The organism is Enterobacter soli ATCC BAA-2102 (genome assembly GCF_001654845.1).
In the GTDB taxonomy this organism is placed as follows: Bacteria; Pseudomonadota; Gammaproteobacteria; order Enterobacterales; family Enterobacteriaceae; genus Enterobacter; species Enterobacter soli.
Map to the genome: position 1 here is coordinate 110215 of NZ_LXES01000049.1, position 57671 is coordinate 167885.

43 protein-coding genes (2 of these 43 only partly in view) are annotated in these 57671 nt (G+C 52.5%); 7 read left to right on the forward strand and 36 right to left on the reverse strand.

Annotated features, from left to right (window positions below; all coding sequences use genetic code 11):
* The 24 genes from M987_RS20195 to M987_RS20310 form a co-directional block, all read right to left on the reverse strand.
* Positions 1 to 1149 carry the 5' portion of an O-antigen ligase family protein gene (locus tag M987_RS20195; protein ID WP_014070920.1) on the reverse strand. Its footprint begins 162 nt before the window's first position, so the window shows 1149 of its 1311 coding nt (coding positions 1-1149); it begins with the start codon at positions 1147 to 1149; the stop codon falls past the left edge of the window.
* Between the two features lie 34 nt (positions 1150 to 1183).
* The gene (cpsG, locus tag M987_RS20200) at positions 1184 to 2569 is read right to left on the reverse strand and encodes a phosphomannomutase CpsG (protein ID WP_014070921.1); all 1386 of its coding nucleotides are present in this window, start codon (positions 2567 to 2569) and stop codon (positions 1184 to 1186) included.
* The gene (locus M987_RS20205; protein ID WP_014070922.1) at positions 2569 to 3966 is read right to left on the reverse strand and encodes a mannose-1-phosphate guanylyltransferase/mannose-6-phosphate isomerase; all 1398 of its coding nucleotides are present in this window, start codon (positions 3964 to 3966) and stop codon (positions 2569 to 2571) included. The genes cpsG (M987_RS20200) and M987_RS20205 overlap by 1 nt, the downstream gene beginning before the upstream one ends.
* 265 nt (positions 3967 to 4231) lie before the next feature.
* On the reverse strand, positions 4232 to 5131 hold the full coding sequence (gene galF / locus M987_RS20210; RefSeq protein ID WP_014070923.1) for a GalU regulator GalF: 900 nt from the start codon (positions 5129 to 5131) through the stop codon (positions 4232 to 4234).
* 176 nt (positions 5132 to 5307) lie between these two features.
* Positions 5308 to 6699 (reverse strand): colanic acid biosynthesis protein WcaM, encoded by a 1392-nt coding sequence (wcaM, locus tag M987_RS20215; RefSeq protein WP_014070924.1) that lies wholly within the window; start codon positions 6697 to 6699, stop codon positions 5308 to 5310.
* A gap of 12 nt (positions 6700 to 6711) precedes the next feature.
* On the reverse strand, positions 6712 to 7932 hold the full coding sequence (gene wcaL / locus M987_RS20220; protein WP_014070925.1) for a colanic acid biosynthesis glycosyltransferase WcaL: 1221 nt from the start codon (positions 7930 to 7932) through the stop codon (positions 6712 to 6714).
* A complete protein-coding gene (gene wcaK / locus M987_RS20225; protein WP_014070926.1) occupies positions 7929 to 9209 on the reverse strand; it encodes a colanic acid biosynthesis pyruvyl transferase WcaK in 1281 nt (426 codons plus the stop codon). The genes wcaL and wcaK overlap by 4 nt, the downstream gene beginning before the upstream one ends.
* 14 nt (positions 9210 to 9223) lie before the next feature.
* Complete coding sequence (gene wzxC, locus M987_RS20230; RefSeq protein ID WP_014070927.1) at positions 9224 to 10702, reverse strand: colanic acid undecaprenyl disphosphate flippase WzxC; 1479 nt, start codon at positions 10700 to 10702, stop codon at positions 9224 to 9226.
* Positions 10703 to 10711: 9 nt separating this feature from the next.
* On the reverse strand, positions 10712 to 12106 hold the full coding sequence (gene wcaJ, locus M987_RS20235) for an undecaprenyl-phosphate glucose phosphotransferase (RefSeq protein WP_014070928.1): 1395 nt from the start codon (positions 12104 to 12106) through the stop codon (positions 10712 to 10714).
* A 47-nt stretch (positions 12107 to 12153) separates the two neighbouring features.
* On the reverse strand, positions 12154 to 13524 hold the full coding sequence (cpsG, locus tag M987_RS20240) for a colanic acid biosynthesis phosphomannomutase CpsG (RefSeq protein WP_014070929.1): 1371 nt from the start codon (positions 13522 to 13524) through the stop codon (positions 12154 to 12156).
* 109 nt (positions 13525 to 13633) lie between these two features.
* Entirely contained in the window at positions 13634 to 15070 is a 1437-nt protein-coding gene (cpsB, locus tag M987_RS20245) for a mannose-1-phosphate guanyltransferase (protein WP_014070930.1), read from the reverse strand.
* A gap of 3 nt (positions 15071 to 15073) precedes the next feature.
* Complete coding sequence (wcaI, locus tag M987_RS20250; protein WP_014070931.1) at positions 15074 to 16297, reverse strand: colanic acid biosynthesis fucosyltransferase WcaI; 1224 nt, start codon at positions 16295 to 16297, stop codon at positions 15074 to 15076.
* Complete coding sequence (locus tag M987_RS20255) at positions 16294 to 16773, reverse strand: GDP-mannose mannosyl hydrolase (RefSeq protein WP_014070932.1); 480 nt, start codon at positions 16771 to 16773, stop codon at positions 16294 to 16296. The genes wcaI and M987_RS20255 overlap by 4 nt, the downstream gene beginning before the upstream one ends.
* 2 nt (positions 16774 to 16775) lie before the next feature.
* On the reverse strand, positions 16776 to 17741 hold the full coding sequence (gene fcl / locus M987_RS20260) for a GDP-L-fucose synthase (RefSeq protein ID WP_014070933.1): 966 nt from the start codon (positions 17739 to 17741) through the stop codon (positions 16776 to 16778).
* Between the two features lie 2 nt (positions 17742 to 17743).
* Positions 17744 to 18865 carry a GDP-mannose 4,6-dehydratase gene (gene gmd / locus M987_RS20265; RefSeq protein WP_014070934.1) on the reverse strand — a complete coding sequence of 374 codons (1122 nt, stop codon included), beginning with the start codon at positions 18863 to 18865 and terminating at the stop codon, positions 17744 to 17746.
* A 20-nt stretch (positions 18866 to 18885) separates the two neighbouring features.
* Complete coding sequence (gene wcaF, locus M987_RS20270) at positions 18886 to 19440, reverse strand: colanic acid biosynthesis acetyltransferase WcaF (RefSeq protein WP_014070935.1); 555 nt, start codon at positions 19438 to 19440, stop codon at positions 18886 to 18888.
* Between the two features lie 15 nt (positions 19441 to 19455).
* Positions 19456 to 20202, reverse strand: a complete 747-nt coding sequence (wcaE, locus tag M987_RS20275) for a colanic acid biosynthesis glycosyltransferase WcaE (protein ID WP_014070936.1) — start codon at positions 20200 to 20202, stop codon at positions 19456 to 19458.
* A gap of 16 nt (positions 20203 to 20218) precedes the next feature.
* Positions 20219 to 21439, reverse strand: a complete 1221-nt coding sequence (wcaD, locus tag M987_RS20280; protein WP_014070937.1) for a colanic acid polymerase WcaD — start codon at positions 21437 to 21439, stop codon at positions 20219 to 20221.
* Positions 21414 to 22631: a colanic acid biosynthesis glycosyltransferase WcaC gene (wcaC, locus tag M987_RS20285; protein WP_014070938.1), complete on the reverse strand. Its 1218-nt coding sequence runs from the start codon at positions 22629 to 22631 to the stop codon at positions 21414 to 21416. The genes wcaD and wcaC overlap by 26 nt, the downstream gene beginning before the upstream one ends.
* The gene (gene wcaB / locus M987_RS20290; protein ID WP_014070939.1) at positions 22628 to 23119 is read right to left on the reverse strand and encodes a colanic acid biosynthesis acetyltransferase WcaB; all 492 of its coding nucleotides are present in this window, start codon (positions 23117 to 23119) and stop codon (positions 22628 to 22630) included. The genes wcaC and wcaB overlap by 4 nt, the downstream gene beginning before the upstream one ends.
* The gene (gene wcaA, locus M987_RS20295) at positions 23119 to 23961 is read right to left on the reverse strand and encodes a colanic acid biosynthesis glycosyltransferase WcaA (protein WP_014070940.1); all 843 of its coding nucleotides are present in this window, start codon (positions 23959 to 23961) and stop codon (positions 23119 to 23121) included. Before wcaA ends, wcaB begins: the two co-directional genes overlap by 1 nt.
* 148 nt (positions 23962 to 24109) lie before the next feature.
* Positions 24110 to 26272: a tyrosine-protein kinase Wzc gene (gene wzc / locus M987_RS20300; RefSeq protein ID WP_014070941.1), complete on the reverse strand. Its 2163-nt coding sequence runs from the start codon at positions 26270 to 26272 to the stop codon at positions 24110 to 24112.
* 2 nt (positions 26273 to 26274) lie between these two features.
* Positions 26275 to 26718: a low molecular weight protein-tyrosine-phosphatase Wzb gene (wzb, locus tag M987_RS20305; RefSeq protein WP_014070942.1), complete on the reverse strand. Its 444-nt coding sequence runs from the start codon at positions 26716 to 26718 to the stop codon at positions 26275 to 26277.
* A gap of 6 nt (positions 26719 to 26724) precedes the next feature.
* Positions 26725 to 27864 carry a polysaccharide export protein gene (locus M987_RS20310; RefSeq protein ID WP_014070943.1) on the reverse strand — a complete coding sequence of 380 codons (1140 nt, stop codon included), beginning with the start codon at positions 27862 to 27864 and terminating at the stop codon, positions 26725 to 26727.
* A gap of 685 nt (positions 27865 to 28549) precedes the next feature.
* Between M987_RS20310 and M987_RS20315 the strand changes: the two genes are divergently transcribed.
* Positions 28550 to 30133 (forward strand): TerC family protein, encoded by a 1584-nt coding sequence (locus M987_RS20315; protein WP_014070944.1) that lies wholly within the window; start codon positions 28550 to 28552, stop codon positions 30131 to 30133.
* Positions 30134 to 30222: 89 nt separating this feature from the next.
* Here the strand turns inward: M987_RS20315 and asmA are convergent, their stop codons facing one another.
* From asmA to udk, 3 genes are all read right to left on the reverse strand, one after another.
* Positions 30223 to 32073: an outer membrane assembly protein AsmA gene (gene asmA, locus M987_RS20320; protein ID WP_014070945.1), complete on the reverse strand. Its 1851-nt coding sequence runs from the start codon at positions 32071 to 32073 to the stop codon at positions 30223 to 30225.
* 22 nt (positions 32074 to 32095) lie between these two features.
* Positions 32096 to 32677, reverse strand: coding sequence for a dCTP deaminase (gene dcd / locus M987_RS20325; RefSeq protein WP_014070946.1), 582 nt, complete (start codon positions 32675 to 32677; stop codon positions 32096 to 32098).
* Between the two features lie 91 nt (positions 32678 to 32768).
* Positions 32769 to 33410 carry a uridine kinase gene (gene udk / locus M987_RS20330; protein ID WP_041162252.1) on the reverse strand — a complete coding sequence of 214 codons (642 nt, stop codon included), beginning with the start codon at positions 33408 to 33410 and terminating at the stop codon, positions 32769 to 32771.
* A gap of 343 nt (positions 33411 to 33753) precedes the next feature.
* On the opposite strand from udk, the gene M987_RS20335 reads away from it, so the two are divergent.
* Entirely contained in the window at positions 33754 to 37083 is a 3330-nt protein-coding gene (locus tag M987_RS20335) for a diguanylate cyclase (protein ID WP_014070948.1), read from the forward strand.
* Here M987_RS20335 and alkA read toward each other — a convergent pair.
* Positions 37048 to 37920: a DNA-3-methyladenine glycosylase 2 gene (gene alkA, locus M987_RS20340; protein ID WP_014070949.1), complete on the reverse strand. Its 873-nt coding sequence runs from the start codon at positions 37918 to 37920 to the stop codon at positions 37048 to 37050. The genes M987_RS20335 and alkA overlap by 36 nt on opposite strands.
* Before the next feature lie 131 nt (positions 37921 to 38051).
* On the opposite strand from alkA, the gene yegD reads away from it, so the two are divergent.
* A complete protein-coding gene (gene yegD, locus M987_RS20345; protein WP_014070950.1) occupies positions 38052 to 39404 on the forward strand; it encodes a molecular chaperone in 1353 nt (450 codons plus the stop codon).
* Between the two features lie 45 nt (positions 39405 to 39449).
* On the opposite strand, the gene M987_RS20350 is transcribed toward yegD, so the two are convergent.
* The 8 genes from M987_RS20350 to ecpA all read right to left on the reverse strand — a co-directional run bounded on the left by M987_RS20350 (position 39450) and on the right by ecpA (position 48772).
* Complete coding sequence (locus tag M987_RS20350; RefSeq protein WP_041162253.1) at positions 39450 to 40937, reverse strand: EAL domain-containing protein; 1488 nt, start codon at positions 40935 to 40937, stop codon at positions 39450 to 39452.
* A gap of 382 nt (positions 40938 to 41319) precedes the next feature.
* Positions 41320 to 41793, reverse strand: a complete 474-nt coding sequence (locus tag M987_RS20355; RefSeq protein WP_014070952.1) for a hypothetical protein — start codon at positions 41791 to 41793, stop codon at positions 41320 to 41322.
* On the reverse strand, positions 41768 to 42499 hold the full coding sequence (locus M987_RS20360) for a winged helix-turn-helix domain-containing protein (protein ID WP_014070953.1): 732 nt from the start codon (positions 42497 to 42499) through the stop codon (positions 41768 to 41770). Before M987_RS20360 ends, M987_RS20355 begins: the two co-directional genes overlap by 26 nt.
* A 103-nt stretch (positions 42500 to 42602) precedes the next feature.
* A complete protein-coding gene (locus M987_RS20365; protein WP_074392903.1) occupies positions 42603 to 43277 on the reverse strand; it encodes a fimbrial protein in 675 nt (224 codons plus the stop codon).
* 17 nt (positions 43278 to 43294) lie between these two features.
* Positions 43295 to 44908, reverse strand: a complete 1614-nt coding sequence (locus tag M987_RS20370) for a hypothetical protein (protein ID WP_014070955.1) — start codon at positions 44906 to 44908, stop codon at positions 43295 to 43297.
* Between the two features lie 4 nt (positions 44909 to 44912).
* Positions 44913 to 47405 carry a TcfC E-set like domain-containing protein gene (locus M987_RS20375; protein ID WP_014070956.1) on the reverse strand — a complete coding sequence of 831 codons (2493 nt, stop codon included), beginning with the start codon at positions 47403 to 47405 and terminating at the stop codon, positions 44913 to 44915.
* A 53-nt stretch (positions 47406 to 47458) separates the two neighbouring features.
* Positions 47459 to 48136, reverse strand: coding sequence for an EcpB family pilus assembly chaperone (locus M987_RS20380; RefSeq protein WP_014070957.1), 678 nt, complete (start codon positions 48134 to 48136; stop codon positions 47459 to 47461).
* 51 nt (positions 48137 to 48187) lie between these two features.
* Positions 48188 to 48772 (reverse strand): common pilus major fimbrillin subunit EcpA, encoded by a 585-nt coding sequence (gene ecpA, locus M987_RS20385; RefSeq protein WP_014070958.1) that lies wholly within the window; start codon positions 48770 to 48772, stop codon positions 48188 to 48190.
* Between the two features lie 787 nt (positions 48773 to 49559).
* Between ecpA and M987_RS20390 the strand changes: the two genes are divergently transcribed.
* The 4 genes in view from M987_RS20390 to mdtD are tightly spaced (each overlapping or abutting the next) and all read left to right on the forward strand, a layout consistent with a single transcriptional unit that may run on beyond the window.
* Complete coding sequence (locus M987_RS20390; protein ID WP_014070959.1) at positions 49560 to 50807, forward strand: MdtA/MuxA family multidrug efflux RND transporter periplasmic adaptor subunit; 1248 nt, start codon at positions 49560 to 49562, stop codon at positions 50805 to 50807.
* On the forward strand, positions 50807 to 53929 hold the full coding sequence (locus M987_RS20395) for an MdtB/MuxB family multidrug efflux RND transporter permease subunit (protein WP_014070960.1): 3123 nt from the start codon (positions 50807 to 50809) through the stop codon (positions 53927 to 53929). The genes M987_RS20390 and M987_RS20395 overlap by 1 nt, the downstream gene beginning before the upstream one ends.
* Positions 53930 to 57007 (forward strand): multidrug efflux RND transporter permease subunit MdtC, encoded by a 3078-nt coding sequence (mdtC, locus tag M987_RS20400; protein ID WP_014070961.1) that lies wholly within the window; start codon positions 53930 to 53932, stop codon positions 57005 to 57007.
* Positions 57008 to 57671: the 5' portion of an MFS transporter gene (gene mdtD / locus M987_RS20405; protein WP_014070962.1), read on the forward strand. It continues 752 nt past the right edge of the window; the window shows 664 of its 1416 coding nt (coding positions 1-664); its start codon is at positions 57008 to 57010; the stop codon falls past the right edge of the window. It begins immediately after the preceding gene.

Below are 57671 nucleotides of genomic sequence, written 5' to 3' on the forward strand. Positions count from 1 at the left end.
ATTCCGCTGTTCTGTGTTAACATTTTTGATTGCTCGCAGTGCAATGCCAATGCTGCTCAGAATGAAGCCTAACCCCATGATCGACGCAATCACCCCGGACTTCGACCAAAGATAGATCAAGGTGTTATGCGGAGGGAGGAAATAGTCACTGTGTTTACTGTAATCCACTTCCCATCCGCCAAAGCCCTGCCCCATCAGCGGGTTGTTTAAAAATGCATTGAACGCATAGTTCCAGATTTGATAGCGCGTTTCAGCGGTGTCAGTTGACTCCTGTAAAAAGCCACTCTGCCCAACAACGCTGAAAATAACGCTAATAGCGATTAAAATGATGGCAAAAGAGGCTCCAACCGAGCCAACAACGACCTTTGTCGAACGTTGTAATTTCAGGTAGAAAATGAAGGCAGGGATCAACACGGCAAAGAGCACGCCCGCTTTTGACCCTGTAAAGAAGACCGTCACCCACAACAGAATCGCCATAAGCAGCGTTATTTTGGACTTTAACGCTTTATAAATACCCCATGCCATAAAGGATGAAATACCCGCATAACATGCCGCAGCGTTGGCATTCACAAACAGTACACCGCCCGCTTTTACCGGATCGTAGAAGTTATTCCTGACCCCATCAAGTAACCCCTGAAGGGTATTCATTCCCATGGTAAATTTACTTACCGGAGAAAGAACTATCGCCAGCTCCAGCGACTCATTCAACCTGAAGATGATGACGGTAATTGCCTGTAAGCAAATAAAAAATATCATCACATTGATGGTTTTATAGAGCGCTATCCGGTCTCTTAATGCCAGTACATAGATGGCATTGGAAATCACGATAAACTCAGTTAGATAAGCAATATCGCGAATGCCCATTGATTTTTCAACTGACCACGCAAGGCTCAAGGTACTGATACAAATCAGCCCCAGAAGTGCGATGTTCGTTGGTTTGGCTAAGAACCGGTTTGCATTAATAATAAACTCGGGCAAGAGCAGTGCAGGGATCAAAAAAGCAAGCGGGACATCGGCCCCACCCAGTTGCACCAGATATAGCTGCGGAACGCTACACACCAGTACCAGCAACAGCCTGATGTGTAAGGGAAGCGCGAGGAAAACAAAAAAGACAATTAAACCTAACGCTGCTAATAACACTTCTATCATTACTATTTTCCCACGCGATTAAGCAATCTAATAATTAGCTATTTATCAGCCCTAACAGCTCATCTCGTTTTGTTTCCATCAAATCCCAGTCTGCATCCGTTTCGACATTAAGGCGCAGCAGCGGTTCTGTGTTAGATGTACGAATGTTGAAACGCCAGTTGGGGAACGACATGCTCAGACCATCCGTATAATCAATATCAATGGCCTGTGATGAATAACGAGCCTCAATATCTGCGATTAGCGCCGCGGCATTAGCCACTTTACGGTTGATTTCACCCGAAACAGGGAATCGGGCAATACGAGATTTCACCAGCGAGCCCAGTGAGGAACCAGAAGTTAAAACAAGCTCAGCAACCAGAAGCCACGGGATCATTCCACTGTCGCAGTAGGCAAACTCCCGGAAATAATGGTGAGCACTCATTTCACCACCGTAAACCGCGTTCTCTGAACGCATACGCTCTTTGATGAATGCATGGCCGGTTTTAGACATCACTGGGATACCGCCCGCCGTATCAACAATATCAACGGTGTTCCATGTCAGTCGCGGGTCGTGGATAATTTTCGCGCCAGGTTCCTTATTCAGGAACGCTTCCGCCAAAAGCCCGACAATATAGTAACCCTCGATGAAGTTTGCTTTTTCATCGAAGAGGAAACAGCGGTCAAAATCACCATCAAACGCGATACCCATATCCGCCTGAGTGGCTAAAACAGCATTTGCCGTATCCTGGCGTGCTTCAGGTAACAGAGGGTTAGGAATGCCGTGCGGGAACGTACCATCCGGGTCGTTATGAACTTTATGAAATTCAACCGGCAAACCTGCCGTTTTGAAGCGTCGTTCAATTTCGTCAATGACGTGTCCCGCTGCACCATTACCGGAGTTAATGACCAGCGTCATTGGCTTGATACGGAAATTATCGAGATTTACATAGCCCAGAAGGTGATCAACATACTCATTCAGAATAGTGACTTTCCTGTAGCTCCCTTTGCTTTCATGGGGGGTAAAGTCGTTGGCTTCCGCCAGGCGTTGAATGTCTTTTAAACCGGTATCACCGCTGATTGGACGGGCACCGCTGCGAACCAGCTTCATCCCGTTATAGTTGATTGGGTTGTGGCTGGCGGTCACTTCAATGCCACCATCGACGTTCAGATGGAAGGTGGCGAAATAAATCTCTTCTGTTCCGGAAAGCCCGATATCAAGCACATCGCAACCGCCATCCATCAGCCCTTCTGCCAGCGCCATCTTTAATGACTCACTGGTCAGACGTACATCACCACCCACGACAACCTGCTTTGGTCCCAGACACTGTGCATAAGCGCGGCCAATACGCCAGGCGATATCTTCATTAAGTTCTTCACCTAATTTCCCACGGATATCATAGGCTTTAAAACAGGTTAACTTGTTATTATTTTTATCGTCCATTACGAAATCCTTAGTACGTCATCTTCGCCCAAATAACTACCAAACTGAATTTCCAGAATCTCCAGATTTATTTTTCCAGGATTCGACAGCTTATGTTTTTTCCCAACTGGAATGGTCGTTGACTCATTTTCAGTGAGATAAATTTCATTACCTTCAACGCCAATCAATGCCGTCCCGGTCAGGACCACCCAATGCTCAATACGATGATGATGCAGCTGAAGAGAGAGTTCGCCGCCAGGAATAATGGTCACGCGATTCACTTTATATCGCGCATCACGCACCAGGGTTTCGACATGGCCCCATGGCATATAGCGCGTGGTATGTTCACGGCATTCGCTTCGCGCATTTGCTTTAAGGTGTTCAACGACAACTTTGACGTCCTGGACATTATCTTTATGGGATACCAGAAGCGCGTCTTTGGTATTCACGATAATCAGGTCATCGACCCCTAACGCCGCGGTCAATTTACCTTCGCTGCGAATATAGCAATCACGCGTTTTATGGGTAAAGACATCGCCAATCAGCGCGTTACCCTGCGCATCGTGGGCAGAGGTTTCCCACAGTGCGGACCACGACCCCACGTCATTCCAGCCAGCATCCATTGCCGTCACGATGCCCAGCTCAGTATGTTCCATCACAGCGTAATCGATTGAATCTGAAGGGCAGCAGTTGAAAATCTCTTTATCGAGTTTAATAAAGTCGAGATCGTTGACAGGCTGCTGCATGGCATTTTTACATGCATCAAGGATTGACGGGCAAAACTTCGCCACTTCGTTCAGATAAGCAGAGGCGCGGAACATGAACATGCCGCTGTTCCACAGGTACTCTTTGCTTTCGAGGTAAGAAACTGCGGTTGCCTGGTCGGGTTTTTCAACAAATCGCTTAATTTTCCAGGCCGTTGAACTTCCTGCGTGCTGCACTTCGCCGCGCTGAATATAGCCATAGCCCGTTTCAGGCTGGGTGGGCACGATACCAAACGTAACCAGTTTTCCGTCTTCGGCGAAAGGAATTGCGTCGGTAATAACCGAATGGAATGCTGTGTTATCAGCGATGAGGTGGTCGGCTGCCAGTATTAACATCACAGGGTCCTCCCCTGTTTCCAGCGCATGTAAGGCAGCCAGAGTGATAGCCGGAGCGGTATTACGACCAACAGGTTCAAGGATGATGTTGCCGGCCAGTTTGCGCATTTGCCTTAACTGTTCCGCCACCAGAAAACGATGATCTTCGTTACAGATGACAATCGGATCTGCCACGTCCAGCCCATTCAGACGCGAGATCGTGTTTTGCAGCATTGATCCCCCCTGATGGAATGAAAGGAATTGCTTGGGCTGCAACTCTCGAGACATCGGCCAAAGTCGACTCCCTGTTCCTCCTGCGATCACCACTGGAAGTAACATCCTGCTTCTCCTGCTTTGCTCAATACGGGTTTGTGTGTAAAAAAGGCACGCTACCGCCCCTGGCTTACGCTACCAGAAGCAATATTCGAAATTGATATTTCCCGGGCTGCATGTGTCGTTCGGTTGCAGGCGGATTAACAATAAGGTATTTGGCAGCGTTAATGCCAAAATCTGAATTCGTGTTTGTATGCTTTATATAAGACAAAAGACCACTCTGAAATTTCAGGGTAGTCTCCTGTTTTACTATGCCATCAACAACGGTCGTTTAGTCATGCGTTTCTAGCAGCTTCTTAATGCTCTCGCGGAACTTCTGCCCTTCTTTCAGGTTGCGCATTCCGTAGTTCACAAACGCCTGCATGTAACCCATTTTCTTACCACAGTCGTAGCTGTCGCCGGTCATCAGCATGGCGTCAACGGACTGTTTCTTCGCCAGCTCTGCAATGGCGTCAGTCAGCTGAACACGATCCCAGGCACCAGGAGCAGTCTTCTCGAGCTCGGCCCAAATGTCAGCGTTCAGAACATAGCGGCCAACGGCCATCAGATCGGAGTCCAGCGTCTGTGGTTGATCCGGTTTCTCGATAAACTCAACAATACGGCTCACCTGACCTTCGGATTCCAGAGGTTCTTTGGTCTGAATGACGGAGTATTCAGACAGATCGCCCTTCATGCGCTTCGCCAGAACCTGACTGCGGCCGGTTTCATTGAAACGCGCAACCATAGCGGCGAGGTTGTAACGCAGCGGATCGGCGGTTGCGGTGTCCAGAATGATGTCTGGCAGTACAACAATAAATGGATTGTCACCCACAACAGGGCGAGCACAAAGAATGGAGTGACCCAGACCCAGTGGCTGCGCCTGACGAACGTTCATGATGGTCACGCCAGGAGGACAGATCGACTGAACTTCGGCCAGCAGCTGGCGCTTCACGCGCTGCTCAAGCAGCGCTTCGAGTTCGTAAGAGGTGTCGAAGTGGTTTTCTACCGCATTCTTGGATGAGTGCGTCACCAGAACGATTTCTTTGATCCCTGCGGCAACAATTTCGTCAACGATGTACTGAATCATTGGCTTATCAACGATTGGCAGCATCTCTTTAGGAATTGCCTTCGTGGCTGGCAGCATATGCATACCCAGGCCCGCCACCGGAATGACTGCTTTCAAATTAATCATTATTTCTTCCACCTTAAAATGGTTGACGAATTATAGCTCTTTAACCTGTTTTCGCCAGCATGATTTACCGTAACCTTCAGGTGATATTACGCTTTACCATCACAAATTACAGTAGTTGCATTCTGAATCACGCGCGGATTCATACCAGGAATTATCGCAAAATAGCAAAATCCGGGTTAACCGTGCGGTAGTCTAAAATTTAGCCGATCCGTATTCACGATTTGCTGATCAACCCGGTCAATATCTACCGAACTTTGTCCCTTCTCATTTACTGCCTTGATGTTTGCCAGAGACAACAACGTCTCCTCTTTGGCCATAAACTTGCCCCGGACATCCTTGCGGAGATCAAAGTTCATCTTGAGTGCCGGGCCGATGGTGGACTCTTGCATCACATTGATATTGCGCAAAAAAAGATGTTGCGGTTTATTGTGAATTTCGAGGGTGGCGCGCGTCATGTTGACGTTGGTGATGGCGACAAAAGAGGTGGCGTTGCCGGATGAAATCTGGATACCGCGCAACTTATAATCAAGCTGCCTATTATCCAGGCTAACATCATTGATTTTAAAGTTCTGCGGTATCGAAAGATAATCTCCCTTAATTACCCCATAGCCAATTAACATGCCAGCGCTATCGACCATATCAATATTATCAATAACAAAGTTATCGCATCCGTAAATAGCTACCGTGGCATTATCAATTCCCGCTTTTTTACTGAAATCAGGGGTGATATTTTTGGCTTTCACATTACGAATAATAAAGTGTTTGCCGTTTTCCACATGGACTAATTGCCTGCAATTGCTGCCAGTAATATTCGCCACCACGAAATTCTTCACCGCCTGCTTTTCAGGATAATCATTGTCATAGGTACTTCCGGCAAGGCCGATGCCGATGCCCCAGTTGATCTTGCCGTTGGTACAATTGATGTTATCGATAACATGGTCAGAGATCAGGATATCCTGGTCGTTAATGGCCACGTTCCATTCGATGGCATCCCCCTGTAAATGGCTAAAACGGCTGTTGGTTATGCGCGCACCTGCCACCTGATTATGAAACCCCTGGCGCAGGATAGCGTAATTCGCCTGCGACACAGTGATGTTATCAATAATAAGGTTCCGCATAATTTGTGGTTTTTTGCCCCCAATATAAATCTGGGTAACGGGGCCAAACCCACTCATCGCCAGCCCACGGATAACACAATTCGACCCGCGAACGTCCAGGGTGATATTTTCGCTACGCCCTCCCGCTTCGCCGATCACCTGGCAGCCATCCTGTAACACAAAGCGACCACGTCCGTTGCCCGTCAGCGCCCCGCGGATCAGTAGCGTTTTACCCTCAGGGATAAATATTCCGGTATTGATATTGTCACAGGTGAATCCGGCGGGAACCACCACGGTATCGCCTTCGGCAAATGCCTGCTTAAACGCGGCGATCCAGTCGTGGCTGTTGTACTGGTTGATGTTCACCGTGCGGCTACCGGCCGCCCTGGCAACAGGAGAAGAGAACAACGGGGTTGCAGCCAGCACAGAGCAGGCCGAAATAAATGAGCGTCGGGTAATTTTTTTCAGCATACAACCTCGGCGTTAAAGCGTGTGTAACAGACAGGCCAGTTCGCGGTTTATCACGCGCTGGTTAAACTCAGCTTCTACCTTCCGGCGCGCGTTATGCAGCACGGGGATCAGGTCCTGCGGGGCAATATTGCTAAAGGTTGCCAGACGTTCGGCCAGTGCAGGTGCATCGTTTTCAGGCACCAGCCAGCCGGAGTGATCCGGCTCGATAAGTTCAGGGATGCCGCTGTGTAACGTCGATACCACCGGGATCCCCACTGCCATGGCTTCCATCAGTGCAACCGGGATCCCCTCCATATCGCCATCCGTTCCGGTTACGGAAGGCAGCAGGAAGACATCCGCCTCGTCCAGCATGGCTTTGACTTCATGGCTCGGTTTGAAACCAGGCATCTCGACATAGCCATCAAGCTCATACTGTTCGATAAGCGTGCGCAGGCGGCGTTCCCACGGGCCGATACCCAGAATGCGATAGTGAAACGCCACCCCTTCTTCTTTCAGTTGCCGACAGGCCTCAATGGCCACATGCAGCCCTTTTTTCTCGGTCAGACGCGCAACAGAGATGATTTGCAGCGGTTTACCCGGCACCTTGACCGGGCGCAGGGTGAAGCGTTCCATATCCACGCCCATGCGCGAAACGGTGATCTTTTCCCCCGGGCATCCCATGTTTTTCAGGCGCCCGGCCCACAGCTCGCTGATGGGCAGCATCATGTCGCCCCGGCGGAAAAGTTGCTGATATTCCGGGGTGTAGTGGTTCAGCACTTCACGGCTTGAAATATCAATTCCGTGGAAAATGGTCGCGATTTTACCGTCAATAACGCCTAACTCGCGTAATTTCGCTGCGGTAACACCTGCCGGACCAAAGTGGGCGATAAATACATCCGCCTGATACGACCGGGGCGTTTGCCCGCAAATTGCCGAGAGGATCAGGTTGCGCGACTCAGCGCCGTAGCGCGAAATGTTTAACGCCCGCCACGTCGCAGGGCGATGGATCCCGCACAACGTCTTAACGGCGCGATAGCGAAGTTTGCTCAACCGCCCACGCGGCTCATCCTGTAACCAGCGGGTTTTGGCTTCCAGCCCGTACTGGGTCCACGCCGCATGGGTGTTTTGCGTATCGCCCTTTTGCAGGGCGATAATCTCCACGTCATACCCCATATCGATAAATGCGGTTATCTGGTTCAGGACAAACGTTTCTGACGACAACGGAAATTTCAGTAAGAAGAAACCAACCTTCATTTCCCCTCCCCGACACGGTCGAGTACCGATTTCACCATCCCGATACCTTTTTCGCGCTCCAGTTTCACCGCCACCGCCAGGCGTTCATTGATGGCTGGAAGTTGCCCCAGCGTATCTGCAACCATCCCTGCAAGTGAGCCATCCAGAAGATGACGGATATCCACCGCCATCTCAGGCATTCCCAGTTGCTGCATAATACCGGCCGATTTATGTTCATAGTTGATGGCAATCGCCGGCGTACCAAAGTTCATGGAAATAATCGCCGAATGCAGGCGCGTCCCCACGGTCAGGTCGCAGGCTGCGAGCAACTTGCCCATCTCAAGATCGTTCAGTTCGTCCATCACCACGTGATAACGCGACGTATCGTTGATGTGCTGACGCAGGTTCAGCGCCACCATACGGTCATCTTTGTTGTAGCTGTCGATACCGGTACAGGTAGAGAGCGCCAGCACCTGATAGCCGTCATCCAGCAAGCGGTTTACCACCCCGGCGAAGGCTTTCTCGTAGGCCGCCTGCGTCGTTCCCAGACGTTTATCAAAGGGTGCAAGCTCGCGCAGGGTAATTGCCACGGTTTTCTGTTTCGCCGCCACGTCCAGCCAGTGCTGTACCGCATAGCTTGCCTGGAAATATTCGTTCTGATTTTCCACCAGCCAGGCGGTATCTACCCCGTGCTCAACTTTAGAAGTGTCGATTTCGCTGCGTTTCATCAGGTCGAGGCTGACCGATTCGCGCAGGATCAATGCATCACAGTGGCCAAACACATAGTTGGCCAGCTGATTAAACTGTGGATCCTGAAAAGGCCCCACGCTGTGTCCAATCATAAACAGCGGTTTTTTGGCCATAAATGTGCAGAGCGCGTGCTCAAACTGCGGCACGCCATAGAGATCGACAAAGAACGATCCCCCCACCTGAATGATGGCGTCATACCCCGACAGCAGACGGACAAAGTCGGTGAATCCCTGGGCGATGGCGATGTTGCGCAGTTTTCCGGTGTCGGTCACGCGCGACAGCAATACCTGGTGCTGGTAGCGACGGCGCAACACCTTCTTTACCCGCCCCATTACGCCTGCGGCGTTGTTGTGCTGTTTCATCTGACTGTACAGCGGGTCGCCCATCACCGGGCGGTTCAGTAACCAGGACGAGCTCACCGGGTAGCGGCTCATCACATCCACTTCTGTCTCAGGCTCAAGAGTGTTAATTGCATCCAATAAACCGCGCAGAATGGCGCTGTCGCCACGGTTGCCGCAAGTATGGTTGCCAAGGATAAGTAATTTCATAATCGCCTCTAAAATTAGCCTGCGCGAAGCAGCATTTTCATTTTTTCGTTACGGCAAAACTGGCGCTTCATCTCTACCACCAGCGCATTACGCGACAGCACGAGCATCACGCCAAATGCCAGCGCGCCCGCCGCAATCTGTACTGCCAGCAGTGCCGCTAAAGGCAGATGGCCATTCAGCACCACGCCCAGGCCATAACTCACCGCCAGGGTCGGCAAAGACAGGTACAGCGGCAGCCACAGGCTCAGGATGTACTGACGGTAGCTGGAACCCAGTACCGGTTTAATCATCACGAAATAGCTCAGAACGGTATTGATGATTTGCACCAGCAGGAAACCCAGGGTGACCCCAATCGCGCCCGCCAGATGCCCGCCGACGATAATCGCCGGAACAAACAGGAACGTTTTGAATACATTGAATTTAAAACTGATATCGACACGTGCTTTCGCCATTAATAGCGAGCCGATCGGATTGCCAACGGAGCGCAGCAACCCCACCACGCACAGCAGTTGCAGAACCGGAATGATGCTGACCCACTTCTCACCGAAGACCAGCGGCACCACATTGTTGGAAACCACCATCAGCCCCAGCAGTACCGGAAAGTTAATAATCCCTACCACCGAAAGCAGCTTGTAGAAGTTGACGCGCAGCTTCGCCGTGTCGTCCTGAATTTTGGCGAACGCCGGGAACAGCACGCGGGTGATGATAGGGTTCAGCTTCATCGGCGGAACAACAGCAACGTTATAGGCCAGGTTATAACCGCCCGCGACACTTGCCCCCAGAATGCGCGCCAGCACCAGCGTGGACAGGTTGGTGTTGACGTAGTTGATAATGCTGTCGGCCGTCAGCCATGCGCCAAAGCGCAGGTTCGACGACACAGACGCCAGCGAGAAATGCAGCCCCGGGCGGTAGATCTTACGGCCAAAGTAGCCAAACAGCATCGTACGTACGGCAGAGTTCACCAGGTAACCCAGGATCGCGGTTAACGCCAGCGGCCAGAAATGCGCGCTCACCACGGTAAAGGTAAAGCCCGCCAGCACCGCGCTGGTTTCAATCATGCCAATTTTGTTGAACTCCAGCTCTTTTTGCATCAGCGCACGAAACTGCTGGCCGTGCGGGATCACCACAAAAGCAAAAGAGAGGGTACGCATCAGTGGGGCCAGATCCGGGTTATGCAGCACGCCGGCAATCACGTCGCTCAGCAGAAACACCAGCACAAAGACGGTGATCCCTAGCCCCACATTCAGCCAGTAGAGCGTGGTCAGCTCAAGCTGGCTAATCTCTTTACGCTGGATAATCGAGTTGGCGATACCAAAATCAGACAGCGTGTCGGCAAGCGCAATAATCACCAGCGACACGGTCAGCAGACCGAACTGGTGATTATCGATAATGCGCGCCAGCACCGTCATCTGCACCAGCCCCAGACCAATGATGACAATGGTCGCCATTGCCGACCATTTTGCGCCGCTGATGGTTTTTTCACGTAAACTCATGACCGTTCCTTAATACGCCGCTTTGTTCACAAAGCCTTTAAAGATGGTCAGAAAGACGATTTTGATATCGAACCAGAGACTCCACTCACGGATGTACTCGAGGTCAAACTCAATACGTTTTTCCATTTTTTCCAGGGTGTCGGTTTCACCGCGCCAGCCGTTAATCTGTGCCCAACCGGTGATCCCCGGCTTCACTTTGTGGCGCAGCATGTAACCCTCAATCAGCGAGCGATACTGCTCGTTGTGCGCTACCGCATGTGGGCGCGGGCCGACGATGGACATGCCACCGGTAAAGACGTTGATAAACTGTGGCAGCTCATCCAGCGAGGTACGGCGCAGGAAATTTCCCACCCGGGTCACGCGCGGATCGTTTTGCGTCGCCTGCGTCACCACTTTGTCGTTTTCCATCACCTTCATAGAGCGGAACTTCCACACCATGATGGGCTTGCCATCCATGCCATAGCGGGTCTGACGGAAGATAATCGGGCCTGGAGAGCTGAGCTTCACCGCCAGCGCAATGCAGCACAGTACCGGGGAGATCAGCAGTAAAATCAGCGAAGAGAGCAGGATATCTTCCACGCGCTTGAGCACGCGGTTAATGCCTGAAAGCGGCGTATCATACAGCGGCACAACGGGCACGCCGTTCACTTCGTCGATACGTGAATGCAGGATATTAAAGGTAAAGACGTCAGGAATGAGGATCACCGAACAGGTGGTATCCGCAAGCTCTCGCACCAGATGTTTAATGTACGACTCATCGCTCATCTGCATGGCGATGTAAACGTTGTGGATCTTGCCGGCCTTCGCGTCGTCAATCAGCTGTTCGAAATTGCCGGCCCAGTCGGCAGATACGCCGCCCGGTTTGGCGTCGTGGTAGATCCCTACCCCTTCCAGCCCCAGCCACGGCTCTTTGCGAAAACTGTCCAGCAGCACCTGCCCTACTGGTAAATCGCCTGCAACGGCCACATAGCGGGTGTTGTAACCCCGATTACGCAGCCAGCCCGCAAAGTAGCGGATCAGGGAACGGCAAACCACCATGCCCAGGCTGGTTAAGACATACCAGCAAAGATAGGTCACCAGACGGGTGTCAAAATCATGGCTGAATGCCACCAGCCCTGCGCTGAAAATCAGGCTTAACGTCCAGTTCTGAATCAGCAACAGCAGCTCGGTGGTAATTTTGACGCCGCGCCATGAACGGTAGAAATCGGTCACCCCACCGATCATCTGAAACACCACCAGCGCAATCAACGCCATCAGCAAATGCATGTAGAAGAATGGCTGTCCGCTTATCCGGCACACCACCCACAATCCACCGACCATGATGGTGATGTCAGAAAATCGCTGCACCATAGAGATTAACGATGCATTCGTTCTGGCTCGCTCGCGCTTTCTTAGATTCGTCATCGTTGTTCCTGTTATCGGATCCCCCTCCCATCGGGAGGGGGCAAGTTTTACTGATTCAACAACGCCAGAATGTCCTGCGTTCGCGCTTCCATCAGTGGGACATCCGCCCGCGATTCCACATTCAGACGCACCACCGGCTCGGTGTTTGAAGAACGCAGATTGAACCGCCACTGCGGGAACGACATGCTGATGCCATCGGTACGATCAATTTCCAGCGCGTGGAGGGCAAAGTGCTGCTCTACGCGGGCGATCGCCTCGGCCGGCAGCGCCAGCTTGCTGTTGATCTCTCCGCTTGCCGGGAATGCCGCCATACGGTCACGTACCAGTTCGCCCAGCGACTGACCTTTCAGGCACAGCAGCTCCGTCACCAGCAGCCACGGAATCATCCCGCTGTCGCAGTAAGCAAAATCACGGAAATAGTGGTGGGCGCTCATCTCGCCGCCGTAGATGGCATCTTCTTCACGCATCCGCTCTTTGATGAACGCGTGACCGGTTTTGGACATCACCGGCTTGCCACCCGCAGCCGCTACCACATCGACGGTATTCCACGACAAACGCGGATCGTGAATGATCTTCGCCCCCGGATTTTTCTCGAGGAACGCTTCCGCCAGCAGGCCAACGATGTAATAGCCTTCGATAAACTGACCGTTTTCGTCGAACAGGAAGCAGCGGTCAAAGTCGCCGTCAAAGGCGATACCCATATCGGCGCCGTGTTCGATCACCGCGTTGCGGGTGTCATCGCGGCACTCTGGCAGCAGTGGGTTAGGAATACCGTTCGGGAAGTTACCGTCCGGGGTGTTGTGCACTTTAATGAAGGTGACCGGGACGTTCAGCGCCTTAAAGCGTGCTTCCAGGGCATCGACAACCGGGCCTGCCGCACCGTTCCCGGAGTTAATCACCAGTTTCAGCGGCTTGAGGTTTGCCACGTTGATGTAGCCAAGCAGATGGTCGATGTACTCTTTTTGCAGATTGATCTGTTTGTAGCTACCGCGTTTTGCTGCATCCACCGGCGGGAAGTCGTTGGCTTCTGCCAGACGCTGTACGTCGCGCAGGCCGGTGTCGCCGCTGATCGGGCGCGCGCCCTTGCGCACCAGCTTCATGCCGTTGTAGTCCATCGGGTTATGGCTGGCGGTCACTTCGATACCGCCGTCCACGCCCAGGTGGAAGGTGGCGAAATAGATCTCTTCCGTACCGGAAAGACCAATATCCAGCACGTCGACGCCTGCATCCTGCAACCCTTTTGCCAGCGCGCTTTTCAGTGACGCACTGGTCAGACGGACATCGCCGCCTAAAACAATGGTTTTTGGCTTGAGATATTCACCATACGCACGGCCAATACGCCACGCGATGTCTTCATTCAGCTCTTCGCCCAGCTTGCCGCGAATATCGTAGGCTTTAAAACAGCTTAATTTTTCCATGATGACCCCTTTTTCAGGCAACAGTTGGCCCGCCCGATTAACAGGCAAAATTGTTTTTATTCATTCGTAGGCCGGATAAGCGAAGCGCCATCCGGCGTTAAAGACGGCGCTAGACCCGGCCGTAACGATCCTGGAAGCGCACAATGTCGTCCTCTTCCAGATACGAGCCAGAGCGGACTTCGATCAGGTCGAGCGGAATTTTCCCTGGGTTTTCCAGGCAATGCGTCGCGCCCAGCGGGATATACACCGACTCGTTTTCACCAATCAGTTTGATTTCACCGTCGATGGTCACTTTGGCGGTTCCGGCCACTACGACCCAGTGTTCGGCGCGGTGGTGATGCATCTGCACTGACAGCCCTTCCCCTGGCTTCACGGTGATGCGTTTTACCTGGTAGCGATCGCCGGAATCAATGGAGTCATATTTGCCCCACGGGCGATACACTTCGCGGTGAATGTGGTGTTCATGGCGGCCATCAGCCTTGATCCTTTCCACCACTTTTTTGACGTCCTGAACTGCGTTACGGTCAGCAATCAGCACGGCATCTTTCGTCTGAACGACCACCAGATCCTTCACGCCCACCGTGGTAACCAGCCCGGATTCAGCGTACACATAGCTGTTCTCCGTTTTATGGCTGATTACATCACCATGGTGGACATTGCCCTCCGGGGTGTGCGCGCTGATCTCCCACAGGGATGACCATGAGCCAACGTCGCTCCAGCCCGCATCCATCGGCACCACCACCGCATCGGCGGTGCGCTCCATCACGGCATAGTCAATGGACTCTTCCGGACAGGCGAGGAAGGCTTCTTCATCCACCCGGACAAAGTCGAGATCCGGGTCAACCGCATCCATGGCTTTTTCACAGGCGCTGAGGATATCCGGGCGGAATTTTTCCAGCTCTTCCAGATAGCGCCCGGCGCGGAACAGGAACATACCGCTGTTCCAGTAGTATTCACCGCTGGCGACATAGGCCTGCGCGGTTTCCAGATTCGGTTTTTCGACAAACTGCGCCACGTTAAACGCCAGGCTCTCGCCTTCGCCCGGCGTGACATCGCCCCGGCGAATGTAGCCATAACCGGTTTCCGGCAGGTCTGGCACGATCCCGAAGGTCACCAGCTTGCCACTCTCGGCGTAAGGAATGGCGGAACGTACCGCGTCACGGAAGCTGTCTTCCTGCTGGATAACATGGTCAGCGGCCAGCACCAGCATCATCGGATCACAGTCCGGGCAACTGCGTTTTGCCGCCAGCGCCGCCAGCGCAATGGCAGGTGCCGTATTACGTCCCGCCGGCTCCAGAATGATGTTTTCAGTCAGCTTGTTGAGCTGACGCAGCTGCTCGGCCACGATAAAGCGGTGTTGTTCATTACAAATCACCACCGGGCTTTCGCACTCCACGCCGTTCAGACGGGACACCGTCGTTTGCAGCATGGTGAGATCCCCTTTCAGGCAGAGGAACTGTTTTGGATAGAGCACGCGGGACAGCGGCCACAACCGGCTACCAGAGCCACCAGCCATCACGACCGGAAAAAGTTTGGTTTGACTCATCATTTATCCCCGTATATCTGCAATAAATTGGCTAAGGACGTTCTCTTTTTCGAGCGTCCGCCCGGCATATTCACGTGCCACGATGTTCTCTTTCGGCAGCGCGAGCGCCTGTTCGATCCCGGTAACCAGCGCCTCAACGGACTCTGGCTCAACACAAACCGCAATTCCCGGGTAGTTGTCGCACAGCTGACCCAGCTCGGTATCAGCCTCGGCAGTGATTACCGCATTACCGCCTACCGCCAGAATGTTGGTCAGTTTTGATGGCAGCACAGCATCTGCTGCACCGCGTTTTTGTACCACCAGATGGCAGTCCCCCATCTTCAGCAGCGCCGGCAACGCCTCGTAAGGCTGAAGCGGGTAAAATTTCACATTTGTCAGGCCACGTTCGCTGACCATTTTTTCCAGGCGCGCTTTACCGCCACCCTGCCCGACAATCACAAACGTCAGAGCATGGTTGCTAAGCTGTTCGGCCGCCTCAACCACGCTTTCAAGCCCCTGTTTTTCACCGATGTTGCCCGAGTAAAGAATGATTTTTTTATCTTCAGGCAAACCGAGTTGTTCACGCAGCGCCAGGGCATCGTGTTCAGATACATCGCGAAAACGCGCCACTTCAGACCAGTTAGGGAAAAAGATCACTTTTTCCGCTGCGACGCCTTTCTCCTGCGCTTTATTCATCATCGAGCGCGAGATGGTCGAGACGTAATCCACGTTATGCAGGCCGCTACGTTCAAACGCGCTGGCCAGTTTTGCCACCTTGCCACCTTTGCCTTTCCCGGCCATCCCCAGTCCCAGCATGGCGTCCACTTCGTAGTCCTGGATGTGCAGCAAAGTTCGCGCACCTGAAAGCTTGCCCAGCAGGCGCATTCCTGGCGTGCAAAACAGCGTGGGCACCACGCCAATAATGAGTTCAGGTTTCCAGCGACGCTGCGCCATCAGCGGGAAAAAGCTGCTCAGGGCAAAACTGCCGAGATGAATTAAACGTTTCAGCGTTGACGGCTGTGTTGGCACATACAACGGGCAACGCCAGACGGTTGCAGCGCCCTGCTCACGGCGATAGCGCCAGCCCGAGTAGCGTGCGCCCACCTGCCATTCCGGGTAGTAAGGCGGCGCGGTAATGACACGCACGTCATGTCCCTGCTCCGCCATCCACTCAACCATTTCGCCGGTGTATTTCCCGATGCCGGTAAGTTCCGGCGAGTAGTTGATTCCGTATACGAGGATTTTCATATGCCCGGTACCCCGGCCTGACGTTCTGCGAGGAAATAGGCCCGACTGTTGTCATGCACATTGTCGCTTGCCAGTAACGCCTCTGGCGTCTGCCAGCGGTAATCGTCATGCTGAGCATCAGGCAGACGCAAATCTGCCTGATTCACCTTCAGGCAAAAACCGAGTACCACGTAGTGCGTGGTGAAATCAGCCCCGGAAAAGTTATCGTCGTAGAAGTGCTGCCAGACCCCGTAAAACTGGCCTGCGGACTGCGGCAAGCGCAGCCCGAGTTCCGCCAGGGTAAGACGCGCGAAAGCATCCGCGAGCGTCTCATCCTTCTGTACACGTCCACCGGGTACGAACCAGTACCCTTGTGCAGGGCGGTTGGTTCGTTTCCCCAGCAAGAACTCGCCGCGTTCGTTCTCCACAATCAAATCGATTGAGATAAGCGGAGTGGAACGGACTACCGTGGCAAAGTCTTCCTGATTTAAAAACATGTTTACCCCCGGAAGCGGTGCTGGTTTTCCAGGAACCACTGATAGGTGCTGGCAAGCCCCTGCTCAAGTGACACCTCGTGATACCAGCCCAACTGATGCAGGCGCGTGACATCCAGTAACTTACGTGGCGTGCCGTCAGGTTTTGTGGCGTCGAACACCACGCGGCCTTTGTAGCCCACCACCTTTGCCAGAGTTTGCGCCAGCTCGCGAATAGTGCAATCCACGCCGGTCCCCACGTTAATGTGTGAGAGCATCGGTTGCGTGTTTTCCTGCCACACTTCGCGATCCAGCTCCATCACGTGAATGCTGGCTGCCGCCATGTCGTCCACGTGCAGAAACTCACGCATTGGCGTACCGCTTCCCCACACCACCACATCCGGTGCGTTTTCAGCCGTTGCTTCGTGAAAGCGGCGCAGCAGCGCCGGGATCACGTGCGAATTGCTCGGGTGGAAATTATCGTTCGGCCCATACAGGTTAGTCGGCATGACCGAGCGATAATCGCGGTCGTACTGGCGGTTATAGGACTCGCACAGCTTGATCCCGGCAATCTTGGCAATGGCGTACGGCTCGTTGGTTGCCTCGAGCGTGCCTTGCAGCAACTCGCTTTCCGCCATCGGCTGTTTCGCCATTTTCGGGTAGATACAGGATGAACCGAGGAACAGCAGCTTATTCACGTTGTGCAGATGCGCGGCGTGAATAATGTTGCTCTCAATCATCATGTTCTCGTAGATGAAATCAGCCGGGTAAGTGTTGTTAGCGACAATACCGCCCACCTTAGCCGCCGCCAGATACACCTGATCGATACGCGAGTCTGCAAAGAAATCCTGCACGGCTTTGCTGTCGAGCAAATTCAGTTCGTCACGCGTACGGACAATCACCTCAACGTCACCACGTTGTTCCAGCTGGCGGACAATGGCGGAACCCACCATGCCGCGATGACCGGCGACAAAAATACGTTGTTTGGTCATTCTCAGGACTCCAGCGCGATGGCAACCTCGTAGCCGTGGGACTTCAGCAGTGAGTGTTTCTTCGCCGCTTCAAGGTCTTTGGCTACCATTTCAGACACCATCTCCTGAAGAGTGGTCTCTGGTTTCCAGCCCAGCACTTCGTGCGCTTTGGTTGGGTCGCCCAGCAGGGTTTCCACCTCCGCAGGACGGAAGTAACGCGGGTCAACCTGAACAATTACATCACCCGGTTTCACGCCCGGTGCATCATGACCAGTTACGGAAACAACAATACCTTTCTCGTCAACGCCGGTGCCTTCAAAGCGCAGTTTGATGCCCAACTGTGCCGCAGCCATTTCCACGAAACGACGCACGGAATACTGCACGCCAGTCGCAATCACGAAGTCTTCTGGTTTGTCCTGTTGCAGCATCATCCACTGCATTTTCACGTAGTCTTTGGCATGGCCCCAGTCACGCAGAGAATCCATGTTGCCCAGGTGCAGGCAAGACTCCAGACCCTGTGCAATGTTGGCGATCGCACGGGTAATTTTACGGGTCACGAAGGTTTCACCACGGCGCGGGGATTCGTGGTTGAACAGAATGCCGTTACACGCATACATGCCGTAGGATTCACGGTAGTTTACGGTGATCCAGTAGGCGTACAGTTTGGCTACCGCATACGGCGAGCGTGGGTAGAACGGAGTGGTTTCTTTCTGCGGGATTTCCTGCACCAGGCCATACAGCTCTGAGGTAGACGCCTGGTAGAAACGGGTTTTCTTCTCAAGACCGAGGAAGCGGATCGCCTCCAGCAGGCGCAGCGTACCCATGGCATCCACGTCAGCGGTATATTCCGGGGATTCAAACGACACGGCCACGTGGCTCATCGCACCCAGGTTGTAGACTTCATCCGGCTGTACTTCTTGCAGAATACGGGTCAGGTTAGAGGTATCCGTCAGGTCGCCGTAGTGCAGGTGGAATTTCGGGTTTGTCGCATGAGGATCCTGATAGATATGGTCCACACGCTCGGTGTTGAACGAAGAGGCACGACGTTTAATACCGTGTACTTCATAACCTTTCTCCAGCAGCAATTCTGCCAGGTAAGAACCATCCTGTCCGGTAACGCCGGTGATGAGAGCGACTTTAGACATATTTATTTCCTCTGTACTTATCAAAGTTTTTCAGTTTCTACGCGTTCGCGTATCACCACTGCGGGATTGCCCCGGCAAACCTTATTTGCCGGAAGCGATTTAAAAACGCTGCTGCGAGCGCCAATAACGGTGCCATCGCCAACAGAAACACCCGGTGCGACAAAAACATCTGTCGCCAGCCAGCATTTTTCGCCAATCACTATTGGCGAAGCGGTAATATCAAAATGCTGACTCATAAAATCATGACTACCGGTACACAAATAACACTTCTGAGATACCACTGAATTCGCACCAATGGTGATATCACCCAGACTATATAACACCGCGTCATCCCCCACCCAGGCGTAATCACCGAGCGTTAATTTCCACGGATACGTAATTTTGACTGACGGGCGAATGACTACGTTTTTTCCGATTTTTGCACCGAACAAGCGTAATAAAAATGCGCGCCAGCGATACAGTATTTGTGGTGACCAGGCAAATAACGTGGCCTGCACTGCCCACCATAACTGCACCTTAATACCGTTTCCGCCCCGAAAACCTTTCGGCACGGAGAATCCCTTGAGTTCCTGCATTACGCTTCCTTATATTCAGACTTTGTTATATAAGGCTTTCGTTTTACCCGTCGTTTTCAGACGTAATAAATAGGATAATTCCGCCAGTGGCCCCGGCATTCGCAATATATTGCGCTGCACGTTTTTTGCATCCTGGCACAATTCCAGATTATTCGAGGTTGACACCCCACCCATCGAAAATTCAGACACCGTGCCTTTAATTCGACGAAACGGGTAACCTGACTTATACAAACTTGCTGCCAGTGCATAATCTGATGACACTTTATACTGCAAATCATACGGCTGTTTTTTCAGCCCTGCGGTCGGGAAGAAAATAGCCTGATGGCTGGCCGGTAAACTGTGGTAGATATACCAGCCGGGTTTCGCACTACGCAGAACTTTATGGTCATCGCCGAAATCCAGAAGCGCATCACCGATATACATGGCGTCCTCTTTCTGGCGCGCCAGCTGACGGGCAAAGAGTGCAACATCTTCATGGAACACATCACCGGAATTCAGAAAGATGGCATAGCGCCCCTGGGCCATATCGATGCCCTTGTTCATGGCGTCGTAGATGCCTTTATCTTTCTCGCTGATGTAACGTAAGTTGAACTCCCCATTGAGTTTTTCCAGAAAATCAGCCGTACCGTCATTCGAGCCGCCATCCACGACAATCCATTCAAATGTGAGGCTTGGATCGCGTGCCAGGTTGCGCAGCGAGCGCCATGTTTTTACCACGCCTTCATAATTGCGAAAGGCGACAGTAACCACACTAAGAAACATAAATCACCTCATTTCGTCATACACGCGTAATATTGAGCGCCTTGCGCAGAATAAACGGACAGACAATTAAGAAAGCATATTCCGGGCTAAATATTGACCCCGTAAAGAACAACGACACTGGCGTAAAAAGATAAAGCTGTACGCGAAAGTTCTGGTTATCCCCAAACGCGTTAATCATCATTTTGAAAACTTTAAACAAGTACCACAGTGTCAACAATACGGCGAACCACGAAAAATAAATAATTAACAGATACAGACCATTGTCTATGGTTTTACCGACATCTGCACCGTTAAAGATTCCGAATGATGCAACATATTCGTAAAGTGAGCCAAATCTGACTACGCCATCAATGTGGGTTAATGAATATCCCACCATCACCAGTGGCCCAATGATGCGATAATAAGACGACGAACCTTCCGTTCCCAAATCTCCCAGACGCTCTGAGATGTACGGAAAAGCAAATATCACGCCAACTAAAAACACCGTCAGGGAGATAATCGCCAGCGGCAGTTTTTTCTTTATCGCATCCTTATTCAGGTACTGAAACGCCCACTCCAGCAGGTAGAACAATATAAATGTCATCACCCCAGAGAAAGAGCCTGACAGAACAATTCCTGCAAGAATCATAGCATCGGTCTTAGGGGTTTTGATACCAAACTGTTTGATGCTGAGCCAAATTGAGATTAACGCCAGAGCAAAAAATGCCGGTTCAAAATAGAGCGCGGTGGTACGCTTGCCGCCAAACTTAATGAAGTTCAGTACATAGCTGTTACTGTAAATGAGATATTTCGAAATTATCTCCATCAGGCTACTGCCACCGGTCAAAATAATTTGCGCCATTTCCAGCGCAGCCAGCATGACAATTAACGTAACGGCAATATAAAAGAACCTAAGGATTTTCCGATAATTGTGCGGTGAAATAGTTTTAAAGCGAATACTCCAGACCATGCCAATAATAATGACGATATAAACAAACAGCATGGTCGAGGTGACGTATTTGCTGGCATCCAGCGACTGACCAAAGATGTAGTTAAATGCCGTCAGGCCAAATCCAACGCCGAGGGCAATCATCAGCTTTTTCAGGCTGATTTTTTCGACATACAGCAGCAGTAAGACCGGCAGGAACGTCACAATGGTGATGGGGAAGCTTTCGCCGAGCTGGGCAATCTTGACGTTGACCAGCAGGTAAATCAGCGGCAGCAGCAGATAACTACAGATTCTGATAGAACGAGACATATTCCTCCAGCATCTGTTGGCCACTGTACGCCTTTCGGCTGCGGTTGCGGAACGATTCCAGGTCAGTGCCAAAAACGGCCTGGGCGACGGCGGGCTTTGGCAGTTGCACCAGCGGCAGCACCTCATTTTCACTGAACGTTTTGCCGCCAGATTTTTCCAGCACTTCACGCGCTGCGTCGCTATGGGTGGCAATCACCGGCACGCCAATTGACAGCGCTTCACACAGGATTAACGGGTAGTTATCCACGCGGGAGCTAAAGACCAGCGCATCCATGCCGTTCAGCGCGCTCATCAGTTTACGTTTGTCGGTTTCGAACCCGTGATTCACCACGTTCGTCCCTTCAAACGGGGAAAACTTACCGAACGTATGCAGTTCTATCTTGTCGCCGAGCGCCATTATGTCGCGCACCAGCTGTTGATTGGTTTTGCCATCGTAACGCAGGTCGTGTGCTACCACGGCAATTTTCGGTTTGCCTGAAGTGTGCGCCACCGGTTTCAGCTCAGCCAGGATCGCTTCGGTTGCCACGTCGATCCCGTTATTGATGATTTTGCAGCGCCCTGCCCCGTACAGGCTGTTAAAGGCATCGGCCACATGCTGACTGGGGGAGATAAACGTGCAGCCGAGCGCGAGCATCTCGCGAAACAGCTGGCGTTTTCCCGCCACCAACTGGTGCGCCCGGTCCACTTTTACCGGTGGATAGTTGGTCAGCGTTGGGCACTTCTGGCATTGCGTTTTCCAGCCTTCGCAACCGTCAGTAAAGGCACATCGCCCGGTTACGCTCCAGTGATCATGCAGCGTCCAGACAAAGGTGGTGTCCGGTTTATGCGCTTTCACTTTTTCGCAAAAGGCCACCACCTCTTCCAGGTTCAGCCAGTAGCTGTGCAGCACATGGAAATGCAGCACCACGGGCCCGGCCGAGCGCGTTACCGTACGGTACAGGCTGTTCAGATTGCCGAACAGATCGCGGTTAAACAGACGGAAAAGCGCAATGTTGGCGATAGAAGTCACGCGCGGGGTCTGTTTCACCACCTGCGGATAGTCATCGTGGCTGACGCTTTTTTTCCCGCCTTTGCCATAGCCGTAGATGAAACGCGACTGTAATCCTTTTTGCAGCGCGCGCTGGTGAAGATCCAGCGCCACGCCTGCCGCCCCGCCCTCGGCCAGACGAACGTTAAATTGCATAATATTCATTTGATCACCTTCACGCGGGCTTTCTCGCCCACCACCAGCGCGTTATCAGGAATGCTGTCCAGCACCACGCTACCTGCACCAATGGTTACGTTGTTACCCACGGTAATGTCGCCGATGATCACCACATTGGCGCCCAGCTCGACGTTATTACCGATGACAGGGCACGCAAGGCTTGCTGGCCCACGGTTCCCGATGGTCACCGCGTGGCGAATGGTGAAGTCATCACCTGCGACCACGAACTTATTGATCACCACGGCATAGCCGTGATGGATGGTGAAGCGGCGGCCAATGGTGGCGGCTGCCTGAATTTCGTAGCCAAAAAAGCATTCGGTAATGATGCGGTACAGCACCAGAACCGGCGCTGCCCAGATATTGTTCAGCACGTTTTTTTTGCGCCAGACCGAGCAAAAATGTGCGATGCGATAGGCCAGAACCATGCAGCAAGGGCGCAGGCTCCAGCTGTTCGCGCGGCAATCTTCCAGAAACATTATTTCCCCCGAAGTCCATCAGCCAGACGCTTGGTATTGCGTACAGAAAAGAGCGTCAGCAGCGTGCGCCAGTTCATGCGCTTATTGCGGATCTGATAGAGGGTAAAGAGCTGATACTTACGGCTTGCACGATCGAACTTGTCTTTGTGCTTGCGGTAAAAGTGGAAGTAGCCGGAAAATTTCTTCGGCGACGAGGTGATTTGCATCTCCCCATGATTGATATGCAGGATTTGCGTGGCTTCCTCCACTTTCCAGGGTTCGCCATACTCCACCACCATGCGCAGGAAAATATCGTAGTCCTGCGCCGCCTTAAGTTCGGTATCGAACAAGTTTTCTTTAAAGCGCCAGGACCAGGAGAAGACCTGATTACCAATGATATTGCGCTTGTAAAACAGGCGACGGGAGTAAGGTGACTTAGGATAGAGCGGCAGACTCGCCGGCTGCGAATAGACTTCACCCTGGCAGACATAGTCGTTGGCATACAGAAACGCATGAGTAACCAACTGATGTTGGTGTGACAGGAAGGTCGACAGACGGTTGGGGGTCCATTCGTCATCGTCGTCAATCCCGGTCAGATACTGCCCTTGCGCCTGCAATATCGCCTGGTTACGTACCGCACACGCCCCGGAGTTGATGGCGTTATGCGTGTACATAACCCGCGGGTCATTAAGGTCAGTCACGAATTTTTGCAGTTGTTCGTATGAAGAGGAGCAGTCATCAACGATGAGCAGTTCCCAGTTGTCGTAGTCCTGACGCAGGACCGACTTAATTGCGCGGATCGCCAGCTGCTGACGATTCCATGTCGGCATATAAATAGAAATCAAAGGGCGTTGTGTGGTCATGGTCTTCCCCTCACCCCAGCCCTCTCCCCAAAGGGGAGAGGGTGAAAGGTAGTCAGTGGTCGTCATTATGTTCGTACCCAAACTCCCGCACCGGACGGTCCCCTCTCCCCTTAGGGGAGAGGGTTAGGGTGAGGGGTGGGGTGTCTTTTTATTTACTGTCAGACTTGTATTCGTACTCGTAGTAACCGTAATCCTGATAACCGCTGGCGCGACGGAAGATGGAGTTCAGGATCACCCCTTTCACATCGATACCGTTCTGCTCGAAGCGGGCCAGACTGGTTTCCACTTCTTTCAGGGTATTCACCGCATAGCGCGCCACCATCAGCGTGGTGCCCGCATGGCGACCCACAACGGCAGCATCGGTTACGGCCAGAATCGGTGGGGTATCGATCAACACCAGGTCGTAGTGTTTGCTCGCCCACTCCACCAGTTGGCTGAAGCGTTCACTCATCAGCAGCTCAGACGGATTTGGCGGAACCTGGCCACGCGGCACAAGATGGAAATTCGGGATTGAGGTCGGTTTGGCACACTGTTCAATCTCCCCTTTACCGAGCAGGATCTCCGACAGACCATTGACGTTATTAGTACCCAGCAGTTCGTGGGTGTAGCCTTTACGCATGTCGCAGTCGATCAGCAGAACGCGTTTATTGGTCTGGCTCACCACAGCCGCCAGGTTGGCGCAGACAAACGTCTTACCGATAGACGGGCTAACGCCGGTCATCATCAGCACGTTATTTTTGGCCTGCATCATGGCGAAGTGCAGGCTGGTGCGCAGGCTACGAACCGCCTCGATGGCAAGGTCAGTGGGGTTGCCCACAGCCAGCAGCTGGCTCTGCTTATAGCGCTTAACGCCTTTAACCGTTTTCACGCTATCGCGCGATTTCTGCCATTCCGACAGCGGAATACTGGCGTAAACGCTGATGCCATTCTCTTCCAGCACCTGCGGGCTTTCGATACCGCGGTTAAACAGCGAGCGCAGCAGCACACCCATTACGGAAAGCATCAGGCCGAGAATAATGCTGCCCAGAATGATCAGGGCTTTTTTCGGCTTCAGCACACCCGGCTGGGTAATGGCGGAGTCAACAATACGCACATCGCCAACGGTACTGGCTTCGGTAATTTTCAGCTCCTGCTGCTTGTTCAGCAGTTGCATGTAAACCTGCTGGCCAGACTCCACATCACGGGTCAGACGAACAATCTCCTGCTGGGTTTCCGGCATGGCGGTCACACGCTTGTTGAGATTGGCTTTTTCATCTTCCAGCGCCTGGCGTTTTTCCAGCAAGGTGCGGTACGCCGGGTGGCGTTTGGTGTAGAGCTTGGAGATCTCCGCTTCTTTAAAGGTCAGCTCGTTCAGTTGGGCATCGATGTTCACCATCGAATCCAGGACCGATTTCGCTTCCAGCGGCAGGTCCACTGAGTCTTTCTTCTGGCGATAGCTGTTGAGCTTCTCTTCGGCGACATCCAGACGCTGGCGCACTTCCGGCAGCTGTTTTGCCAGGAAGGCCAGGCTTTTAGCCGCCTCTTCCGATTTACGCGCAACGTTCTGCTCGAGGTAGTTGCGGGTGATGCTGTTCAGGATGTCGCGGATCTGATCCTTGTCTTCACCGGTAAAACTGAGGCTCAACACCCCGGTGTCTTTACCGTTTTCGGTGACGCTAAGGTTGTTTTGCAGATTGTTGATCATCCCCAGCATGGAGAATTTCGAGACGGTAAACTCACTGCCTTCAGCGGCCTGAATGGCGCTGACCATCATACTGACGCCGTTTTTGCTCAGCATCTGCCCCACTTCACCGCGCGCGCTAAAACCACCGTCGCTGGTAAGCTGGTACTGCTTTGGCCCAAGCACTGTCAGCGTGAAGGTTTGATCGGCACCGCCTTTCGGCAGGGTAAAAGTGGTCACTTTTACCATATCGTTCTGACGCCCCATCAGCCTGTCCCATCCCGCGCCGAAGACAGGGAAGGTGTTTTTGGTGACGGCAATATCCAGATTGAGATCGTCAACCGTTTTGCCCAGCACCATACGCGACTGGATCAGCTGAATTTCGGCATCGGATGCCGGAGGCTTGTTCGCCAGCGCAGATCCGATATCCTGCACCAGCGAGTTGCCGGTATTTTGTTCAATCTGCACCAGCGCATCGGCGCTGTAGATTGGCGTGGCGAAAAGGGTATAAACAACGGCTGCCGCCGCAAACACGGCAGTTATCCCCAGAACCCACCATTTCGCCTCTATAATCGTGCCAACCAGACGACCAATATCGATTTCATCACTGCCCGATATCGGGGCGGCAGAAGGTTTTGTTTTTTCTGTCATTGTTATCCCTGCTGAGCTTTCAGTGCCTGCGCCCACTGACGGGCAGACTGGTCAAGTAAGGTATAAACCGCCTCAAATGCCTCTCGGCTCTTGCGATACGGATCGGGAATTTCGCGTTCATTGTCCCAGTGACCAAAGAGCATCACTTTGCCCCGCATTTCAGGTGCGATTTCACACAGGGCATGAATGTGGCGTTTTTCCATCGTCAGGATCAGGTCATATTCGCGGCACATGCGCCCGGAGACCTGACGGGCGCTGTGCCCGTCTAAAGAGAGGTTATGATCCAACGCCACGTTCGCAGCACGCTCGTCGGCGCCTTTACCCACCAGCGCCCCAAGCCCCGCGGAGTCGACCGTGAGAGCGGGTTGATAGTTCTTCAACAGCCTCTCGCCCGTCGGGGAACGGCAAATGTTCCCCACGCACACCACCAGAATTTTGTTAAACATCGCGGATTACCAGGTATGGATGTCGCGCGCCGTATCCGTCATGTAGCGAACGCCACTGATGGTTGGCAGCAACTGGTTGATCAGGCGGTTCCAGCGGGCAACCGGTGCGGTTGTGACATACACCACATCGTACGGCTGGAGGCGGAATTCGGTTGCCATCACCAGGGAGGTCGCGTCGGACATATCCAACTGGTAAATGTTGGCAATCTTCCCTTTCGCACTGCCCTCGCCTTTCAGCGGACGGATGACGAAAATACCGCTGGCGTTGGACGAGGTGAGATCGATGCCTTCTGCATTCCCCAGTGCTTCGGTCAGGGTCATGCCGCTGAAGTCCATTTTGAGCGTGCTCTGTTTTTTCACTTCTCCCATCACGAACACTTTCAGATCGTCATTGCGTGGAACGTACAGAATGTCACCCGGATAGAGCAGACGGTTCTGGCTCAGGTCGCCGTTTTGCATCAGCGCCTGAAGGGAAATGCGCTGCTCCTGGCCATTGTGGGTCAGCACCACATTGCGCCAGTCTGCCGCATCGGTCAGGCCGCCTGCGGCGTTGATGGCGTCCAGCACCGTCAGCGGCACGTTGCTGATGGCCTGCTGACCTGATTTATTCACCTGCCCGGAGACATAAGCCTTTTGCGAGCGGAATGCGGCGATATTAACGTCCACCTGCGGGTCAGCGATGTACTGCGCTAAGCGGCCGGTAATATCACTACGAATTTCGGCAAGGGTTTTCCCCACCACGTGAACTTTACCGATGTAGGGATAGAACATGGTCCCGTCCGGCTGAACCCAGTTCCCGGTATCGCTGGAGCTGCGGTACTGGCCCGCTGGCGTAGTCAGCTCCGGGTGATCCCAGACGGTCACGTTAATCACATCCCCCGGCCCGACACGGTACTGGTAGGCGGCAATTTCCTGGTCCAGGGATGTATTTGGCTGGGCCACGTTTGGCCGTGGACGTAATTGTTCCACCAGACGCGGCGTCAGTGGATAAACATTCACCATCCGGTCGAGGTCGAAATCAGCATCCTGCTGTTTGATCACATCCTTTCCCATGGTTGACATATTGCTGCCGGGAAAAACCGTACAACCACTCATCAAGGTCACAGACACCAATAATGGCATCAATTTCATTTTGGATTTCATCATTGATTATTTATCACTTTGGCAGAGTAATTATCCTGTGCAATTTAAATAAGCGCGGATTGAAACGACATTCAGAATGCAGTTAATGAAATAGAAATATAACTGGCATCAGTCCTAAAAAAAGCTTATTCATCCATTGGCTATTGACAGAATAATCGGGGGCCGATTCACACGCTTTCAGGCACGCTACCGCCCTTGGCTTTCAGTTACCAATGCACTGTCTAAACAATATGTTATGGATAAACACCCTCTTTGATTCGGTTGAGATGAAAATATATCAGGCGCAATTAAGGCCGCTTTGATAATGAATCCCTCACCATTCCGTAAGCATGGTAATAGCAACAAGAAATTTGATACTGGAGGAATTGTTGCAGCTAACGTAATAGCAGGCAAGGTAACAACCGCCCGGAAATGGCTTTTTAAGAATAATATTAAGAGCAAATTTTTCACCTTTTAGGATTTTCTTTATATTGACATAATTAAATTAAAAACCACTCCCTGCGATATTTCTTATTTTTATTCATTATCAGATAAAACGATATTTAACATGAAAATAATAAGGCTATTTTCCGGCGCAACACTCAATCGGTTATTGAGATAAATCTCAGGTCGTCATTGCAATTTCGTCCAGCTTTATCCATGATCGAAGTGTGACATTGGTCATATAACAGAAGGTATTGCTATTACTATGGAATGGATTGCCGATCCATCAATCTGGGCCGGACTGGTCACGCTGGTGGTCCTCGAATTAGTGCTCGGGATTGATAATCTGGTCTTTATCGCCATCCTCGCCGAAAAACTGCCCCCTTCACAGCGCGACCGCGCGCGCGTAACGGGCTTACTGCTGGCGATGGTGATGCGACTGCTGCTGCTGGCCTCTATCTCCTGGCTGGTGACGCTCACAAAACCTCTGGTCACTTTTCATGGCCTGAGTTTCAGCGCCCGCGATCTGATTATGCTGTTCGGCGGGCTATTCCTGCTGTTTAAGGCAACGGTCGAACTCAACGAACGGCTCGAAGGCAAAGACAGCGAAAACCCGACCCAACGCCGGGGAGCACGATTCTGGCCTGTGGTGGCGCAAATCGTGGTGCTGGATGCGGTCTTCTCACTGGACTCCGTGATCACCGCCGTGGGCATGGTGGACCATCTGGCCGTGATGATGGCAGCGGTGATTATTGCTATCACCCTGATGGTGATGGCCAGCAAAGCGCTCACACGGTTTGTGAACAGCCATCCGACAATTGTGATCCTGTGTCTCAGCTTCCTGCTGATGATTGGCTTTAGCCTGGTGGCCGATGGTTTTGGGTTCCATATTCCGAAAGGATACCTGTACGCCGCAATTGGCTTCTCGGTGATCATTGAGTCGCTTAACCAGCTGGCTATTTTCAACCGTCGCCGCTTCTTGTCCGCGAATCAAAGCCTGCGCCAGCGAACCGCCGATACGGTCATGCGCCTGCTCAGCGGGCAGAAAGAGGATGCCGAGCTTGATGCGGAGTCCGCCTCTCTGCTGGCCGATCACAACGATAACCCGATTTTTAATCCTCAGGAACGGCTGATGATTGAGCGCGTGCTCAATCTCAATCAGCGCTCGGTCAGCAGTATTATGACCTCTCGACATGATATCGAGCATATCGACCTGACGGCACCGGAGGCCCAGGTCCGTGCCCTGCTGGACAAAAACCAGCACACCCGCGTGGTGGTCACCGGCGGTGAAGATGAAGAAGACTTACTGGGGGTGGTACACGTTATTGATCTTCTCCAGCAGCAGTTACGGGGAGATGCACTCGATTTACGCGCGCTGGTGCGTCAACCGCTGGTGTTCCCGGAGACGTTGCAGTTGCTGTCTGCGCTGGAGCAGTTCCGTAATGCCCGCACCCACTTTGCCTTTGTGGTGGATGAGTTCGGTTCGGTTGAAGGGCTGGTCACCCTCAGTGACGTGATGGAAACCATTGCCGGTAATTTGCCGAACGAGGTTGATGAAATTGACGCTCGCCATGATATCCAGAAAAACCCGGACGGCTCCTGGACGGCCAACGGCCATATGCCGCTGGAAGACCTGGTGCAGTATGTGCCGTTGCCACTTGATGAGAAGCGCGAATACCACACTATCGCGGGCTTGCTGATGGAGTACCTGCAACGTATTCCGCAACCAGGCGAAGAGGTGCAGGTGGGTGATTACCTGATTAAAACGCTCCAGGTTGAAAGCCATCGCGTGCAGAAAGTGCAGCTGATACCGCTGCGCAGCGAGGATGAGCTGGATTTTGAGGTTTAAAAAAGCCGGGTGGCGCTTCGCTTACCCGGCTTACACTGTCTGTCTTTTGTAGGCCGGGTAAGGCGAAGCCGCCACCCGGCGCGTCAGACTCAAAGCTTATCTAACAGCTTCTTCACGTCCTTTCCGCTTTGCGAATCCTTATTACGATCTGCCCAGTCGCTCAGTCGACGCTTCGCTTCATCCTGCAAATGCTTACGCAGAACTTGATCCACCTGGAGGCTGTAGTTCAGCGTCTGCCATTTGCCGTACACATTCAGCGGGATCGGCGTTTCTTTCAGGAAGTCGATCAACTTGCTCTCGCCTTCCCAGCCGGACAACACACGCACTTTAAATCGCGTATCCGCTGTCTCTTTCACCAGATCGAGCGTACCGGCTCCGGTTAATGACAGTAAAGACGATGTCCCTTCCATGCTATCCAGCGAAAGCTGCCCGTTGTCCAGGGTCAGATCCGTGGTAAATGAGTCAAGACGCGTTGCGCTGTCGTAGTTCTCTTTTGCCTTCACATCGCTGCTGCGTTCAACCGCCTGCTGCACCAGTTGCTGGAAGTTGAGTCCTTCCATGCGGGTGTCTTTCAGATCAAGATGCGCCTGCCCCTGCCACTCACGGCGGAAAGCATCAGCATCAATCCTGTTACCGGAGAAATCCCCCGCCAGCGTCATCTGCCCGGTCAATGAGATCGGATAATTGAAAGCTTTAAGGATGGTGCCAATCTCAACGTTTTCGAGGCGCGGCTGGAATTCTGCCGTCGGGTTATCGTTACGCACATCCAGAGTGCCAGGTAACGACAGGTGCCCTGCGCCCATTTTGCCGCTGAGTTCAGAGATAACCAGCAGGCCATTATGGTTGAACATCTGGCTGCTGACGTCAGTGAAGTCGATACCGCGCCAGCGCACACTGTTAGCCTTGAGCAAGACATCAGCAGTAAAGCCACGCAGCCCATTGTAATCAGGCTGGTCAAGATTCGAGGAAATCACAGGACGCGGCTGCTTCACCTGGCTTTGACCGTTCTGCGGCGCGTCTGTGCTGGCGGCATCCGGTGAAGAAGCTGCGAGCAGATTTTCCAGATTGAGCTTATCGAATTGCAGGTTGAACACCCACTTCGGTTTTTCCGCAAGTGAAACGCTCGCCTGCCCTTTCAGGCTACTGTCATTGGCCTGCAAATTAAGATTATCCAGCTCAAGCTGTTTAAGCTCTTCACGCCAGACCGCCTGTAACGTGCCCTGACCGGTAATCCCCTGCGTCGGCAGGTCTGCGCCCGTCAGCTGCCAGTTAAGCTGCTGGATATCCGCCGTCATCTGATGCGGATAATCTGCGGCGTTAACATTCGCGTTCAGTGACAACGTCAGATCCCGCTGATCGCGGTTAACACGCCCGGAAAATTCAATGGAAGCCTGATGATTTGCATCCTGCTCCATCTTCAGGCTGATATTGCGCACGGTGACCTGTTCGTCGTCTTCATGCTGGAACACGAGAACGCTGTCGGCCACTTTCAGGCTGCCAATATCAAAAGACCAGCCGGCATCAGACGGTGCATCCGGCAGGGTATTTTCACGCGGCGCAACCGGTGCATCGGATTTACGGACAGCTTCGGTTTGCGGAGTAAGCTGGATCACCGCACCTTTGAGCATCACCTGGTTGACCTGGAGCTGATGCGAAAAGAGCGGGATCAGAGCGACATCAAGACGCATGTTGTCTGCCGACACCAGCGGCGTTTCCGCCCCAGGAGCGGTTAACGACATACGGCCAGAGAGGATGCTGAGCTGCGGCCAGACGTGCCAGCGCAGCGGCCCATCAAGCTTCAGTTGATATCCGCTGCGCGCCTCGACCTGGCGCACCATGTACCCACGAAAATCATTTGGGTTAACCAGCAGAACCAACGCTGAAAGGCCAGCTACCAGCACCACCAGCAAAATCATCAGCGTTGTCAGTACTCTTCTCATGGCATCCTCAATGGACTAACAATCAGTCTTTATCGATACGGCTGGCGACGGCACCTTGCTGATCGCGGTATTTAGCATCCTGACGGCGATTGTAAGGGCGTGCTGCCGGGCCAGTCAGCGGCTCGAAGCTCAGGGCCCCAATCATCATCCCAGGACGCAGCGCCAGCGGCAGTTTACCGGCATTGAAAAACTCCAGCACGATGCGGCCAGACCAGCCCGGATCGATACGGTGCGCGGTCACGTGCACCATCAGCCCCAGACGCGCCAGAGAAGAACGGCCATCCAGCCAGCCAACCAGGTCAGCCGGAAGCGTGACGGACTCAAAGGTCACCGCCAGCGCGAGTTCGCCAGGATGAAGGTAAAACGCTTCCCCTTCATCAAGCACAATTTCGTCACTCATTACGCGGTCAAGCGCAGCGCTGACTTCATCTTTCGGCCCGCTGAGGTCGATAAATGGCGCAGTATGGCCGCTGAACGTACGGAATTTATTCCCCAGACGCACATCAACGGTCACACCGTTGATACGTTCCACTGGCGGACGCGGAGTAATAGACAGGCGGCCTTCATCCAGCCAGGCTTCTATATCTTGGTCACAAAGACGCATGGCACTTTCTCCTTTCGTGCATCAATCCCTGAAGCCTGTCAGGCTCCAGGGCAAACCAGGTTATCTCTGAACGGTACACAATTCGCGCGGTTTATTCAAAAAACTGGCTGATTTTCGCTTTTAAGATATCAATGGCGATACGGTTTTTACCGCCGCGAGGCACGATGATATCGGCGTATTGCTTGGACGGTTCGATAAATTGCAGGAACATCGGACGAACGGTTTTCTGGTATTGCGCCATCACGGAGTCCATCGAACGGCCACGTTCGTTAACGTCACGCTTAATACGACGCATCAGGCAGATGTCCAGCGGGGTATCAACAAAGATAGAGAAGTTCATTGATTCACGCAGGCGAGCATCTGTCAGTAACAGAATGCCCTCAAGGATGATGACCTTTTTCGGTTCAATGCGTACCGTTTCTTTAGTACGGGTATGCTCAACGTAACTGTAAACAGGCAGTTCAATCGCCTGGCCGCTTTTAAGCGCTTCTAAATGCTGGAACAGCAGGCTGTGATCCATCGCATTCGGATGGTCATAGTTGGTTTTAACGCGCTCTTCCATCGAGAGATGCGATTGATCTTTATAATAGCTATCTTCGGGAATGACACCGATGTGCTCATCACCAACTTGTTCACGCAGTTCGCGATAAAGCGTACTGGCAATAAGACTTTTACCTGAAGCCGATGCGCCGGCGATGCCGATAATGACGCACTGATGAGACTTATCAGTCATAAATTTAGCGACCTGATTAACCTGGATGTTAAGGAAGGACGACGCCGGAGCGTCAAACGCGGCAATTATAGGGATTTCGCGGGCGTGATACCAGTCGAATACACAGGTTATGCGAGACAGCATCAAAAGTGACTTTTCATTCCCTTAACGAAATTTTAATGACCATTTTTTCGGCGTTTAACATGAATTTTTTGCAGAGTAACTATTTAATAAGTCTATGATGTCAAATTATGAGCAGTCGCCATATGAATTGTAAATTGTTTGTACTAGCATAAACGAAATTCAAAAATTCACTCGTCTGGACCTGTTTCCGGACGGCCTCGCGTCCCTGGATAAAGCGGTAATGAATAAACAATACCAGCGGGTTTTGGTTACCACCCCACATCCTTTACTGCGACTTGTCTGTCTGGGCCTGGTCACCTTTATCTTTACGTTGTTCTCGCTTGAACTGACCCGTTTTGGAACGCTCCTGGCGCCACTATGGTTCCCGACGTCAATTATGATGGTCGCGTTTTACCGTCACGCAGGGAAAATGTGGCCCGGTATTGCGCTGGCCTGTTCCTTTGGCAATGTTTTTGCCTCCTGGCTGCTTTTCTCATGGGAGTCGATCAGCCTCGCCTACACGGTGATTAACATCATTGAAGCGAGTATCGGCGCATTACTGCTACGCAAACTGTTACCCTGGTACAATCCGCTGCAAAATCTCAATGACTGGGTTCGTCTGGCCTTCGGTAGCGCCCTGGTGCCGCCGCTGATTGGCGGGATCCTGGTTCACTTTATTGTTCCAGGTCCGGAGCCGCTGCGTAACTTTCTGGTCTGGGTATTATCAGAGTCTATCGGCGCACTGGCACTGGTACCATTAGGCTTACTGTTTAAGCCGCACTATCTGCTACGCCACCGTGACCCGCGTCTGCTGCTGGAAACACTTGTGACCATGGCGATTACGCTGGTCCTGAGCTGGATTGCAATTACCTGGCTTCCGTGGCCGTTTACCTGCGTCATTGTCCTGCTGATGTGGAGCGCGGTGCGCCTGCCGCGTCTGGAAGCGTTCCTGGTGTTTTTGGTCACCGTGATGATGGTGTCGCTGATGATGGCACAAAATCCCACGCCGATGACAACCCAAAATACAAGCGCAATGCTCAACGCGCCGTGGTTGCCATTCCTGATGATGCTGCTGCCGGCCAACGTCATGACCATGGTGATGTATGCCTTTCGGGCTGAACGCAAGCACATTACCGAAAGCGAAGAACGTTTTCGCAACGCGATGGAATATTCCGCCATCGGTATGGCATTAGTCGGCATTGAAGGTCAGTGGCTCCAGGCCAACAAAGCGCTATGTAATTTTTTGGGATATACCCAGGCCGAGTTGCAATCCCTCACCTTCCAGCAACTGACCTGGCCTGACGATTTAAACTCCGACCTCGAACAGCTGGAACAGCTGATCAACGGGGACATCAACACCTATTCGCTGGAAAAACGCTACTACACCCGTCACGGGGAAGTCGTCTGGGCGCTGCTCGCCGTCTCGGTTGTGCGCCATGCGGATGGCACGCCCCTCTATTTTATTGCCCAGATTGAAGACATTAACGACCTGAAACAGACGGAATGGGTGAATAAGCGTCTGATGGAGCGTATTACGCTCGCCAATGAAGCGGGGGGTATTGGTATCTGGGAATGGGATCTTGAGCCAGACATCATCAGCTGGGACAAAAAAATGTTCGAGCTGTATGAAATCCCGCCGCACATCAAGCCTACCTGGCAAATCTGGCATGAAGCGATGTTGCCGGAAGATCGCCCTCACGCTGAACAGGTGATCCGCGATTCACTGATGGCAAGGCTGCCGTTTAAGCTGGAGTTCCGCATTCGGGTGAAAGAAGGCGTGCGCCATATCCGCTCTCTTGCCAACCGGGTGTTGAATAAACAGGGCGAAGTTGAGCGTCTGCTGGGCATCAACATGGATATGACCGAAGTTAAACAGCTTAACGAGGCCTTATTCCAGGAAAAAGAGCGCCTGCACATTACCCTCGATTCCATCGGTGAAGCGGTGCTTTGTACCGATATCGACATGAACGTCACCTTTATGAACCCTGTCGCCGAGAAGATGAGCGGCTGGCCTCAGGTTGAAGCCATTGGTCAGCCCATCCTGAAGGTTCTACATATTACCTTTGGCGAAAACGGCCCTCTGATGGAAAACATCCACAGCGGTGATATGTCGCGCTCCGATATCGAACAGGATGTGGTGCTGAACTGCCGCAGCGGCGGAAGTTTTGATATTCATTACAGCATCACGCCGCTCAGTACGCTGGATGGGCAAAATATCGGTTCGGTACTGGTTATCCAGGATGTTACCGAATCACGTAAAATGCTGCGTCAGCTGAGTTATAGTGCCTCTCACGATGCCCTCACCCACCTGGCGAACCGCGTGAGCTTTGAAAACCATCTCAAGCGGCTGTTACAGACGGTTCAGGAAACTCGCCAGCGTCATGCGCTGGTGTTTATCGATCTTGACCGCTTCAAAGCCGTCAACGATACGGCAGGCCATGCGGCGGGCGATGCCCTGCTGCGCGAGCTTTCATCGTTAATGCTGACCATGCTGCGTTCAAGCGATGTGCTGGCGCGTCTGGGTGGCGATGAGTTTGGTCTGCTGCTGCCCGACTGTAATATCGAAAGCGCACGTTATATCGCAGGGCGCCTGATCCACGCCATCAACGACTATCACTTTATGTGGGAAGGCCGCCTGCATCGTATCGGCGCCAGTGCGGGGATCACCCTGATTGACGAAAATAACTACCAGGCCGCAGAAGTGATGTCTCAGGCGGATATCGCCTGTTACGCCTCCAAGAACAACGGCCGCGGCGTGGTCACGGTCTACGAGCCTCAGCAGGAACGTGTTCACACTACGCGCGGCATGATGTCGCTCGATGAACAGTGGCATATGATTAAAGACAATCATCTGCTGATGATTGCCCGCAGCGTGGCCTCTCCGCGCATCCCGGAAAGCAGTAATTTCTGGCTGATTTCGCTGCGGCTGTGGACCAGCCAGGGCGAAGTGCAGGAAGAACACGCGTTCCGTGCCGGGCTGGCCGAACCTGAACTGCTGCACGCCCTCGACAGACGTATTTTCAGTGAGTTTTTCCGGACCTATGCCGCGCAGGTTTCCAGCAAAGGAATGGGTGTCGCCCTGCCGCTTTCAGAGGCGGGTTTAGCCAGCGTCACGCTGGTCGATGAACTGCTCGAACTGCTGGAACAAGGCCCGTTCCCGGGGCGTCTGCTGCATCTGATTATCACCATTGACGTTCTGAACAACCCGGATCCAAACGTACAGAGTGGGCTGCAAAAACTCCGTCACGTTGGCTGTCGCGTGGTGTTAAGCCAGGTCGGGCGCGATATGGACATCTTTAACCAGCTGAGCATCAATATGGCCGATTACCTGATGCTGGATGCGGAAGTGGTGACCAACGTCCACGGTAATCTGATGGATGAGATGACGGTGACCATTATTCAGGGCCACGCGGATCGTCTGGGAATGAAAACTATCGCCGGGCCAAGCAATCAGCCGATCATGATGGACACCCTATCCGGCATTGGCATCGACTTTATCTATGGCGACACCATCGCCGAGCCGCAGCCGCTGGAATTACTGCTGAACACCAGTTACTTCGCCATCAACTAACGGCGTCCAGCCGTCGGTGTACCAGATGTGCAGTAACGCGTAGGAACGCCACGGCTGCCAGCGCTCGGCATAGCGCCGGATTTGTGCCGGAGTCATCCCGGCAAAACGCTGCTTGATGAGATAATCATCCGGCAGGAACACATCCTTTGCCTGCCATCCCCGAAGCGCAAGATAGTTGGCCGTCCAGCGGCCAATTCCAGGCCGCTGCTGTAACGCCTTCATTCCTGCGTCAATATCATCCGGCGGCGTCAGCGGGAATGTTCCGTCGACCACGGACTGCGCCAGATGAATCAGCGATTCAGCCCGCTTAACGGGCATTCCGAGCGCCTTTAACGCCAGCGGATCGGCCGCTGCAAGTGCGTCAGGGGTGGGAAAGCAGAGGTAGTCAGGGAAACCTTTCACCGGCGCGCCACATAGCGCAACCACGCGCGCCGCCAGTTTCGCCGCCATCGCCACGCTCACCAGTTGCCCCAGAATCGCCCTAACGCCCTGCTCCCAGGCATCCATCGAACCCGGCAAGCGAAGCCCTGGCCGGGCTGCGCCCAGTTCGCCGAGCGTGGCAAGGACTTGCTGTGGTTCGCAGGTAAGATCGAACAAACGTTCAATCCGTGCCAGGCAGGCCGATGCTACAGGAACCAGCCCCGGGCTGAGCGTGATCTTCAGGGTGCAGGTATCGGTATCGGGCGTGACGCGAAACACGCCCTGATGGCCGTCGCAGGCGAAACTGCGCTCGTACCAGGTATCCGTTACGGTTTCGACGCCCGTCACCGCACGCGCGCCAAGAAAGCCAAACATCCATTGCCAGTCGTAGGGGGGTTGCCAGTTCAGGGTGTACATCGCGACTCCTTTTAGGTTCACCACAGCATAAACCGAACAGGCTTGTTTCGCCTTGCTTTCATATTCCTGTTGTCGCAGGCCGGACATTTCGCTAAAGTCTCGCCCCTTCTCACTGGCATGGGGATTTCTACGTGTTTATTGGATTTGACTACGGTACGGCAAACTGTTCAGTTGCCATCATGCAAAACGGGCAACCACAGCTCCTGAAAATGGAAAAAGAGAGTACGTTGCTGCCGTCCATGCTTTGCGCTCCCACGCGTGAAGCGGTCAGCGAATGGCTGTTCCGTCATCACCAGGTTCCGGCCACTGGCGCAGAATCGCAGGCGTTGTTGCGCCGTGCAGTCAGTTTTAACCGCGAAGAAGATATCGACGTTACGCCTTCCAGCGTGCAGTTTGGCCTTTCTTCACTTGGTCACTACGTTGAGGATCCTGAAGAGGTCTACTTCGTTAAATCACCAAAGTCGTTCCTGGGCGCAAGTGGCCTGAAGCCTCAGCAGGTGGCCATGTTTGAAGACCTGGTGTGCGCCATGATGCTGCACATCCGCAATCAGGCACACACCCAGGTTAACGATGCCATCACCCAGGCGGTGATTGGTCGTCCGATTAACTTCCAGGGATTAGGCGGCGAAGAAGCCAACCAGCAGGCACAGGGTATTCTTGAACGTGCCGCACACCGCGCGGGCTTCCGCGACGTGGTGTTCCAGTATGAACCGGTTGCGGCGGGGCTGGATTTCGAAGCCACCCTGACGGAAGAAAAACGAGTACTGGTGGTGGATATCGGCGGGGGGACAACAGACTGCTCTCTGCTGCTGATGGGGCCACAGTGGCATTCGCGTCGTGACCGCGAAAATAGCCTGCTGGGGCACAGTGGTTGCCGCGTGGGCGGTAACGATCTGGACATCGCTCTGGCATTCAAAAGCCTGATGCCGCTGCTGGGTATGGGCGGGCAAACGGAAAAAGGGATCGCCCTGCCGATCCTGCCGTGGTGGAACGCTATCGCTATCAACGATGTGCCCGCACAAAGTGATTTCTACAGCACTGCTAACGGGCGTTTCCTGAATGACCTGGTGCGCGATGCCCAGGACGCAGATAAAGTCGCCCTGCTGTATAAAGTGTGGCGTCAACGCCTGAGCTACCGCGTAGTGCGTACCGCTGAAGAGAGTAAAATAGCGCTCTCGGCAATCCCTGAGCACGCGGTGACCTTGCCGTTCATTAGCGATGACCTTGCCACTGCCATTACACAGCAAGGGCTGGAAACGGCGCTCACACAACCATTACAGCGCATTCTGGAGCAGGTTCAGCTGGCACTGGAAAATGGCAAAGAGAAGCCGGACGTCATTTACCTGACGGGGGGGAGCGCCCGCTCACCGCTCATCAAGAAAGCGCTGGCGGAACAACTGCCGGGAATACCGATTGCGGGTGGCGATGACTTTGGATCCGTTACCGCGGGTCTGGCGCGCTGGGCGCAGGTGATGTTCAGCTAAACACAAAAACTGAAGCCCCTCAGTCACCTTGTGGGGCCTCAGTATCTACATTGTGCTAAAGCGCTCTTCTTCGTTACTTTCTGAACTCACCCTCTTCCTCCCCCAGGTGGGTTCTTTTGCCGCAGGTTCACACTGCTGTATGTAGCTGCGGAAATCAGCCAGTGCTACAGGCGGCATGAAGTAGTATCCCTGCAAGAAGTCGACCTGACTGGTGATAAGCCATTCACGTTGATAATCATACTCCACGCCCTCTGCAACAGTGCGCAGTCCCAGAATGGCAGCCAGATTAATAATCGACTCCAGCATGGGCATCGACTGGTCTTTTGCATGGATGCCGTTGATGAAGGTCTTATCGATTTTAATGACATCCAGATCCAGCTCGTTCAGATAGCATAAATTGGCATATCCCGTACCAAAGTCATCCAGGGCGAAGAGCACTCCGCGGTTACGTAATGAACGAATCAGCTCTTTTATTGCCGGCGTGACCACCAGCGTCTGGTTTTCAGTTATCTCAATCATCAGCTTTATCGGCAGCGATTCCGTTAGCTCTATAAAGTTAAGGCATTCCCAGTAGAAAACGGGGTTACTTAAGTTAGACGGGCTGACATTGAACGCGACAAAAAAAGCCTGATCCTGCCAGTCAATATCGTGACTTAAATCGCTGGCTACTTTGTTCATTAAATAACTCGTCAGCTCATTGATTTGACCACTGCTTTCCGCCAGAGGAATAAATTCCCGTTGCGAAATGGCATAATTATGACCCAACGGCCAGCGCGCCAGCACCTCCACGCCACGTAGTTCACCTTTATTCCCGACGATAGGCTGATAGTAAGGAATAATTTCATCGTTCTTCAGAGCCAGATTTAACCGACTCGCTTCGTTGCTATCATAGAAACGTTCTTTCATTGCTTGTCTTGCCGTATTTTCGTGCCCAACCATTCTTTCTGCTAAAAAACCATTTCTGGCCAGAAAGATGATAGTTTCGTTGAAGTTATCAAAACCTAAACGATGGGTTATTTTATCCCGATAGCGATAAAGCGATTTAGACGCTAACGAGTTCGCTTTACAAAATTCTTCCAGACCTTCCTTGGTAAAAGAGGCATTAAGCATCTCTTCTTCAAAATCACTCAGGCGGAATGTATCAACACTTCCCAATTTAGCAGGTGTTTCCATCCTGGCTTCTGACATCAGAATATTTTTCAACGTATTAATGAGTGTGTGAAACTGCATTTTCGCGTTAATAAACTCAGCGTTATCATACCCTCGATTAATACATTTATTTTCACTCAACCTCAGAACAATACTGTTCACATTGATAAACTGACTGCTGTTCCTTTGCAGCCATTTTTTAACTAAAAAAAATGGCATCCTGCTATCAATTATTAACAGGCAGGTATTGTATTGCGGAATGGAAATGTCTGAGTCAGAGACAAACGTTCCGGTATCCACCAATACAAGATTAGGTAAAAAAGACCTAATTCCTGAGAAAAGATAAATGTCATAACTGAGCAGGAAGACCTTTTTCGTGTTCATAATAATCACCATAAAAGTTTAATTGCAAATCACTTCCTTCCCCCGTAAAGAAAGAATATTTACAATCGTGTCGATTTCCATCAAACATCCAATGCCAGGTAGACAACATTTATTCTTATAAATAAAAAGAAAAATAGCAGAGCTAGCGTTTTCTCCTTCAGTTAAATTCATATTGTGGATACAATGATAAAAGTCTTCCTGATGTTTATACAGGGAATTTTCTCAATATGAATCAGTACAAACTAATGCCCTTACATTCAGCTCGCGACAAAATAAAACCACTGCCATAGTCATTAACACCGTTAACATACAGAATAAATCACCACAAAGACAACGCAGATCAGCTAATCATTTCAATGAAAACGTCAGATTTGTCCCTCCTTCACTTCGCCCGACAGACCATCAGCGTGCGGCGAAGATCCCTAACCCCATAAACATTATCGGATATATGCATAATCTTGTAGTAAAAGACCTTCTGTTTTGACATGAGTAAATCTGTTATCGCGTCAGGTAAGTCATCATTGTCATTCTTTACCACCGAAACACGTTGAGTACGCAAGTAGCCATCGCTGTCCTGCCCGGTAAATTTCAGTGTTGTTGAACGATTAACAGAATAGTTCTGGCCATTAACGTCCAGCACTCCTACTTGTGAGAACACACCTTCCCTGGCAGAAGAAATTCTGAATACTAATAAGACTTCGCCTTCAATGTTCACCCCATCTTTTTGCGTATTGAGGGAGAGGTGGTTTTTAGCAGTACAGACTAAAGCTGAGGGGATCTTAGTGCGATTCAGCATAAAGAAAAAAATCACCACCAATGCTGTAATCAAGCTAATAAATATAATTTTCGCACTCACTCGCCATCCCCTTCTGATCCATTTTACATACACTGAAGAAATACTCTTTCAGTTTATTACCTGCTGATAAACTGTTGTCATCATAAAATACGATGACTTTGTTTCTTCCTTTACAAATGGAATTGAAATCTTGCCACTTTGGCGAATTCAGAAACTGGGATACCTTTTCTGTTGAATTATCATCTGTAGTATAAATATCACACACACCAGATTTTATAACATGCACAATATTGTCGTGATCTCTTAACATTGCGACGAGTATAACGCCTACGGAAACAAAAATAATGAAACTAAATAAAAACAATAATACTGACTTACGATAGCGCGCAAATTTAATCGTTTTATTCACCGTAGATAATGTAGCCATACTACAGTTTAAGACTTCATCACTAACATTTTTGATCTGCGCCTCGAAAAGAAATCCTTCTCGCGGAATGGTGACAATCAGATCGTCCATACCCAAAGCTGTAAACGCTTTGCGCAACATGCTCACACTTTTATTAAGGCTATGCCCGGACGGGATCATGCCATGCCGACCCCATACCTCTTCAATGATCAGTTCCCGGTTTAATTGCTTATAATTATTTTCGATAAAGAGTTCAAGTAACCTTGCGGTTGGCGCTGACAGGACCGTTCTTTCGCCTTGTGCACTCAACACTCGCTTCTCTGAATCGTATAAAACCTGATCATTAATGATTTTTTTCATCCAGGTAAACTCTTATATTTTTATCTTTGACGTTACCAACACCCCCCATACAGAATATATTCACTATATAACGTTAGCAATATAGGGAAATTTTATTTTTATTTTATGAGCTACGTTTGAAACACCCATTACCTATTGGGAGGTATTTCTGCAAAGCAACAATAAACTTTTTATTTTGACTTTTCAGACCTGGACTATTGTACGTCTCCCCTGGCAGTACATAACGAATAGTTGCTTCATCATCTGTTGAGTTGCATCCTTTCTGAACGATGATTTTAAAAAAAGTATTCCCGGTATTTTTGAGAATGCCGGCCTGCTCATCCAGCGTATAACGCAGATCCACTTTTCTGGGGCGAACCACCAGAATCGTGTCCAGGGCAATAGCCGGTATCGCTTCACTCTTTTTACCCGTGTTGCGCTCCGGGAACAGCGTCACTGGCATTTCGGTAAACTGCACCCGGTAATAGCGCTCTTTGTCGTCCTGCGGCCCACGATAAAAAATTTTGAAATACTCCCCGGCATCCGGCGCCAGAGAGAAATTAAGCGGGGCAAAAAGCAGCTCTCCTTCCTCTATTGACTCGCGCCGTTCCCCGCCAGGGCCAGGTTTGTCAATTTTCACCGCAGAGATGCTGTACACATTCTGTTTCTTGCTGTCATTGAAAATACGCTTGCTAATAAATGGCTTATCTGCGGCCATGTCGTAAATCGTTGAATCAAGATACAGGGCGTGGGCAGAGAGACTCAACAGCGCCGCGTATGTTAAACCCGCACAGGTCATTGCCGCACGCCATGTCATCATTTTGTGACTCCCACCCAGTTAGCCGTGACCTGGATTTCTCCGCTGGCGCTGACCACGCCTTCCCAGTCAGAGCCTGATACCGTCAGGGCTGAACGAGAATCATCCATCGGGAACAACAGCGATAAATTGGTGCTGAAGTAGCTTCCATCGTCAGTATTGTTTGCATCCCACGGCGTTTGCTGCCACAGCGCATCATTCAGGCTAATCGGGTTTTCGTTACAGCTATTCCTCACCTGAGTCAGGCTACCGGACTGGTTGTTATATTGAAGATAAGCCGGGATTGGTACGCTTATCCCCCCCTGCGCAGATGTAAACAGGCAATACGGCGTATCGTTAATTGTTGTGCTATCCCCAACAACCTGAGCAGTAATACTGTCTGCCTGACGCGGGCCAGAAACAGTGACGACATAATTCATTTCAATCGGTGTTTCATCGCCAATGGCGCCACTGCCGCTTGCCGAGGTTGTATTATTTGATGAAACAATACTTATCCCATACTCCTTAGGGACAATATTAAGCTGTAAAGAAGGCGTAAATTGGTAATAACCTGATTCAGGGGTCAACGCATTACTAAACGCAAACGTAAAGGGCTGACTGTTGGTAATACTGTTGCCAGAGTCGACAAGGTTTTTAAGGAATGTCTGCGACAAAAAGAGGTATACATATTGGCCGCTTGTTGAGAAGACATTGTAATACGCCGTCGAAGCACTGAAGTTATACCAGGTAGAGCCATTTCCAGAATAGCGTACCGTTGCGGCCGCAGGGGTAAAGCCAAGGGCAGCCGAATCGACATAGGCCCGGAAGGTCAGCGATGCGGTCAGGTTGGCGGTCTGCTGAAGGCTATAACTGACCATTTTGCAGATAACGCCGCTCACGTTACTCACCACGCCCAGCTCACAGGCACCGGAGTCATTAGTGATGCTCGGCGTACCGTCGCTGGCGATCCACAGTTCCTGAAATGCGCTGGTCGATTCAAGCGCCAGATGGCCGCGCTTGGTTAACGTATAGTTCACGTAATTCCACAACCCGGTGGTCTGATCCTTACAGCGCTGTCCTGAAGCGTAATCATAGTTAACCGACGTATAGCAGCGGTTGAATACATACGTTTCGCTGCTCCCGGTGGACATGTTACGGAAATATTCGTAGGCAGAATCACTCAGCGAGGCAAATCCGTAAGCCCCACCGATAACACCCGCAACCGATCCCACCTGGGCATGGTAGAAACCGTTGCTATCGGTTCCCTGCCCTGAAATGTAACCTGACGTTGGGCATTGCGTGCCGGTGTAACAGCGCGTCCCACGAAACGGCCCATCAATAGGTGAATTATCAATCCACATATCCTGATAGTAGTTGGCTGGCGCGGTCCAGCCGACAAACCCCATATAGCCAAGACTCACCTGCGAAGTACCGTATTTCACCCAGGTGTTTGACCCGCTAAAACGAGGATCAAGGGCAGCAGGGGTAATGAAATACTCACCGTCCACGGAGTTTTCGATGAACAGAAAGTTATTGCTGACTGAACCCGATGATGTCGCATTCAGCGCTTTAGCCGCAAACGGCGTCATCGCACCGACAAGAAGTAACGGAAGAATGATGTTGGAATTTTTCATAGCATTATCTCTGCGCCATTGTCGATTGCAGTGCACATTTCACATCCCCGACCCACGCGGCGCCCCGGGCTTTCTCCAGATCCAAATCGGCTTCGCAGATATTGCCATTGGCCGAAACAAGGGTAATGACGGGAAACTTCTTATCGATATCGATCGCGAACTCACCTTTCGCATCAGTACGTGTTTTACCGATGTGGTTATGGATATCGGTATTAGTGGCCAGTTCACCATCCGGATAACGGACACGACCAAATACGGTCACCATGCTTTTCACCTCTGGCTCAACCACTCCCACGTTGCCCGGATACAGATTCAGTGATTGCTTACGCCCGGAGACAATATCGAAGCTGTCTTCTGAGTTGCGGTCGTTCATAATTTCCAGCTTGTATTGCGCATACGGTGGCAGCGCAATAAAGTTCGATTTCCCACTCAACACGTAATTACGGTTGTTAACTTTTGCCGCCAGCTTGCCATCGCCAGCCAGACCGGTTTTAACAATGATCCCGGAGCGCTGACGCTCTTTGCTCAGGCCGAAATCTCCGCCCGCCCAGGCAACAGACCCCTGTGAAGAGAAATTCATGTTGGTTGAGTTATCCCCTGAACGGGTAACAGAGACGGTCCCGGCGTTATATTTAGTGTCGTAACTCATGTTGCCGTTAACGGAGTAATTGTTACCGTAATTCTGTTCGCCGCTCAGGCGCGTGGATGCCGAGATCCCAGCCGAAGTAATCGGCCCATCTTCAAACTGTTTGCGGGCACTGATATTGCCCTGTGTTGCGCCGTAACGATCGCGCGATGCCCCAAGACTCAGCCATGTTGCCAATGGCAATGAGAGGTCGAGGCTGACATAACGCTCCTGGCGACCGTCATCATTGGTGTTGTTGTAGTAATACCGCTGTACCCCAGCGCGCAGGCCAACGGTGGCATAACGTCCGGCGTACAGTGTGGTGCTGTAATCCAGGTTGCGGTATTTGTTGCCCGAGTAGCGGTTTTCGGTCTGGCTCACCGTCAGTGAGCCCCCGTGCGGAATAAAGCTACCGAGGTTAATCGTGCCGCCAATCGAGTAGTTGTCACGCTCCTGAACGGGCAAACGGTCGCCGATTTTACTGTCTTCACGTGACGCCCATATCGAACCAAACCCGCCTGGCGCATTAAGGTTCACGTTACTGACGTTACGCCAGGAGCCATCGTTCGCCACCAGCGTTTGCGTCGCCACGCTCACATACTCATTCACGTTTAAGGTCAGATCGGTTTCGTTAACCGCGTTGGAGTCAAAGCCGTAAACCGTGGACTTCATGCTGAGACCGGAGAGGATAGCCAGCGTCAGAGAGCCCGCACCACCGGCAATCCAGGTCTGTTCACTGCCTAAGTCGCGATAGTGATTACGCTTGTAACTCACGCGATCGTAATCAAGCGAGCCGCCAAAGACCTGCCATGAGACCTCATCCAGCCCGGCCGCCTGCTGGCGCGCGAAGATTTTGTTCACGCGGCTCACGCGCGTATTCACAGTACGGCCATTGACGACAATATCCACCGTGACGTCATAAACCCCATAAGGGAAACGGCTGGTGTCAATTTCGTAGCTACCCATGTTGAAGTTCTGAACGCTCAACAGGCGTCCGTCACGAAAAACGTGTACCTCCCCTGCTGCTGGCAAGAAAACGGTAATCGGGGTCAGTGACAGGGAGGTATTTTCAACCACAGTACTGCCTTTGTTGCCAAAGCTGGCACCGTAGATTTTTCCACCATTTAAGGCATTAAGGCTGGCAATAGATTGCACGTTCCATGTATCAAGCATCCCTAATGCCAGACGATAGCCTTCATAGTCGCGCTCGTACATCGCGCGATAGACCTTGCTGGAGCCATTGCTCTCGCCAATACCGTATACCGAACCGTTAATGTTGAAGTGATGCTCACGAAGTGATGTCGTGTTATCCAGCGTTAAGTAGCTGCGTGAACTGTTGCCATTCTGATAGTCGTTGTAGTAGGTGCCAAAATTGTAATTCAGCACGTTAGACAGCCGATCGACGCTGGAAGGACCTAATAAGGTACTACGTGCCACTACCGCCTCGGTCAGTGCGTCCCTGCTGACAATCATCTCCAGGTGAAACGATGACACGTTCAGCTGTAAGCGGGCTTCAGGCGTCAGTGCAATCGATGTGTTGTCGACAAATTTAACATCACCTATTTTTTCTACCATCGCGCGCGTTTTATCCGACAGCACGGCATTATTGGGCAGATCGGAAACCATAATCGACTTCACGGTAATATTACCGTCAACCAGGGAGATCACCGCATCAGCTATTTTTTGCTGACTTTTTTCATCCGTTTCTTGATATCGAATAAATACCGGGACCGTCATTCCCTGCTCAAGCGAACGAGCAAAAGCACCGGGAATAACGTAATTACCGATCTTAACGGGCGCTGAATGAGCAAACCCTGGTGTTAACGCTAAAGAGAGGAATACACTCCCTCCAACAAGATATTTAAATGACATACGCATCCTTACACTTCGGCATTTATTATGGGTACCGATAATGGCGTTGTTCATTACTTCACTGTAATAAATTGCTTGCCATGCCAAATACCAATACGGGTACGGCTGTTTGACACATCGCTTTTCTGAAGTCTTATTTTTGTCCCTGGCATGACGTAGTAACGTTCACGGCAACCTTTACCCTGATCCAGAGCAGGATCCTTACACGCACCATAGGCAATAACGCGGAAAGAGACATTGCCGGTGTTGGTGATAAGATCGCCCTGTCGGCTGTAATCGAAGCGCTCCTTACGTGGGGCGACCACCAGGATAGTCCCAATCTCCGCCGAAGCCGTTGCGGTGGCGGCTTTACCGGATTTGGTCGCAACGCTTTCACTTACCGGTTCATCAATCCATTGCAGGCGATAATAGCGCTCCTTATCGTCCTCTGGCCCTTTATAGAAAAAGCGAAAAACATCTTTCGCATCGCCAGGAAGAATCAGGTTTGCAGGTGTCGATAATAATTCACCTGGATTTGCCAAATTCATTTCCACACCACCCGGTAGCGGCGATGAAAGTTGTTTTACCGTCACGCTGACATAGCGTGCTGAATCCGTTGTGTTAATAATTTCTTTCGATAATGAACTCTCTTCGGAAGTCATTATCGACGTGATATCACCCACATTAATTGCCCAGCTGGAAAAAGATGTAGCGATCCCCACCAATATGGCAATTGGTAAATATTTATTCATCTGTCAATTCCTGAGAAATTCGGGAGAATAAATCTCCCGAATTTTTATTCATTACGCTGGGGTAGTCCAGGTAGCGTTGAACTGAACTTTAACATCGCCAGTCCAGTAGCCATCAGGCAGCGCAGAGTAGTCAGTCACAGCCGTAGAGCCATCAGACGTTGCAGATGCAATAGAGAACTTGAAGCTAGACTGATCGCTCACACGTTCTGCGCCGTTATATGCGCCATCAGCCATCAGGCTTTCCAGACCAGAGGTTGAAGAGGAGTTCACCAGTACAGTTTCAGCAGAACTGGACAGTGCAGTACCATTCCATGCAACACCGACATCCAGAGTAGACGCATCGCCGCTTGCATTGGTCAGAGTATTGCTGATGACCTGTGCAGTCAGCTCAAAGTCTGTTGCACTTTCCTGTCCCTGAATCGTAACGTCAAAAGCACCATCCTGAGTATTGAACCCATTCAGGCCTTCCGCATACTGGAAAGTCAGAGAGTTCAGTGGAGTAACAACCAACATGCTGGTTGTATCTTTTGTTGCAGTTGCATCCCAAGATGCCGTTGCAGATGCAGTTACATCAGCCATCGCATTTGCTGCTGCGAATACAGAAGCCAGAGAGGCCACCAGTAATAACTTTTTCATTTTCTTCTCCTAAGAAAGACGCGCAACCAGGTACTGTTCATATAAGAAACCAGGATGCTCCATTTAATTGCGAGCGAGATTTGCTGCGCCAAAAAAGTATTATTCGAAAGATGTTTCACGACAACACACAAAAATACGAAAAATCTCATAATTCTTAAGAATATTCTCACAACCATCATGCTAAAAAACAGTATTGTAAATATATAAAACCACAATAACTGTGATATATAGATTTTATGACCAATAATTACAACTTATTGAGTGATTAACGCTAATTTTGCTTTTTGATACAAATCAAAATTGGAAACTGACGCATTAAATCTAAAAAACATTTTAAATCAATAAAATATAGAAGATACGCAAAAACAAAAATCTTGTTAAAAAATTGCTATAAGAATGCAACTTTTTGGTACGAGAGGAAATATTCCTATTCATAATAAATAAAAAAAGGAAAATTCTTATAATCCAGTTAAATAACAAAAATGGATTCCTGCCTTCTATTTTTAACAAATAACAGAAAACCTAAGAATATTCCTCGAATAATGAAATATTCCTGGTCTGAGGATTGAAATACTTATTTCATACGCTGATTCATTAATGTGACGTAGCACCCAGGTTCGGCTTTTCCAGACTGGGTAAGCAAATCCCCCCCCCGCATTGCCGCTTTGCAGTCACCCCCAATCAGACAATTCCAGACAGTCTTCCATATTTCCTCCATTTTTCTGCCGTCTTGCCTGACTAAACTAGTATCATTCCCCGAAGTGTTTCAGGATGAGAACGTATAACGATGAAAGGCAGTCATAAATCCCGCTGGGCAATCGCCGCTGGCATCATTGTGGTGGTCCTTGCCGCCGCCTGGTACTGGCACAGTCAATCTTCCGGTACTGCTACACCTACTGGAGCAAATTCCCAGCCACAGCGCCCTGTGGGCGGTGGCCGTCACGGGATGCGCGGCGGCGCACTGGCACCGGTGCAAGCCGCGACGGCAGTGAACAAAGCCGTTCCTCGTTATCTTTCCGGCCTGGGGACCATTACGGCGGCAAACACGGTGACGGTCCGCAGCCGCGTCGATGGTCAACTGATGGCCATTCATTTCCAGGAAGGCCAGCAGGTTAAAGCCGGCGATTTACTGGCAGAGATCGACCCAAGCCAGTTCAAAGTCGCCCTCGCCCAGGCACAAGGGCAGCTCGCAAAAGATAAAGCCACGCTCGCGAACGCCCGGCGTGATTTGGCACGCTATCAGCAGCTGGTCAAAACCAATCTGGTATCCCGCCAGGAGCTTGATACCCAGCAGTCGCTGGTGAGCGAAACCCAGGGCACAATAAAAGCCGATGAAGCCTCCGTCGCCAGCGCGCAGTTACAGCTCGACTGGAGCCGCATCACTGCCCCCATCGATGGCCGTGTGGGGCTGAAACAGGTCGACATCGGAAATCAAATCTCCAGCAGCGACACTACCGGTATTGTGGTCATCACCCAAACCCATCCAATCGATTTGGTCTTTACCCTGCCGGAAAGCGATATCGCCACCGTTGTGCAGGCGCAAAAAGCCGGTCAGGGGCTGGTCGTCGAAGCCTGGGACCGCACCAACAAACAGAAGCTGAGCGAAGGTTCACTCCTGAGCCTTGATAACCAGATTGATACCACCACCGGCACTATTAAGCTTAAAGCCCGCTTTAACAACCAGGACGACGCCCTGTTCCCGAACCAGTTTGTGAATGCGCGAATGCTGGTAGCCACCGAAGAAAATGCCGTGGTCATTCCGGCGGCAGCGCTGCAAATGGGGAATGAAGGCAACTTTGTCTGGGTGCTGAACAGTGAAAACAAGGTCAGTAAACATCTGGTGAAAACCGGGATCCAGGACAGTCAGACAGTGGTTATCAGCGCCGGGATTTCCGCAGGCGACCGCGTGGTGACCGACGGCATTGACCGCCTGACCGAAGGCGCCAAAGTCGAAGTGGTTGAAGCGCATGACAGCACCACCGCCACGGAACAACCCGCCAGACGTGAACACAAAAAACAGGGAGCGACCTCCTGATGCAGGTGATGCCACCAAGCTCTACAGGTGGGCCGTCACGCCTGTTCATTTTGCGCCCCGTTGCCACCACGCTGCTGATGGTGGCCATTCTGCTGGCCGGGATCATCGGTTATCGTTTTCTGCCCGTTTCGGCGCTGCCAGAAGTCGATTACCCCACTATTCAGGTAATCACGCTCTATCCTGGCGCCAGCCCGGACGTTGTGACCTCCGCCATTACCGCACCGCTGGAACGTCAGTTTGGCCAGATGTCTGGCTTAAAACAGATGTCCTCGCAAAGCTCGGGCGGCGCGTCAGTGGTGACCCTCCAGTTCCAGCTGACGCTGTCGCTGGACGTTGCCGAGCAGGAAGTGCAGGCCGCGATTAACGCCGCCACCAACCTTCTGCCATCCGACCTGCCTAACCCACCGGTTTACAGCAAAGTTAACCCGGCGGATCCGCCAATCATGACCCTTGCGGTCACCTCATCTGCCATTCCGATGACTCAGGTGGAAGATATGGTGGAAACCCGCGTGGCGCAGAAAATTTCGCAGGTGTCGGGGGTGGGTCTGGTGACACTGGCTGGCGGGCAGCGCCCGGCAGTGCGCGTGAAGCTGAATGCGCAGGCCATTGCCTCTCTGGGGTTAACCAGCGAAACCATTCGCACGGCGATCAGCAATGCGAACGTCAATTCCGCCAAAGGCTCGCTGGATGGCCCAACGCGTGCCGTCACGCTGTCTGCAAACGACCAGATGCAGTCTGCCGATGAATATCGCCAGCTGATTGTGGCGTATCAAAACGGCGCACCCGTTCGCCTGGGCGATGTGGCAACCGTTGAGCAAGGGGCAGAAAACAGCTGGCTTGGTGCCTGGGCCAACAAACAGCAGGCGATTGTAATGAACGTACAGCGCCAGCCTGGTGCCAACATCATTGATACCGCCGACAGTATCCGCACGATGCTGCCGCAGCTGATTGAAAGCCTGCCGAAGTCCGTCAGCGTGAAGGTGCTTTCCGACCGCACAACCAATATTCGCGCGTCCGTTTCCGACACCCAGTTTGAGCTGATGCTGGCCATTGCGCTGGTAGTCATGATCATCTACCTGTTCCTGCGCAACGTGCCGGCCACCATTATCCCTGCCGTCGCCGTGCCGTTATCGCTGGTGGGTACCTTTGCCGTGATGGTGTTCCTTGATTTTTCGATCAACAACCTGACGCTGATGGCGCTCACCATCGCCACCGGTTTTGTGGTGGATGATGCCATCGTGGTGATCGAAAACATCTCGCGCTATATCGAAAAAGGCGAAAAACCGCTAGCCGCCGCGCTGAAAGGGGCGGGAGAAATCGGCTTTACCATTATCTCCCTTACCTTCTCATTAATTGCCGTACTGATCCCGCTGCTGTTTATGGGGGATATTGTCGGCCGGCTGTTCCGCGAATTTGCCGTCACCCTGGCGGTCGCGATTTTGATCTCGGCGATAGTGTCCCTGACGCTGACGCCGATGATGTGCGCCCGCATGTTGAGCGTTGAGTCCCTGCGCAAACAAAACCGCTTCTCGCGGGCGTCGGAGCGGATGTTCGAACGCATCATCGCCGCCTACGGCCGCCTGCTGGCAAAAGTGCTTAATCATGCGTGGGCCACACTTGGCGTGGCGTTGGGTACGCTGGCGCTGAGCGTGATGCTGTGGATTTTCATCCCGAAAGGATTCTTCCCGATTCAGGATAACGGCATCATTCAGGGCACGCTTCAGGCTCCGCAGTCTGTCTCCTTTGCCAGCATGGCGCAGCGCCAGCAGCAAGTGTCTGAGCTCATCATGAAAGATCCGGCGGTTGAAAGTCTGACCTCTTTCGTGGGCGTTGACGGAACCAACCCGTCGCTGAACAGCGCGCGTCTGCAAATTAATCTCAAACCGCTGAGTGACCGGGATGACCGCGTACAAACGGTGATTGAGCGCCTGCAAACTGCCGTCGCCCGCGTGCCGGGGATCGAGCTGTATCTGCAACCGATTCAGGATTTAACCATCGATACCCAGGTGAGCCGCACCCAGTATCAGTTCACGTTACAGGCCACTTCTCTCGATGCTCTCAGCACCTGGGTGCCGCAGCTGGTGAATAAACTCAAAGCGCTGCCGCAAATTTCCGACGTCAGCAGTGACTGGCAGGACAAAGGGCTGGCGGCATATGTGAACGTTAACCGCGACAGCGCCAGCCGTCTTGGCATCACGATGGCCGATGTTGATAACGCGCTGTACAACGCGTTCGGGCAGCGGCTGATCTCCACAATTTATACCCAGGCGAACCAGTATCGCGTGGTGCTGGAGCACAACACCGAAAATACACCGGGGCTTGCCGCGCTGGATACGGTGCGCCTGACCAGTAAGGATGGCGGGATTGTGCCGTTAAGCGCCATTGCCAGCGTGGAAGAGCGCTACACCCCGCTTGCGATTAACCATCTCGATCAGTTCCCGTCCACCACCATCTCGTTCAACGTGCCGGACGCCTACTCGCTGGGTGAAGCCGTAGAGGCCATTCTTACGGCGGAAAAAGATCTTAGCTTCCCGTCAGACATTCAGACCCAGTTCCAGGGCAGCACGCTGGCCTTCCAGGCGGCGCTGGGGAATACCATCTGGCTGATTGTCGCTGCCGTGGTGGCGATGTATATCGTGCTCGGCGTGCTGTACGAAAGCTTTATTCACCCAATCACCATCCTCTCTACCCTGCCAACCGCAGGCGTTGGTGCGCTTCTGGCGCTGATGCTGGCAGGCAGTGAACTGGACGTGATTGCGATAATCGGCATTATCCTGCTAATCGGCATCGTGAAGAAAAACGCCATCATGATGATCGACTTTGCCCTTGCCGCCGAACGCGAACAAGGCATGTCACCGCGAGAGGCTATCTTCCAGGCGTGTCTGCTGCGTTTTCGCCCAATCCTGATGACCACGCTGGCCGCGCTGTTGGGTGCCCTGCCGCTGATGCTGAGTACCGGTGTGGGGGCCGAGCTACGCCGCCCTCTGGGGATTGGCATGGTCGGTGGTTTGCTGGTGAGCCAGGTGCTGACGCTGTTTACCACCCCGGTGATTTACCTGCTCTTTGACCAGTTGGCTATCTGGGCAAAAAGCCGTTTCCCGAAACGTGAAGAGGAGGCGTAAGTGAAGTTTTTCGCCCTCTTCATTTACCGCCCGGTCGCGACGATATTAATTTCGCTCGCTATCACCCTGTGCGGCGTGCTTGGCTTCCGGCTGCTGCCGGTGGCTCCGCTGCCGCAGGTGGATTTCCCGGTGATCATGATCAGCGCATCGCTGCCGGGCGCTTCGCCGGAAACGATGGCCTCTTCGGTGGCCACGCCGCTGGAACGCTCGCTGGGGCGCATTGCCGGGGTGAACGAAATGACCTCCAGCAGTTCGCTTGGCAGCACGCGTATCATTCTGGAATTCAGCTTCGATCGAGATATTAACGGCGCCGCACGTGACGTACAGGCCGCGATCAACGCCGCACAAAGCTTGTTACCAAGCGGGATGCCAAGCCGTCCGACGTACCGTAAAGCCAACCCGTCTGACGCGCCAATCATGATCCTGACGCTCACCTCGGACACCTATTCTCAGGGGCAACTTTACGACTTTGCCTCCACCCAGCTGGCGCAGACCATCTCCCAGATCGACGGCGTGGGTGACGTTGACGTCGGCGGCAGCTCCCTGCCTGCGGTGCGTGTGGGCTTAAACCCGCAGGCGCTGTTCAACCAGGGCGTGTCGCTGGATGACGTGCGCACCGCCATCAGCAACGCGAACGTTCGCAAGCCGCAAGGGGCGATCGATGACCAGAGCCATCGCTGGCAAATCCAGACCAACGACGAGCTGAAAACCGCTGCGGAATACCAGCCGCTGATCATTCACTACAACAACGGTGCGGCGGTACGCTTAAGCGATGTCGCCAGCGTCACCGATTCGGTGCAGGACGTACGTAACGCCGGGATGACCAACGCCAAACCGGCAATTTTGCTGATGATCCGCAAGCTGCCGGAAGCCAACATCATCCAGACGGTCAACAGCATCCGCGCACGACTGCCCGAGTTGCAGGAAACCATTCCGGCGGCCATTGATTTGCAGATTGCCCAGGATCGCTCTCCGACGATCCGCGCCTCGCTCGAAGAGGTGGAGCAAACGTTAATTATCTCCGTTGCCCTGGTGATTCTGGTGGTGTTTTTGTTCCTGCGCTCGGGTCGCGCAACGCTTATCCCGGCCGTGGCCGTTCCGGTGTCGTTGATCGGCACCTTTGCCGCCATGTATCTGTGTGGGTTTAGCCTGAATAACCTTTCACTGATGGCGCTGACCATTGCCACAGGCTTCGTCGTGGATGACGCCATTGTGGTGCTGGAAAATATTTCACGCCATCTGGAAGCTGGCGTGAAACCGCTCCAGGCGGCGCTTCAGGGTACGCGCGAAGTGGGCTTCACGGTGCTCTCGATGAGTCTGTCTCTGGTGGCGGTGTTCCTGCCGCTGCTGCTGATGGGCGGGCTTCCTGGTCGCCTGCTGCGAGAATTTGCCGTCACGCTCTCCGTCGCCATTGGTATTTCGCTGGCTATCTCGCTGACGTTAACGCCGATGATGTGCGGCTGGATGCTCAAACGCAGCAAACCGCACTCGCAGCCACGGCGTAAAGGTTTTGGCCGTTTCCTGATGGCCATGCAGGAGAGCTACGGCAAGTCGCTGAAATGGGTGCTGAACCACACGCGGATTGTCGGGATGGTGCTGATTGGCACCATCGTGCTCAACGTCTGGATGTACATCTCTATCCCGAAAACATTCTTCCCGGAACAGGATACCGGGGTGCTGATGGGCGGTATTCAGGCAGATCAGAGCATCTCGTTCCAGGCGATGCGCGGTAAATTGCAGGACTTTATGAAAATCATCCGCGAAGACAAGGCGGTGGATAATGTCACCGGGTTTACCGGCGGTTCGCGCGTGAACAGCGGGATGATGTTTATTACCCTCAAACCGCGGGATGTGCGCAACGAAACCGCGCAGCAGGTTATCGACCGCCTGCGTCTGAAGCTTGCCAAAGAGCCGGGGGCCAATCTGTTTTTGATGGCCGTTCAGGATATCCGCGTGGGCGGACGTCAGGCCAACGCCAGCTATCAGTACACCCTGCTGTCTGACGATCTTGCCGCCCTGCGCGAATGGGAGCCGAAGATCCGTAAAGCGCTGGCGGCGCTGCCAGAGCTGGCAGACGTGAACTCCGATCAACAGGACAACGGTGCAGAGATGGATCTGACCTACGATCGTGAAACCATGTCGCGGCTGGGCATTAATGTAGAAGCCGCCAACAGCCTGCTGAATAACGCCTTTGGTCAGCGTGAGATCTCCACCATTTACCAGCCGATGAACCAGTACAAAGTGGTGATGGAAGTGGATCCGCGTTACACCCAGGACATCAGCGCGCTGGACAAAATGTTTGTGATTAACAGCGAAGGTAAGGCGATTCCGCTCTCTTATTTCGCCAGCTGGCAGCCCGCAAACGCCCCGCTCTCTGTTAACCATCAGGGGCTTTCCGCCGCCTCAACCATTTCGTTTAACCTGCCAACCGGGTCGTCGCTGTCTGAGGCAAGTGATGCCATCAACCGTACCATGACCCAGCTTGGCGTGCCGTCCACCGTGCGCGGCAGTTTTGCAGGGACGGCGCAGGTATTCCAGGAGACAATGAACTCACAAGTGATCCTGATCCTGGCGGCCATCGCCACGGTCTATATCGTGCTGGGGGTGTTGTATGAAAGTTACGTTCATCCGCTGACCATCCTCTCTACTCTGCCTTCGGCGGGTGTGGGTGCGCTGCTGGCGCTGGAACTGTTCGGTGCCCCTTTCAGCCTAATCGCACTAATCGGTATCATGCTATTAATAGGCATTGTGAAGAAAAACGCCATTATGATGGTCGACTTTGCGCTGGTGGCGCAGCGCCAGGGCAATCTGAGCCCGGAAGAGGCTATTTTCCAGGCTTGCCTGCTGCGTTTTCGCCCGATCATGATGACCACGCTGGCGGCGCTGTTTGGCGCTCTGCCGCTGGTGATCTCCGGTGGTGATGGCTCCGAGCTGCGTCAGCCGCTGGGGATAACGATTGTCGGTGGTCTGGTGATGAGCCAGTTGCTAACGCTCTATACCACCCCTGTGGTCTATCTCTTCTTCGACCGCCTGCGGGTGCGTTTTTCGCGTAAAAACAGAGAAACGGTAAATGGGTAAATGACAGAACTCCCCAAAAATGTCCGCTGGCAGTTATGGATTGTCGCCTTCGGCTTCTTTATGCAGTCGCTGGATACGACCATCGTTAATACCGCCCTCCCCTCTATGGCGAGAAGCCTGGGGGAGAGCCCGCTGCACATGCATATGGTGATCGTCGCTTACGTGCTGACGGTTGCCGTCATGCTGCCAGCAAGCGGCTGGCTGGCAGACAAAGTGGGGGTGCGAAATATCTTTTTCACCGCCATCATCCTGTTTACCGCGGGCTCGCTGTTTTGCGCCCAGGCCAACACGCTCAATGAGCTGGTGATGGCCCGTGTCCTTCAGGGGGTTGGTGGGGCGATGATGGTGCCCGTCGGGCGACTGACGGTGATGAAAATCGTCCCGCGCGAACAGTACATGGCGGCGATGACCTTTGTCACCCTGCCCGGCCAGGTCGGCCCGCTGCTCGGCCCGGCGCTGGGCGGTGTGCTGGTGGAATACGCCTCCTGGCACTGGATTTTCCTGATCAACCTGCCGGTGGGTATCGTGGGGGCTATCGCCACGCTGGTGCTGATGCCTAACTACACCATGCAGACCCGGCGCTTTGATTTTATTGGCTTTATCCTGTTGGCCGCCGGTATGGCAACCCTGACCCTGGCGCTCGACGGGCAAAAAGGGCTGGGGA

Excerpts from the sequence above, each read along its gene's own strand:
- wcaI (WP_014070931.1), bottom strand. The coding sequence starts at position 16,297 with ATGAAAATCCTCGTATACGGAATCAACTACTCGCCGGAACTTACCGGC.
- asmA (WP_014070945.1), bottom strand. The coding sequence starts at position 32,073 with ATGAGAAGAGTACTGACAACGCTGATGATTTTGCTGGTGGTGCTGGTA.
- M987_RS20365 (WP_074392903.1), bottom strand. The coding sequence starts at position 43,277 with ATGACCTGTGCGGGTTTAACATACGCGGCGCTGTTGAGTCTCTCTGCC.
- cpsB (WP_014070930.1), bottom strand. The coding sequence starts at position 15,070 with ATGAGTCAAACCAAACTTTTTCCGGTCGTGATGGCTGGTGGCTCTGGT.
- wcaC (WP_014070938.1), bottom strand. The coding sequence starts at position 22,631 with ATGAATATTATGCAATTTAACGTTCGTCTGGCCGAGGGCGGGGCGGCA.
- M987_RS20205 (WP_014070922.1), bottom strand. The coding sequence starts at position 3,966 with ATGTTACTTCCAGTGGTGATCGCAGGAGGAACAGGGAGTCGACTTTGG.
- M987_RS20370 (WP_014070955.1), bottom strand. The coding sequence starts at position 44,908 with ATGAAAAATTCCAACATCATTCTTCCGTTACTTCTTGTCGGTGCGATG.
- M987_RS20255 (WP_014070932.1), bottom strand. The coding sequence starts at position 16,773 with ATGTTTTTAAATCAGGAAGACTTTGCCACGGTAGTCCGTTCCACTCCG.
- wcaL (WP_014070925.1), bottom strand. The coding sequence starts at position 7,932 with ATGAAGGTTGGTTTCTTCTTACTGAAATTTCCGTTGTCGTCAGAAACG.
- M987_RS20395 (WP_014070960.1), top strand. The coding sequence starts at position 50,807 with ATGCAGGTGATGCCACCAAGCTCTACAGGTGGGCCGTCACGCCTGTTC.
- M987_RS20380 (WP_014070957.1), bottom strand. The coding sequence starts at position 48,136 with ATGAATAAATATTTACCAATTGCCATATTGGTGGGGATCGCTACATCT.
- wzb (WP_014070942.1), bottom strand. The coding sequence starts at position 26,718 with ATGTTTAACAAAATTCTGGTGGTGTGCGTGGGGAACATTTGCCGTTCC.
- M987_RS20375 (WP_014070956.1), bottom strand. The coding sequence starts at position 47,405 with ATGTCATTTAAATATCTTGTTGGAGGGAGTGTATTCCTCTCTTTAGCG.
- galF (WP_014070923.1), bottom strand. The coding sequence starts at position 5,131 with ATGATTAATTTGAAAGCAGTCATTCCGGTGGCGGGCCTGGGTATGCAT.
- alkA (WP_014070949.1), bottom strand. The coding sequence starts at position 37,920 with ATGTACACCCTGAACTGGCAACCCCCCTACGACTGGCAATGGATGTTT.
- cpsG (WP_014070929.1), bottom strand. The coding sequence starts at position 13,524 with ATGGAAAAATTAAGCTGTTTTAAAGCCTACGATATTCGCGGCAAGCTG.
- M987_RS20310 (WP_014070943.1), bottom strand. The coding sequence starts at position 27,864 with ATGATGAAATCCAAAATGAAATTGATGCCATTATTGGTGTCTGTGACC.
- wcaM (WP_014070924.1), bottom strand. The coding sequence starts at position 6,699 with ATGCTGAAAAAAATTACCCGACGCTCATTTATTTCGGCCTGCTCTGTG.
- wcaD (WP_014070937.1), bottom strand. The coding sequence starts at position 21,439 with ATGTCTCGTTCTATCAGAATCTGTAGTTATCTGCTGCTGCCGCTGATT.
- fcl (WP_014070933.1), bottom strand. The coding sequence starts at position 17,741 with ATGACCAAACAACGTATTTTTGTCGCCGGTCATCGCGGCATGGTGGGT.
- cpsG (WP_014070921.1), bottom strand. The coding sequence starts at position 2,569 with ATGGACGATAAAAATAATAACAAGTTAACCTGTTTTAAAGCCTATGAT.
- M987_RS20335 (WP_014070948.1), top strand. The coding sequence starts at position 33,754 with ATGAATAAACAATACCAGCGGGTTTTGGTTACCACCCCACATCCTTTA.
- M987_RS20350 (WP_041162253.1), bottom strand. The coding sequence starts at position 40,937 with ATGAACACGAAAAAGGTCTTCCTGCTCAGTTATGACATTTATCTTTTC.
- M987_RS20360 (WP_014070953.1), bottom strand. The coding sequence starts at position 42,499 with ATGAAAAAAATCATTAATGATCAGGTTTTATACGATTCAGAGAAGCGA.
- ecpA (WP_014070958.1), bottom strand. The coding sequence starts at position 48,772 with ATGAAAAAGTTATTACTGGTGGCCTCTCTGGCTTCTGTATTCGCAGCA.
- dcd (WP_014070946.1), bottom strand. The coding sequence starts at position 32,677 with ATGCGTCTTTGTGACCAAGATATAGAAGCCTGGCTGGATGAAGGCCGC.
- wcaB (WP_014070939.1), bottom strand. The coding sequence starts at position 23,119 with ATGTTTCTGGAAGATTGCCGCGCGAACAGCTGGAGCCTGCGCCCTTGC.
- wzxC (WP_014070927.1), bottom strand. The coding sequence starts at position 10,702 with ATGAGTTTACGTGAAAAAACCATCAGCGGCGCAAAATGGTCGGCAATG.
- wcaK (WP_014070926.1), bottom strand. The coding sequence starts at position 9,209 with ATGAAATTACTTATCCTTGGCAACCATACTTGCGGCAACCGTGGCGAC.
- wcaF (WP_014070935.1), bottom strand. The coding sequence starts at position 19,440 with ATGCAGGAACTCAAGGGATTCTCCGTGCCGAAAGGTTTTCGGGGCGGA.
- udk (WP_041162252.1), bottom strand. The coding sequence starts at position 33,410 with ATGACTGATAAGTCTCATCAGTGCGTCATTATCGGCATCGCCGGCGCA.
- wzc (WP_014070941.1), bottom strand. The coding sequence starts at position 26,272 with ATGACAGAAAAAACAAAACCTTCTGCCGCCCCGATATCGGGCAGTGAT.
- wcaJ (WP_014070928.1), bottom strand. The coding sequence starts at position 12,106 with ATGACGAATCTAAGAAAGCGCGAGCGAGCCAGAACGAATGCATCGTTA.
- M987_RS20390 (WP_014070959.1), top strand. The coding sequence starts at position 49,560 with ATGAAAGGCAGTCATAAATCCCGCTGGGCAATCGCCGCTGGCATCATT.
- gmd (WP_014070934.1), bottom strand. The coding sequence starts at position 18,865 with ATGTCTAAAGTCGCTCTCATCACCGGCGTTACCGGACAGGATGGTTCT.
- wcaE (WP_014070936.1), bottom strand. The coding sequence starts at position 20,202 with ATGTTTCTTAGTGTGGTTACTGTCGCCTTTCGCAATTATGAAGGCGTG.
- wcaA (WP_014070940.1), bottom strand. The coding sequence starts at position 23,961 with ATGACCACACAACGCCCTTTGATTTCTATTTATATGCCGACATGGAAT.
- M987_RS20315 (WP_014070944.1), top strand. The coding sequence starts at position 28,550 with ATGGAATGGATTGCCGATCCATCAATCTGGGCCGGACTGGTCACGCTG.